The 57,671-nt window shown below is 42.5% G+C and carries 47 protein-coding genes and 1 CRISPR repeat array; of the genes, 30 read left to right on the top strand and 17 right to left on the bottom strand.

Annotated features, from left to right (window positions below; translation table 11 throughout):
- Positions 1-47: 47 nt before the first annotated feature.
- From KFV02_RS04370 to KFV02_RS04330, 9 genes are all read left to right on the top strand, one after another.
- Entirely contained in the window at positions 48-926 is an 879-nt protein-coding gene (locus KFV02_RS04370; protein ID WP_252380314.1) for a helix-turn-helix domain-containing protein, read from the top strand.
- A 2-nt stretch (positions 927-928) separates the two neighbouring features.
- Positions 929-1,648, top strand: coding sequence for a DNA repair protein RecO (recO, locus tag KFV02_RS04365; RefSeq protein ID WP_252380313.1), 720 nt, complete (start codon positions 929-931; stop codon positions 1,646-1,648).
- A 247-nt stretch (positions 1,649-1,895) separates the two neighbouring features.
- The gene (locus tag KFV02_RS04360; RefSeq protein ID WP_252380312.1) at positions 1,896-2,774 is read left to right on the top strand and encodes a glycine--tRNA ligase subunit alpha; all 879 of its coding nucleotides are present in this window, start codon (positions 1,896-1,898) and stop codon (positions 2,772-2,774) included.
- Positions 2,775-2,919: 145 nt separating this feature from the next.
- Complete coding sequence (gene glyS / locus KFV02_RS04355) at positions 2,920-5,007, top strand: glycine--tRNA ligase subunit beta (protein ID WP_252380311.1); 2,088 nt, start codon at positions 2,920-2,922, stop codon at positions 5,005-5,007.
- Positions 5,008-5,036: 29 nt separating this feature from the next.
- Complete coding sequence (locus KFV02_RS04350) at positions 5,037-5,681, top strand: DUF2238 domain-containing protein (RefSeq protein WP_252380310.1); 645 nt, start codon at positions 5,037-5,039, stop codon at positions 5,679-5,681.
- Between the two features lie 58 nt (positions 5,682-5,739).
- A complete protein-coding gene (locus tag KFV02_RS04345) occupies positions 5,740-6,723 on the top strand; it encodes a nucleoside recognition domain-containing protein (protein WP_252380309.1) in 984 nt (327 codons plus the stop codon).
- A 720-nt stretch (positions 6,724-7,443) separates the two neighbouring features.
- Positions 7,444-7,707: a 30S ribosomal protein S20 gene (rpsT, locus tag KFV02_RS04340; RefSeq protein WP_252380308.1), complete on the top strand. Its 264-nt coding sequence runs from the start codon at positions 7,444-7,446 to the stop codon at positions 7,705-7,707.
- A 324-nt stretch (positions 7,708-8,031) separates the two neighbouring features.
- Positions 8,032-9,405: a TrkH family potassium uptake protein gene (locus KFV02_RS04335; RefSeq protein ID WP_434800283.1), complete on the top strand. Its 1,374-nt coding sequence runs from the start codon at positions 8,032-8,034 to the stop codon at positions 9,403-9,405.
- 379 nt (positions 9,406-9,784) lie between these two features.
- Positions 9,785-10,438 carry a potassium channel family protein gene (locus KFV02_RS04330; protein WP_252380307.1) on the top strand — a complete coding sequence of 218 codons (654 nt, stop codon included), beginning with the start codon at positions 9,785-9,787 and terminating at the stop codon, positions 10,436-10,438.
- A 97-nt stretch (positions 10,439-10,535) separates the two neighbouring features.
- Here the strand turns inward: KFV02_RS04330 and KFV02_RS04325 are convergent, their stop codons facing one another.
- Both KFV02_RS04325 and yedF read right to left on the bottom strand, forming a co-directional pair.
- Complete coding sequence (locus tag KFV02_RS04325) at positions 10,536-11,378, bottom strand: menaquinone biosynthetic enzyme MqnA/MqnD family protein (protein ID WP_252380306.1); 843 nt, start codon at positions 11,376-11,378, stop codon at positions 10,536-10,538.
- A gap of 27 nt (positions 11,379-11,405) precedes the next feature.
- On the bottom strand, positions 11,406-12,029 hold the full coding sequence (gene yedF, locus KFV02_RS04320; protein ID WP_252380305.1) for a sulfurtransferase-like selenium metabolism protein YedF: 624 nt from the start codon (positions 12,027-12,029) through the stop codon (positions 11,406-11,408).
- Between the two features lie 255 nt (positions 12,030-12,284).
- On the opposite strand from yedF, the gene KFV02_RS04315 reads away from it, so the two are divergent.
- Both KFV02_RS04315 and KFV02_RS04310 read left to right on the top strand, forming a co-directional pair.
- Positions 12,285-12,908 carry a lysophospholipid acyltransferase family protein gene (locus KFV02_RS04315; RefSeq protein ID WP_252380304.1) on the top strand — a complete coding sequence of 208 codons (624 nt, stop codon included), beginning with the start codon at positions 12,285-12,287 and terminating at the stop codon, positions 12,906-12,908.
- Between the two features lie 379 nt (positions 12,909-13,287).
- Positions 13,288-14,178, top strand: a complete 891-nt coding sequence (locus KFV02_RS04310) for a lysophospholipid acyltransferase family protein (protein ID WP_252380303.1) — start codon at positions 13,288-13,290, stop codon at positions 14,176-14,178.
- A 240-nt stretch (positions 14,179-14,418) separates the two neighbouring features.
- On the opposite strand, the gene KFV02_RS04305 is transcribed toward KFV02_RS04310, so the two are convergent.
- From KFV02_RS04305 to folK, 4 genes are all read right to left on the bottom strand, one after another.
- Positions 14,419-16,416, bottom strand: a complete 1,998-nt coding sequence (locus KFV02_RS04305; RefSeq protein WP_252380302.1) for a tetratricopeptide repeat protein — start codon at positions 16,414-16,416, stop codon at positions 14,419-14,421.
- A 389-nt stretch (positions 16,417-16,805) separates the two neighbouring features.
- Positions 16,806-17,414, bottom strand: a complete 609-nt coding sequence (fsa, locus tag KFV02_RS04300; protein WP_252380301.1) for a fructose-6-phosphate aldolase — start codon at positions 17,412-17,414, stop codon at positions 16,806-16,808.
- A gap of 36 nt (positions 17,415-17,450) precedes the next feature.
- A complete protein-coding gene (locus KFV02_RS04295; protein ID WP_252380300.1) occupies positions 17,451-17,708 on the bottom strand; it encodes a transcriptional regulator in 258 nt (85 codons plus the stop codon).
- A gap of 265 nt (positions 17,709-17,973) precedes the next feature.
- Complete coding sequence (gene folK, locus KFV02_RS04290) at positions 17,974-18,477, bottom strand: 2-amino-4-hydroxy-6-hydroxymethyldihydropteridine diphosphokinase (protein ID WP_252380299.1); 504 nt, start codon at positions 18,475-18,477, stop codon at positions 17,974-17,976.
- A 134-nt stretch (positions 18,478-18,611) separates the two neighbouring features.
- On the opposite strand from folK, the gene xerD reads away from it, so the two are divergent.
- The 14 genes from xerD (at position 18,612) to KFV02_RS04220 (ending at position 35,282) form a co-directional block, all read left to right on the top strand.
- Positions 18,612-19,511 carry a site-specific tyrosine recombinase XerD gene (gene xerD / locus KFV02_RS04285; RefSeq protein WP_252380298.1) on the top strand — a complete coding sequence of 300 codons (900 nt, stop codon included), beginning with the start codon at positions 18,612-18,614 and terminating at the stop codon, positions 19,509-19,511.
- Between the two features lie 478 nt (positions 19,512-19,989).
- A complete protein-coding gene (locus KFV02_RS04280; protein WP_252380297.1) occupies positions 19,990-22,656 on the top strand; it encodes a CBS domain-containing protein in 2,667 nt (888 codons plus the stop codon).
- Positions 22,657-22,790: 134 nt separating this feature from the next.
- Positions 22,791-23,528 (top strand): basic amino acid ABC transporter substrate-binding protein, encoded by a 738-nt coding sequence (locus tag KFV02_RS04275; RefSeq protein ID WP_252380296.1) that lies wholly within the window; start codon positions 22,791-22,793, stop codon positions 23,526-23,528.
- A 57-nt stretch (positions 23,529-23,585) separates the two neighbouring features.
- Entirely contained in the window at positions 23,586-24,368 is a 783-nt protein-coding gene (locus tag KFV02_RS04270) for an amino acid ABC transporter permease (RefSeq protein WP_252380295.1), read from the top strand.
- Entirely contained in the window at positions 24,361-25,101 is a 741-nt protein-coding gene (locus tag KFV02_RS04265; RefSeq protein WP_289510069.1) for an amino acid ABC transporter ATP-binding protein, read from the top strand. Before KFV02_RS04270 ends, KFV02_RS04265 begins: the two co-directional genes overlap by 8 nt.
- Before the next feature lie 91 nt (positions 25,102-25,192).
- Complete coding sequence (locus KFV02_RS04260; protein WP_252380294.1) at positions 25,193-25,681, top strand: HIT family protein; 489 nt, start codon at positions 25,193-25,195, stop codon at positions 25,679-25,681.
- Between the two features lie 38 nt (positions 25,682-25,719).
- On the top strand, positions 25,720-26,067 hold the full coding sequence (locus KFV02_RS04255; protein WP_252380293.1) for a LapA family protein: 348 nt from the start codon (positions 25,720-25,722) through the stop codon (positions 26,065-26,067).
- Between the two features lie 7 nt (positions 26,068-26,074).
- On the top strand, positions 26,075-27,196 hold the full coding sequence (locus KFV02_RS04250; protein WP_252380292.1) for a tetratricopeptide repeat protein: 1,122 nt from the start codon (positions 26,075-26,077) through the stop codon (positions 27,194-27,196).
- Positions 27,189-29,822, top strand: a complete 2,634-nt coding sequence (gene mutS, locus KFV02_RS04245) for a DNA mismatch repair protein MutS (protein WP_252380291.1) — start codon at positions 27,189-27,191, stop codon at positions 29,820-29,822. The genes KFV02_RS04250 and mutS overlap by 8 nt, the downstream gene beginning before the upstream one ends.
- A 273-nt stretch (positions 29,823-30,095) precedes the next feature.
- Positions 30,096-30,392 carry a GIY-YIG nuclease family protein gene (locus KFV02_RS04240; RefSeq protein WP_289510068.1) on the top strand — a complete coding sequence of 99 codons (297 nt, stop codon included), beginning with the start codon at positions 30,096-30,098 and terminating at the stop codon, positions 30,390-30,392.
- A gap of 194 nt (positions 30,393-30,586) precedes the next feature.
- Positions 30,587-31,063, top strand: coding sequence for a hypothetical protein (locus KFV02_RS04235; RefSeq protein WP_252380289.1), 477 nt, complete (start codon positions 30,587-30,589; stop codon positions 31,061-31,063).
- Between the two features lie 66 nt (positions 31,064-31,129).
- Entirely contained in the window at positions 31,130-32,377 is a 1,248-nt protein-coding gene (lysA, locus tag KFV02_RS04230; protein ID WP_252380288.1) for a diaminopimelate decarboxylase, read from the top strand.
- A 106-nt stretch (positions 32,378-32,483) separates the two neighbouring features.
- Complete coding sequence (locus KFV02_RS04225; RefSeq protein WP_252380287.1) at positions 32,484-32,948, top strand: 23S rRNA (pseudouridine(1915)-N(3))-methyltransferase RlmH; 465 nt, start codon at positions 32,484-32,486, stop codon at positions 32,946-32,948.
- Between the two features lie 600 nt (positions 32,949-33,548).
- Entirely contained in the window at positions 33,549-35,282 is a 1,734-nt protein-coding gene (locus KFV02_RS04220) for a DEAD/DEAH box helicase (RefSeq protein ID WP_252380286.1), read from the top strand.
- A 98-nt stretch (positions 35,283-35,380) separates the two neighbouring features.
- Here KFV02_RS04220 and KFV02_RS04215 read toward each other — a convergent pair whose 3' ends face one another.
- The 6 genes from KFV02_RS04215 to KFV02_RS04190 form a co-directional block, all read right to left on the bottom strand.
- Positions 35,381-35,722, bottom strand: a complete 342-nt coding sequence (locus tag KFV02_RS04215; protein ID WP_252380285.1) for a cupin domain-containing protein — start codon at positions 35,720-35,722, stop codon at positions 35,381-35,383.
- Between the two features lie 599 nt (positions 35,723-36,321).
- On the bottom strand, positions 36,322-36,663 hold the full coding sequence (locus KFV02_RS04210; protein WP_252380284.1) for an Mth938-like domain-containing protein: 342 nt from the start codon (positions 36,661-36,663) through the stop codon (positions 36,322-36,324).
- Between the two features lie 107 nt (positions 36,664-36,770).
- Positions 36,771-36,878, bottom strand: coding sequence for a tautomerase family protein (locus KFV02_RS04205; protein ID WP_252380283.1), 108 nt, complete (start codon positions 36,876-36,878; stop codon positions 36,771-36,773).
- A 10-nt stretch (positions 36,879-36,888) separates the two neighbouring features.
- Complete coding sequence (locus tag KFV02_RS04200; protein ID WP_252380282.1) at positions 36,889-37,506, bottom strand: LysE family translocator; 618 nt, start codon at positions 37,504-37,506, stop codon at positions 36,889-36,891.
- Between the two features lie 434 nt (positions 37,507-37,940).
- The gene (locus tag KFV02_RS04195; protein ID WP_252380281.1) at positions 37,941-39,227 is read right to left on the bottom strand and encodes a Y-family DNA polymerase; all 1,287 of its coding nucleotides are present in this window, start codon (positions 39,225-39,227) and stop codon (positions 37,941-37,943) included.
- Between the two features lie 206 nt (positions 39,228-39,433).
- Positions 39,434-39,868 (bottom strand): LexA family protein, encoded by a 435-nt coding sequence (locus KFV02_RS04190; protein ID WP_252380280.1) that lies wholly within the window; start codon positions 39,866-39,868, stop codon positions 39,434-39,436.
- Positions 39,869-40,718: 850 nt separating this feature from the next.
- Here KFV02_RS04190 and KFV02_RS04185 point away from each other — a divergent pair.
- The 4 genes from KFV02_RS04185 (at position 40,719) to KFV02_RS04170 (ending at position 45,786) form a co-directional block, all read left to right on the top strand.
- Positions 40,719-41,912, top strand: a complete 1,194-nt coding sequence (locus tag KFV02_RS04185) for a BMP family lipoprotein (protein WP_434800282.1) — start codon at positions 40,719-40,721, stop codon at positions 41,910-41,912.
- 36 nt (positions 41,913-41,948) lie between these two features.
- Positions 41,949-43,487, top strand: coding sequence for an ABC transporter ATP-binding protein (locus KFV02_RS04180; RefSeq protein ID WP_252380279.1), 1,539 nt, complete (start codon positions 41,949-41,951; stop codon positions 43,485-43,487).
- A 221-nt stretch (positions 43,488-43,708) separates the two neighbouring features.
- Complete coding sequence (locus KFV02_RS04175) at positions 43,709-44,749, top strand: ABC transporter permease (protein ID WP_252380278.1); 1,041 nt, start codon at positions 43,709-43,711, stop codon at positions 44,747-44,749.
- A gap of 56 nt (positions 44,750-44,805) precedes the next feature.
- Positions 44,806-45,786: an ABC transporter permease gene (locus tag KFV02_RS04170; protein WP_252380277.1), complete on the top strand. Its 981-nt coding sequence runs from the start codon at positions 44,806-44,808 to the stop codon at positions 45,784-45,786.
- Between the two features lie 154 nt (positions 45,787-45,940).
- Here the strand turns inward: KFV02_RS04170 and ade are convergent, their stop codons facing one another.
- The 5 genes from ade to KFV02_RS04145 form a co-directional block, all read right to left on the bottom strand.
- A complete protein-coding gene (ade, locus tag KFV02_RS04165) occupies positions 45,941-47,653 on the bottom strand; it encodes an adenine deaminase (protein ID WP_434800281.1) in 1,713 nt (570 codons plus the stop codon).
- A gap of 395 nt (positions 47,654-48,048) precedes the next feature.
- Positions 48,049-48,525, bottom strand: coding sequence for a chemotaxis protein CheW (locus tag KFV02_RS04160; RefSeq protein WP_252380276.1), 477 nt, complete (start codon positions 48,523-48,525; stop codon positions 48,049-48,051).
- 68 nt (positions 48,526-48,593) lie between these two features.
- On the bottom strand, positions 48,594-51,035 hold the full coding sequence (locus KFV02_RS04155) for a methyl-accepting chemotaxis protein (RefSeq protein WP_252380275.1): 2,442 nt from the start codon (positions 51,033-51,035) through the stop codon (positions 48,594-48,596).
- A gap of 1,874 nt (positions 51,036-52,909) precedes the next feature.
- Positions 52,910-53,227, bottom strand: coding sequence for a NifB/NifX family molybdenum-iron cluster-binding protein (locus KFV02_RS04150; RefSeq protein ID WP_252380274.1), 318 nt, complete (start codon positions 53,225-53,227; stop codon positions 52,910-52,912).
- Positions 53,228-53,682: 455 nt separating this feature from the next.
- Positions 53,683-54,138 (bottom strand): hypothetical protein, encoded by a 456-nt coding sequence (locus tag KFV02_RS04145; RefSeq protein WP_252380273.1) that lies wholly within the window; start codon positions 54,136-54,138, stop codon positions 53,683-53,685.
- 267 nt (positions 54,139-54,405) lie between these two features.
- Positions 54,406-56,924: direct repeats of the CRISPR family, unit length 36 nt; unit sequence GTGCTCAACGCCTTCCGGCATCGGAGATCAGATCAG.
- A gap of 367 nt (positions 56,925-57,291) precedes the next feature.
- Here KFV02_RS04145 and KFV02_RS04140 point away from each other — a divergent pair.
- A partial coding sequence (locus KFV02_RS04140) for a helix-turn-helix domain-containing protein (RefSeq protein WP_252380272.1) occupies positions 57,292-57,671 on the top strand: 380 nt, incomplete at its 3' end.

Genomic DNA, 57,671 nt, shown 5'->3' with positions numbered 1-57,671 from the left:
TAAAACCTAAATAAAAGGTTTTAAGCCTTTATTAGTTGGGGGAGAAGATGGATTTATTAGAGCTTGGTCAAAAACTTAAAGAAGAAAGGGAAAATCAAGGCCTGACTCTTGAACAAATTCAGCAAAAAACCAAGATAAGTGTACAAATACTAAAGGCAATTGAACAAGGTGATACCTCGCTTCTTCCCCATCCGGTATATGCCAAGGGATTTGTCCAAAACTATGCTCGAATTTTAGGCCTAGACTGGAGAGATATAGGCGATCGGTTTGCCAGTCTTTACAGTGCTGATGAAGAGTATGAACTTTTGGAAGAGTTACCCACCTCTTTTAAAACAAAATCTAGGCAGAGACGTCTTTTTAAATTATTAAAGTTGATTCTTTTTATTGCCTTGGGGGCTATCCTGGCTTTTTTTGCCTGGTCGATTATTTCCTCGGTTTTCTTCCCTGACCAAGATATGCAAAGCATAAATAAAAATTCCTCTTTACTACAGGAAAATCATAGAAATGAGAGCGAGCTACCTCAAAACGGTAATGAAGTTATAAGTCAGTCTATCCCAAAACAGGATGCAAATAATGCATCAGGTGTGGATGATAAAGTTTCGAACACCAAAGAAACGGCGGCAAACGAAAACAATATCGCCAAACAGGAGAAGCTGCCCACTAAAAATGATCTGGAAGAGACAGATAAACAGGAAAAGGTGACCATCGACGCCTTTGAACCCTGTTGGGTACAGGCTGAAATTGATGAAGAGCAAAAAGAATTTTATCTTCGTGCCGGTGAAAAAATTGATCTCAAGTTTACAAAAAGTTTACGGTTAAGATTGGGCAATGCCGGGGGAGTAAAATTATTTTATAATGATGAAGACTATCCTCTTCAGGCCCAGTCAGGACAGGTGAAGACCCTGGAATTTGCCTCTTCAGATTAACAATGGAATTTACAGAGAAAGTACTTATTTTGCGTACAGGTAAATTCAGGGAAAGTGACTTATGGGTCAGGCTTTTATCTCCCTCAAAAGGAATTATAACCGCATTTGCCTTTGGGGGGTGTAAAAGCAGGCGCAGGTTCTGTGGGTGTTTGGATACTCTGAACCAGGTATTGTTTCGAATCCGGCAACATCCGAGAAAAAAATATTATAGTCTGGAAGAAGGGACGCTTATCAATGCTTTTATCCGACTTAAAAATAGATATTCCAGACTAGGTATGGCTGTAAACTGCCTTAGGTTTTTGCAACATATACATATCTATCCGGAAGAATCATCAGCCATTTATTCTCTTCTGCTGGATTCTTTGCATATTTTGGAAAACGGAGAAGAAGTTTCTTCTTTTTTTCCTTTACTATTTAAGGCAAGGTTGATTTTTGCCCAGGGTTATAAACCTTACTTAGATTACTGTGCCTCATGTAAAAAGGATTTGATGGCTATTAATAGGCCTTATTTTGCCTTTACTGAAGGGAAAATTTATTGTCCGGGCTGTTTAAAATTGGCAACTCAAGCTATAGAAACAAACTTTGAGGCCATAAGTTTTTTAAACAAACTACAGCAAGCCGGCCCGAAGGAGTGGGTTGTGTGGAATCCTCCACCTCAGGTCCGGCAAAATTGTGCCAAGCTTGTGGATGCCTTTGGTCAATATCATCTGGGGTTGTCTTAAAAGTCTGTGGGCAAACCTTACTTAAGAGAACAATTTGTCATAAATTTTTCAATACCTGTTTTCTTTCATGCTGGTGCAAATGCCTTCAAGAAACCAGGACTTCTAATCTGGTAGTCAAAATGGTTTGGCCACAGACTCTTAAAGAAATTAAAGATAAAGAAGTTAAAAAGTTAAGAGGCGACTCTAATAGAATGTTAAGAGATTAATAAACTGATTTCTCTTTTTACCTTATGAAAAGGAGATATTGATGAACTTTCAGGATGTGATTTTAAACTTGCAAAACTTCTGGTCTGAGTATGGCTGTGTCATTCAGCAACCATATGATATTGAAGTGGGTGCTGGAACTTTTAATCCGGCCACCTTTTTACGCGTAATTGGGCCGGAACCGTGGAAAGTAGCTTATGTTGAACCTTCTCGCAGACCCACAGACGGTCGATACGGGGAGAATCCTAACCGTTTGCAACACTACTATCAGTTTCAGGTTATATTAAAGCCTGCCCCAAAAGATGTACAAACCATTTATTTAAACAGTCTCAAGGGGTTGGGTATCGACGCCAAAAAGCATGACATACGTTTTGTCGAAGATGACTGGGAATCTCCTACCCTGGGAGCTTGGGGGTTAGGCTGGGAAGTGTGGTTAAATGGCATGGAAGTTACCCAGTTTACCTACTTTCAGCAGGTAGGCGGAATAGACCTCGATCCCATTAGTGTTGAGATTACCTATGGTCTGGAAAGGATAAGCATGTATCTGCAAGAGAAGGAATCTGTTTTTGATCTAAAGTGGAATGATGAATTAACATATGGTCAAGTCCACCACCAGGGAGAAGTAGAGCATTCCAAGTACAACTTTGATTTCAGCAATGCCGAGATGCTTCTGAATTTTTTTAATGCCTGTGAACAGGAGTGTTTAGAGTTGTGTGCGAAGGAACTGCCCTGGCCCGCATATGATTACTGTTTGAAGTGTTCACATTTATTCAATCTACTGGAAGCAAGGGGAGCTATATCAATTACCGAGAGAACCGGGTATATTGCCCGTGTGCGTAATCTGGCTTCCAGAGTGGCTAAACTTTATGCCAAACAACGGGAAGAAATGGGATATCCATTGATGGCAAAGCCTAACGATTAAAGAGCCCGTGGCCGAAACTTTTTATTCCAGTTTTGGTATCTTTCATGCTGGTACAGAGACTTTCAATCAGCGGTTAAAGTCCCAGAGGCTCTAAAACGAGATAGAAAAAAATACAAAAAATTTTGCTGTAAAACGGAGTAAGATTATGGCCCAATTTGTTCTGGAAATTGGTACTGAAGAAATGCCCGCCAGGTTTTTGTTAGGTCTAGCTCAGGAGATTAAAGATCTTTTTAGTCAAAGATTAAATGCAGAAAAAATTAAATTCGACGGTTTGGACTCCTATGTTACTCCCAGACGCCTGGTGGTGTATATAAGCGACCTGGCTCCTTGTCAGGATGAGGAAGAGCAGGTCATAACTGGTCCGCCAGTAAAGATTGCCCTGGACGAAAATGATAAACCAACCAAAGCGGGTTTGGGTTTTGCCCGTTCTCAGGGTGTAGATATCCAGGATACATTTGTCCTGGAGACAGATAAAGGCAAGTATCTGGCAGTGCGTAAAAAGGTAGGTGGGGCTGATACTTACGATATATTGCCTGAAATCTGTGTGCAGGTAATCTCCGCTTTGACTTTTCCCAAAAAAATGCGCTGGGCAGGGGACTTTACATTTGGCCGTCCGATTCGTTGGATTTTGGCCCTAATGGATGATAAAATTGTTAAGTTTAAGATTGCCGATGTAGAGTCAAATCAGCTTACTTATGGCCATAGAGTCTTAGGGCCTGGTCCTTTTACAGTAGGCAGTGCCGGAGATTATTTTCAATTGATAGAAAACCAGGGCAGGGTAGTTTTAGATTTTGAAAAACGTAAAGAAATTATCCGCCAGAAAGGTGATGAACTGGCCAGTGAAGTAAATGGCCATATCGCCTGGAAAGAGGACCTGCTTAACCAGGTGGCAAACTTGGTGGAGTATCCGGAGCCAGTACTAGGTCGTTTTGACTCAAAATATCTGGAACTACCTCAGGAAGTTCTTTTGACCAGCATGGAAACTCATCAGAAAAGTTTTGGTTTAAGAGATGAACAGGGTCAACTGCTGCCTTATTTTCTAACGACCATAAACATTGAGCCAGAGGACTTGGACCTCGTCCGCAAGGGCTGGGAACGGGTACTCAAGGCCAGGCTGGAAGACGCCAGGTTTTTCTGGGAAGCAGATTGCAAAACCCCTCTCAATGTATGGCTGGATGAGTTGGAAAAGGTCATTTTCCTGGCCCCGTTGGGCTCCATGGGCGATAAATCTCGTCGTTTGCAAAGACTGGCTGCTCATTTGGCAGAACTTACCTTTCCGGACTTGGAAAAAGATCTGGCCAGGGCAGGAAGACTGGCCAAGGCAGATCTGGTCTCTGAAATGGTTGGGGAATTTCCTGACCTGCAGGGAATAATGGGGGGGATTTATGCCCGTCTGAAAGGAGAATCTGAAGTTGTTTCCAGGGCCGTTGCCGAACAATATCTGCCCACGGGTCACAATAGTCCTATTCCCCGGACCAGGGAAGGGGCACTCCTAGCCATGGCCGATAAAATGGACACTCTGATCGGCTGCTTTGGTCTGAAAATGATTCCCACGGGTGCTGCTGATCCCTATGCTCTACGGAGACAGGCACTGGGTGTTATTCGAATTATCTTGGGGCATAACTTGTCCTTGAGCTTAAGTGAACTGATTGATTATACTTTTGCAGGTTATGACAACGTTGAATGGAAGTTATCCTTTGAAGACTTAAAACAGGAGCTTTTAAACTTTTTTGGTCAAAGATTGAAAGCATACTGGACAGGTCAGGACTATCCCACCAAAGTGGTCGATGCTGTTTTAGGGGCAGGTTTCGACCATATCTGGACCGCTTTTGCCCGCTTGAAAGCCTTGGTCAAGTTCGCACAGCAAGATTATTTTGAGCAGGCTGTGCTCACCTTTAAGCGTGCCGACAATATTATCCGTAAACAGGGGGAAAAACTAGGAGAAGAGCTAACTGGCGATTTTGATCTTTCGCTTCTGGAAGAGCCGGCCGAAAAGAATCTGGCCGAAAAAATCAATGAACTTGTACCTGTCTGGGAAAAGTTATGGGCGGACGAAGATTTTACCGGCCTGTTTGAGTTGTTGCTAGAACTTCGCCCCGTGGTGGATGAGTTTTTTGATCACGTCATGGTCATGTGCGAAGATAAAAAATTGCGATTAAACAGGTTAAACCTTCTCTTTGCTTTAACCTCCAGGTTGAGCAGGTTAGCCGATTTTTCTGCCCTGCAGGTATGATTTAGCTTAGGCTTCACTGTAACAACTGAATGAGCAACGGTAGTAAATTGATATTACGCAAGCGTTCGAACTTAGAACCCTTGCTTCTGCTAGCGATTGCTACCGTTGCTTTGATCATATCTGCTATTCACCCTTACAATTGGATAGTTTGGTTTCTTGAGGTCTTTCCTGTTCTAGTCGGAGGACCAATTCTTATTGTAACGTATCGCGACTTCAGGCTCACTCCTCTTCTGTATCGACTTATTCTTATCCACGCATTAATCTTAATACTTGGAGCGCACTATACTTATGCACGAGTTCCGCTTGGCTTTTGGTTCCAAGACCTTCTGGATTTGAGTCGAAACCACTATGATAGAGTCGGCCATATTGCTCAAGGCTTTATCCCGGCGATCCTTGCACGGGAGATCCTCCTTCGCCGCTCTCCATTGGTCCCTGGCAAGTGGTTATTCTTTTTAGTAGTTTGTGTTTGCCTGGCCTTTAGTTCGTTTTATGAGCTTATTGAATGGTGGGCCGCAATAATAGGTGGCCAGGCAGCGGACACATTCCTGGCGACGCAAGGTGACGTTTGGGATACGCAATGGGATATGTTCCTTGCTCTCCTGGGTGCCATCGTAGCGTTGTTGACGCTTTCCGGTGTCCACGATCGAGCCCTGGAGCAACTCCAGGAAGCATAAAAGTGATGGACCAGGACTTGCGTTCCGAAAAGCTGTTTTAAAGTTATAAAAAGTGAAGGTGCAGGAAATTTTCATACATCAATTAGCAAAAAGTATTAAGGAACTGTTAAGCGATGCAGTAAAGACCAGCTATGATCTCTTTAAGATCATAGTGCCGATTAGCATCCTGACAAAACTCCTTACTGATGCCGGTATCACTGATTACCTGGGTTTTGCTCTTAGTCCGGTGATGGAATTAGTTGGTCTTCCTGGCAGCATGGGACTGGTTTGGGCTACCTCTATGTTGACCAACCTCTATGGGGGCATGGTCGTTTTTGCCTCTCTTGCTCCGCAAGCTCATCTAACAGTTGCACAGGTCACCGTCCTGACCACTATGATGTTGGTGGCACATGCTCTTCCAGTTGAACTCAGTATTGTGCAGAAGGCAGGAGTGCGTTTCCGTTTCATTGCTTTTTTGCGTATAGCTGGAGCACTGACATTAGGGTGGTTACTGCATCATGTTTACACTCTCAAAGGATATCTTCAAACACCCAACAGGCTACTCTGGAATCCGCCTCCCCAGGATCCTTCGTGGCTGGCATGGGCCCAGGGAGAGGTAAAAAATCTCTTTTCGATCTTTCTGATAATACTTACCTTGTTGTTTATTATGAAGTTGTTAAAAAAACTCGGGGTGACAATGCTGCTTACAAAATTATTAGAACCTGTCCTTACAGCCCTGGGCATGAGCAAAGCAGCCGCACCCATTACAATTATCGGATTGACTCTTGGACTTAGCTATGGCGGGGGACTCATCATTCGGGAAGTACAGTCAGGAAATTCCTTAAAGTATGATATAGTTTCTTCTCTTGCACTGATGAGCCTATCTCATAGTTTGATAGAAGATACTTTAGTCATGATGGTTCTTGGAGGGGACTTGTCCGGTATTTTGTGGGGGCGACTTTTTTTCTCGCTCCTGGTTGTTTTTCTGCTAGGGAAACTACTTCGAAGAATACCGGAAAAAACATTTGATCGTTATCTCTTCCGGGCCTCTTTTTGCAATTAAGAGTCTGTGACCAAACCTTTTTATCAACTTAATTTCTAACCTCAACTTTCGGAGTAAGTTTACGAGCACACTTTCTTCAATGCTAACAAAGACTTGGACACATCTAAGGCTCGCTTGCGTACAGAGCATAATAGGGTATTTTGAGTAAACGAATAGTCTTTTAATTATACTAAGTTGAGCGTTTTTCACTCAATGGATGAGATTGCCACGGACAGCTTCGCTGCCCTCGCAATGACGATCTCGCTCCTGTCATTGCGAGTGGAACAAAGTGTAGCGAAGCAATCTCAAAGTTTGAACTGCAAAAAATTGCTCAATTTAAACTATAGATAGTTATGGTCAATATCGCAAAATATTTAGCCTATTCACCCCGATGCTCTGTCTTTTTAGCAAGCATCACTAAGATTGGGTTACCCAAGCCGTTTGTAAGGCATTTCAGAAACCACTATTTCTAATCTGGTAGTTAAAATGGGGTTTGACCACAGACTCTTAAGTAATTAAAGTTCGGCTATTTTTTATCAGTTACCGGAGATTGACGTTATTTTTTTAAGACGATTGGGTTAGTTATTTCATTTATCTGGGCGTTCACCAGTATATTTTATTAAAATAAATCTTGACAAAATCTATCAGCATTGGATAATTACTCAAATTTTGGAAACGGGAAGGAATTGTAAAATTTATATAACCAACTATAATAAGTTAATTTTTTAGGAGGGTTAGATTTTGGCCAATCATAAGTCAGCTCTTAAGAGGCATCGGCAAAGTTTGAAACGTCGTGCGCGTAACAGGTCTGTAAAGACGAGGGTTAAAAACGTAATCAAGTCCGTTCGTCTGGCAGCTGAACAAAAGGATGCCCAAAAGGCCGCAGAAGCTTTGCGCACAGCTACTTCCGTACTGGATCGAGCAGCCCAGAAAAAAGTTATTCATTGGCGCACAGCGGCCAGAAAAATTTCGCGATTGACCAAGCTGGTTAATAGTATCGGATAAAGGAAAAGTTAATATTGAATTTTTTCGTAGACCCGCCTTTGGGCGGGTCTTTTTTTTTTGAGTCAAATGATTTTTTGACTTTTTGGGTCGGGATTATTATTTCGCAATTTGCAACTTGCAACTTTACCTATAGGGTATTTGTATACTAAAATTCAGAGTTGGAAATTTTAAAATATATAGTTAAAAAATAATTTCGACTGCGAAATCGTAACCCTCAAAGATTATTTGTTTTTTAGCCATTAACTTTGACAAATTTTTTAAGAGAACTGGTAACTCAAATCCTGCACTCATCTTTTCTAGATTAGGTGCAGGGCTCTCTAAACTATGGCTATGAATTTTATGCGTAAAAAAAGTTTATTCACACCGTTTTCCCTGCCGGTCTACTTTTTTTCTTTAACAATTATGGCAGGTACAGTACTCTTACATCATCCGATTAGTCTGGCAAAAGGACCAATAAGCTGGATAGACGCGCTCTTTACAGCCACTTCAGCTACCTGCGTCACAGGTCTTATTGTTGTGGATACGGGTTCTTTTTTTTCTCCTTTCGGACAGAGCGTTATTCTAGTTCTGATCCAATTAGGCGGGCTGGGAATAATGACTTATACGAGTTTGGTCTTTTATCTGTGGCGCAAGAAAATTACCATCACTGACCGAATTGCCGTAGGTCAATCCCTTCTTCATGATCCCAGTTTTCACCTGGGAAAATTTTTGCAACAACTAATAATCGCTGTTTTAGTTATTGAACTTTTGGGAGCAATAGTTTTATATTTTCTCGATCCGCGTTTTTTTTCACCGTTTTCAGCAGTTTTCCATTCTGTTTCTGCCTTTTGTAATGCTGGATTTTCCCTGTTTAGCCAAAGCCTTATGCCTTGGCGCTCTTCCTGGACAGTGAATTTGGTGTTTATCATTTTAATTATCCTGGGCGGACTTGGATTTGCTGTGCTAGTGGAATTGAAGCAAGCGTTTTCTTTTACTTTTTATAACTCTAGAAAGCCAAGGTATAAAATAAGTTGGCAGAGCCACGTAGTTTTAAGCACTACAGCTTTTTTAATTCTATTTGGCTGGATCGCAATTTTTTGGGCAGAATTTTTTGGACAGCAACACAACTTAAGTCTTTCCGAATATATTTTGAGTTCTCTTTTTCAATCTGTAACCTGCCGTACTGCCGGATTTAACACGCTGGATATCGGGCACATGACCCATGTTTCCATGCTAATCATGATTTTACTAATGTTTGTTGGCGGTTCGCCGGGATCATGTGCCGGCGGAATAAAGACGACAACCTTTCGTGGGCTTTTGTCCCTGGCTGTGTCCAACATTTTGGGTCGCAAACAGTGTGTGATCGGCAAATTCGCTCTGGATGAAAAAAGCTTGAATAAAGTTATAACGTTGGTAATTTTTGCTATAGTCTTGATTTTTACCTCCACCTTACTCCTTTTAATCAGTGAAGGGGGAGATTTGCCTCATCCGGAGGCAAAGGGACAATTTTTGGAAATTCTTTTTGAGGTTGTCTCAGCTTTTGGGACAGTAGGGTTGTCTACCGGTCTTACTCCAAAATTAACTTTTTGGGGCAAGTGTATCATAATTTTTCTTATGTTCGTAGGTCGTCTTGGCCCAATAGTTTTTTTGACTCTGCTCCAGAGCTGGCAGACCAAAGAACGCTTTTCCTGGCCGGAGAGTTCATTGCTTATCGGATAACCTCAAGTTTGAGACTCAACTTTCTGAGTTAGTTTGCGAGCGCATTTTCTTCAATGCTAACAAAGACTTGGACACATCTAAGGCTTGCTTGCGGGCTGTGCATAATGGGGTTAGTCAATAGAATATTATTTAATGCCTTTTCTGTTGTTATGATGGGTTTCGAAAGTTCGATGGAATAACCTCCCTATGCACAGCACATCCGCAATCTTCGCCAAGATGTGTTACCCAACCCGTTTGTAATGCATTTCAGAAAATGCACTCTTCAATTGTGTAGTAATTTGAGGATGTTAATCGTGTCAGAAAGTTGAGTTGAGATCTGAAATTTTATTTGAATAAGTTTGTTCAAATTTGAAATTTGAGATTTCCTAAGGAGGAGAGAGTGCCCAAATATGAAATAGGTATTATTGGTCTAGGGAAATTTGGTTATTTTCTTGGTCAATCACTCACAGATCTAGGCCATACAGTGCTGGGTATCGATAATGATTCGGAAAAAATCAAACGGGCTCAGGATGTGCTGACTCAAGTCTATAAAGCTGACGCCACAGACAAGGCTGCACTGGTCCAATTGGGCCTGGCTGAACTTACCCATGTGATTATCAGTGTCGGCCATTCCATGGAAGCCAGCATTTTGATTGCCCTGCACTTGAAAGAATTGGGGACCAAAAATTTATGGTGTAAAGCTGTAAGTACTGAACATGAAAAGGTGCTGAAAAAAGTTGGCGTGGACCATGTAATTTTTCCGGAGCGTTTTGCTGCTGAGCAATTGGCCAGGGAACTGGTCATACCAGGTCTCATAGATTATCTACCCCTGGGCAAAGGAGTAATCTTACAAGAACTGAGGGTGTCCAAATGGGCGGGTAAGACCCTGCGGGAGTTGGATTTGACCAATAAGTATGGTATTCAGGTAGTAGCCATTAAACAGACTGGTGAGGCAGATTTCAAATTTGTTCCTAAAGCGAATACGGTTTTAACCAAAGAGCACATTTTGGCTGTTATTGGCAAAGAAGAGGCCATCAAAGACTTAGAACCATAAATTGAGCTTTGATCCAGTTGTTATTACGCCCTCGCTAACGCTCAGGCTGATATTAGTTCGTTTCGCTCACGTTATTTGCCCAGGGAATAGCGAAGCATTAATCCATCCAGTCCAGAACGGGCACACCTGAAATCAGGCCTAGTTTAGTTAAGTATTGTCCAAATAGAACCAGACTCGCCATGTGCTTAAAGTCCAGGTCATAATCCATCAACTGCCAGTAATTAACTACCTGTTCTTCGGTAAAACTTTGTTTCGGGTAAATAGAGGCTAAATGCTTCAAATTTGACCTGATCTTTTGTTTTATTTCGGCAAGTTCTGCACACAATAAATGAACAGTCTTTTTTTGTGCCAAGCTTAAGTCTTTATTGACGATCCAAACAGCAAAGACAAAAGGAAGACTTGTAAATTCATACCAGGCCTGGGCCAAATCAATAACCACCCATCCCGGAGGGGGATTGAGATAGATCTCTAACGCCTTATCTCCTATCTCTAAAAATGGTTTGTTTGTCTGCATCCCCTTGCCAGGAGGAATTGCCCGCCACTCAGGCTGAGGCAGGTGCCAGGCAAAGGTCCATAAAACTTTTAACAGCGCCACAGAGGTTGCCGAGGCCTCACTCAAAAAAATTTCTTTTTCTTTTTGTAAATAAGCGGAAAGGTCTTCAAGCTCTACCGGCGAGCAGAAAATGACGCTCTGTACTTTTTTTTGGGCACTGATACTTAAGCAGGGCAATAGTTTATATTGTTCGGCATAAGCCAGATACTCAAAGGATGAAGATGGAGAAAGATCCAGTTCTTTTTTTTGCAAAATCTGGTTTAGCCAGGCAGGGTGCCCAGAGATATAACGTATCTTATCTTTAAAAGGGAGCCTTTTTAAATAATAAAAAATTGGCCAGATATTTAAATAAGAAATCTGGCCAATTTTAATTGTTTCTTCAGACATTAAATTCTAGCTCACTTAAGGTACTTGTTAAATGGTTATGACTTTATCCGCTAGTTGAAGGCTGGTGACCACATCAAGCATATTCGTGGTCTGTCCGACCCTCTTTTGATCCAGGAGTTGAAAAAAATCAAGACATGTTCCACATACTAAAATTGACACACCTGCCTGCTCAAGTTGCTGCAAAGACTCAAGCACCGGGCTATTGTCAGTGGCCAGCTTAACCCCTGAATTAACTAAAATAATTCGCCATAGCTTATCCATTTCAGGTAAGGTAGCCAGAAAGTTGACCATTAATTTATGGCCTAATTGGTCATCACCCATCCCGATTTTATCTTTGGTTATGAAGATAAGGGTCTTGAGCTCGCCTTGCGATGTTTTTGGTTCTGGCTTGCTCTTTTGTTCAGAAAGGTCGTCAGTTTTTTGCTCCTGGGGAGTACATGTGGCGACAATCAGCCAGTCATTCCCTTTTTTTTCAGTAGCCAGCAGTTTATAGTTTTGCATGTTTAAAAATCTGGTTACATTTTCTTTAGCTGGTTCATTGTCCACATAGACAATGAGCTTTTCTGGCTTTTCTTCCTCTAAAGCCTGTTTACACTTTAAAACCGGTTGCGGGCAGGGTAAGCCCTGACAGTGCAAAATTTTTTCACTCATAATCTTCTCCTTTGAACTACTTTAACCCTGCGACATTTAAAAATTTCCTCTAATTTCATGACTGAGTTTAAAAACGCGGTCAAATAGAATCTGTCTATAGATTTTTACTTTAATCATAGAAAACGACAATAATAAAAGTATATAGAAATATTAGAAGATTAAAGTAATCAGACCGCCAAGGTCAATAAAATCATTCTTTTTAAACCTTGCCTTGAGTCAGTTATCCAAATATATTCCAATTTTCAGGGAGTTAAAATGAAGATTTCACCCGAAAAAATTGCTCCGATTCTTTCATTCCTGGTCAAATTCTGGTCAAAGACTTTGAATTATTCCAGGGTGTCCTATAAACCTGTTCAGGCCACAAGGCAAAAACAACCTGTTGTCTTTGCCTTGTGGCATAATGAATTATTTCCCCTTTGCTATCTGCACCGTCATGAAGGCGTTATAGCTGTTGTAAGCGCTAGCCAGGACGGAGAACTTTTGGCCCAGGTTTTAAAACGCTTTGGCTTTAATCTGGCCCGCGGTTCTAGTTCCAGGCAAGGACTTAGAGCATTGCTTATGGCCGCAAAGATGATGAATAATCTCAAAAAAGACGCTGTCTTTACAGTAGATGGGCCCAGAGGGCCAAGGCATAAGGTGAAAAAGGGGGCTATTTTCCTGGCAGCCAGAAATAAGGTGCCCATTGTGCCGGTTCGGGTAAAAATGAGCCGGGCTTATGTTTTTAATAGGGCCTGGGATAAATTTCAGTTACCTCTGCCTTTGTCCTCGTGCGAAGTCATATATGGTCAACCATACCTGGTCCCTGAAAATTTTGATCCTGAATTTTTGGAACAAGAGGCGTTAAAGTTAGAGAATAAGTTAAAAAGTTTAGTCGTTTAGTAAGAGAGTGAATGATTAACCGCTGACCATCTCGATTTACTTAACCTACTCAGCCGTAAGCTATCACAGGGTTAAGAATTTCACGCCCGCTCCCGTTGGTCGCTAGAGGCATCGAGACGCAGAGAAATCTTTTTTTGCCAGCGAGCCCTGGCAAAAAAACTCCAGCCCTTACGGGCTAGTTCAATAAAATTTTACTTTTCCCTGAGCGAAGCGAAGGGATAAACATTTGGCCCAGGGCTGACTCAGGCCTGGGTCAAATTTCTTCTCCGTGCCTCTGTGCCTCTAGTGAGTCCGGCCTTTGGTAGGACGAACGGGCGAGGGATATAATAAAATATGTTTCCGTATAACCCGATACACAACCTACTCAAGTAAACAAGAAATGCAGGAACTTCTTTACAATCTTTTATTCTTATCAGGCCAACACTTAAGTTTTCAGGGCTGCGCAAGATTTGGCAGGGCAATCGGTCGACTTTTATGGCTTATGTTGCCTGGCAGAAAGGATTACGCTGTCCAAACTATAGCTGAAAGGCTCGATCTGGATAGGCTTCAGGCCAAAAAATTAGCCCTGTCCAGCTTTGAGCAAACAGGCCAGTCATTTTTAGAAATTTTTCTCACACGCAAAGTCGATTTCAGGTTCTGGCAGGAAAATTTGATTATCCATGACCAGGAAAGTTTATCCCTGATACGAAATACCAAGCGACCCGTTGTGGCTGTAAGCGCTCATTTAGGGGCTTGGGAACTGATGGCAGGTCTTATGAAACTGTTTATGCACCCAAGACCTAGCCAGATTGTAGTCCGTTTGCCCAAAGATAGGGCACTTGGAAACCTAATTAAGCATCAGCGTAGTCAGAGTGGGGTGGAAATTATTGAACATCGGCGGGCAGCTCCTCGGGTGTTGCGTTGTTTAAAAAGGGGAGGAGCAAGTGCTTTTTTGGTTGATCACAATTGTCTGCAAAATGAAGCCATTTTTATTCCCTTTTTAAACAAAAAAGCAGCGGTAAATATGGGACCGGCCCTTTTAGCCTTGCGGGGCAAAGCTTTGGTATGGCCTGCATTTCTAGTGCGCCTTCCAGGGCATAAATATAAATTTTATTCATTTTCGCCTCTGGATACAAGAGAGTTAGAGGGCTCAAGACAGGAACAAATTGCCCAAATTGCCCGGTTTTATACCCAGAAAGTGGAACAAATGGTCAAGAAATACCCTGAGCAATGGTTCTGGATGCATAAACGCTGGAAAACAAGGCCAAAACCCCTGGATATAACCGACTAAATCGAGCCTATCCAACAGGTACACTGACGCCCCCCGGCTAATTTTTGAATTTCTCGCCCTCTCCCGTTGGTCGCTAGAGCCACGGAGACACAGAGGTTCTTGCTGTATGCCCGAGCTGGGCGTACAGCAAGAAAGCTCCCTGAGCTACGCACAGGAAAGGGGTTTAATCTATATATCCAGAAAGCAGCACCCAACTGATTACCCCGGAAAATTTTGAAACGTTTGTAAGCGTATAATATATTAAAACATTATCCCACTTTCTCCAACTTGCCTCTTTTCTTTGACCTCTATGGAAGTAAGCCGTTGTTTGGCAGCTTCTTTTTGAGTCTTGCGATCTGCATTTTTTAAAACTGTTTGATATAAGTTTTTTGCCGCTTGAAGCATTCCTTTCTGTTCATATATTTGTCCGGCACGGTACAGGGCAGTGATGGCCCAAATATTTTGTTCAGGAAACTGCCAGGCTAATTTCAGGTAATAGTCCAGGGCCTGGTCAGTTTTACCCTGATATTGGGCACCTTCACCCAGCCAAAATAGAATTTCTGCCTGCAGGGCAGGGGAGAGGTTTTTTCTTTCTTGCCATAAATTAGTTAAAATATTTTCCGCCAGTTCCCATTTATTGCTCTGCTGGGCCAAAAGAGCCAGCTTTAATTTTTTCTCTGCGGATAATCTCTCCGGGGCTTTATTTAAAAGCAGGGTATATGTTTTTAGAGACTCCTGAGTTTGGCCTAAATCCATTAAAATACCTGCCTTGGCCTCGATTAAATCCACTTGTTTACCGGAATCCAGTAGATCTTCCTGTATATTTTGCAAATATTTCCAGGCCAGTGTTTTGTGCCCGTTTTTATAGGCAGCACGAGCCAGGGATAAAAATCCCTCCTGACCGGCAGGAGTTTTGGGAAACAAAAAGGCCAGATGTTTTGCTGCCAGGTTGCTCTTTTGTTTTTCTAATTGGTTTTTCCAGCCCAGGTAACTGAGTAAACGGTCCAAGGGATAAATTGAAAGCAGGTCGGCCGCCTTTTTTTCATCTGTTTCCAGCCAAAAAGGAGCGGACAAAGTTGAACCAGAGCCAAGACATGCTGCCTGGAGAAGGTCTTTGGAAATTGGGTAGAGATAGCTGGGATAGGGAGCAAGAGGATGAACACTTTTAGCAAGCAAGGCTGCGCACAATGCAAGGCTTAAGGGAATATCCTTGTAATTTTCCAGAATAGCCCAGGTTTTTAAAGCCTGGTCAAACTTATCTGTCTGAATTTGATAGATAAACAAAAGGACTTTTAAATTTGATTTAATCCGGGAGGATAAAAGCGAGGAAGAGAGCTCATTTTCAATAAGTTTCAGGCCTGCTTGCGGAGATAAATTTTTTAATTGATCCAGGAAGTCGTTCCATGATGGAAGATCAAGGCTTGATACAAACCAGTATTTGGGGATTATCTTCTTTAATTCATAGCCATAAACTTCAAAAAAAGCATAACTTTTAAAGGCTTGCAAATCTATTTCGACTAGAGAACTAACCGGGTCCTGAATAAGTTTCTCTAGTCTTGTCCAAAAGTTTCTAATCTTTAAGGTAGTTATCTTATTTAAATGGTTAGAGCTCAAAAACCAGTTTTTGATGCTCTGGGCAGACAAAGCTTTGGCCAGTAGATAGGGGATCTGTTCATCATAATAAGTTAGATTTTTTTCCGGCTGAGATAAGCTACTTGCAAACCTGGTCCATAACTCCTGTTCAGGCCATACTTTTCTAGCTAGCTGTACTGCCGAATTTAATAGTTTAGCCTGCTCGGCTTTTCTTTGCACATAAAGACTTTCCCAAAACCATTTAGTGCATACATCACGCCATAGCCTATCCAGTTCCTTTTCCTGTGAGAATAACTTAACTAACTCAGGATTTGAAAAATATTCTGCAGCCAGAACAAAATTGGATATTGCACGGTCATATTCACCCAACATGCGATAAGCTCTGGCCATAAGCCATAATCTTTGGCCTTCGAATTTTGGTAATGTTTCAAACTGTTTTAAAACGTCTAAAGTTCGGCGTGGCCTGTTTAGGGTCAGTAAAAGTTTGGCTTGGCTAATTATGGAGTCAGGTGTAGGGTTTTTTGTTTGTAAATAACGCACGTAAGCATCGTAAGCCTTGAAGTTTAAAAGCCACTCTTCGTAAGTTATCTTTTCTTTTTTTGCAGCTAAACATACTGTTGGCAAAACAATCATGATGGCCATGCCCAGGCATATTTTTTTTATCATCTGTTTTTCTCCTTGCCAGACAAAAATCTAAAATCAGGAACCTGAATTAAGCGAATTTTTTGCAGTTTAAACTTTGAGATTACTTCGCTGCACTTTGCTTAAGCTCGCAATGACAGGTGCAAGATTGTCATTGCAATGGCAGCTTCAGTGCCCGTGGCAATCTTACACATTGGTTTTTGGTTAAAAAACTAAATTAAAGATCGCCCAGGTCGGTAAGAACCTGAAAAAAGGCGAATCGTACTTGTAATAGGGTGCTTTCGCAAGCTTGCCAATCCTTGGGGTTTTGCTCAAGATATTTTTTAAAGTTTACATAATTAACATTATGAGACAAGTTTAGATTTTAAAAAAAGCGGCTATAAAAGCCGCTAAGAGAAAATAAATTGGGGGGGTTATGAGCTGTAAAAATATTCCGGATAATGACTCAATTTTTGAATTACTTTGAATGGGATGGTGGCAATGTCTGCTCCCATTAAGGCTGCATCTAAAACATGACCCGGATGTCTGATGCTCGACACGATCACTTCTGTATCAAAGCCATAATTTTCAAAAATAGATATGATCTGTGAAACCAGTTCCATGCCATCATGGCCAAGATCATCCAAACGGCCTACGAATGGACTGACGTAGTTGGCTCCTGCTTTTGCAGCCATCAGGGCCTGGAGTGGAGAAAAAATCAGGCTTACATTTGTTGGAATTCCCATGGAGGAAAGAATACGCACGGCTTCGATTGCTTCCATGCTCATAGAAATTTTGGCCACCACATTGGGACCAAATTTGATCAAGTCTTTGGCTTCCCGGACAATGTCTCTGGCATTTGTGCTCACTACTTCCAAGTGTACCGGACCATCCACAAGCTTACAGATTGACTCGACAATTTCTTCCCACCTGCCTCCTTCTTTTGCCAGCAAAGTGGGATTGGTTGTGACTCCGTCGACAAGTCCAAATTCCTGAATTCTTTTGATTTCATTAATGTTTGCAGTATCAAGAAAAAATTTCACTTTTTCTCCTTGTTAGGGTTCGATCTTAATCGATGGTTAGCCTTGCTCAATTTGCTTTAAAAATTTGTCCCGACACTCATAGCAGCAAAAATGATATACATTTTCTCCCTGCCTGACCCTGATATCTCCGTCTTTAGGCACGTAAGTTCCGCAAATTGGATCTTTAACCATTATTCCGTTAGCGGCCAAATTTTCTTTTTTCTTTTCTTGCATTTCTTTCTTTTTCTTTTTGTCATTAGTGAGAAGTTTGAAAAGAAAATAACCGGCTACAACGAAAATTAGTAACTTAATCATTTCCCCCTTCCTTTTCTTAAAGTTTTGGTTTAAGTTTTAGTTGTCTTAAATTGTTAAGCTGTTAAAATTGTTGACATTATTAAATTCGAATTACCTTAATAAAAATAAAAAGAATATTTGTTTACCCAAAATATCCCATTATGCTCTGTCTGCAAGCAAGACTTAGATGAATCCAAGTCTTTGTACCAGCATGAAAGAAACCGCTGACAGAAATAAAACCTTGGAAATTAATTGATAAAAAGGTTCGGCCACAGGCTCTAAAAGTCTAGTCTTGCCAGATTTTATTTTTCTCAAATTTGTAGGATAAATTTTGAATAATGTCTTTAATTTTTGTTTGATCCGGCAGTTGAAGATCAGGACTAATTTCTAAAAGCGGAACAAGTACAAAGGCCCTGTTTTTTAGTTCTGGATGAGGAAGAGTTAAAAACTCAGTGTTCATTATTTCCTGATCAAAAAGCAACAGATCCAGATCAATTTTTCGAGGCCCCCATTTCTGCAGCCGTTTTCGCCCCAACCTGTCTTCAATGGCAAGTAAGGCGCTGAGCAAGTTATGTGCTGTCCATTTCCTGGTACAGGACGCTTTTATGACCTGGTTGGCAAACCAAGGCTGGTCTTTAAGGCCTTGTGGTTCGGTCCAATAAATTTTAGATTTTTTGGTTATGCGTACCCCTTCCAGTGACCGGATTTCATTTATGGCCAACGATAAGTTTTTTTCCGGTTGGCTGCCTAAATTTGAACCAAGCCCAATATATGCGTTTACAGATTTCATTGGATGTGTTGAGTTTATAATTATTAATTGCGCAACCTGAATATATTATATTTTTCCTCTTGAGGCTGCAAGGGATGATGTGTAAATTCCAAAACTTCGGGCAAAAAAGAATTCAAGACTCAAAAAAGGACTCAATGGACGCTACAGACGCAATAGACAGTTTTCTCGAGCATCTTCTCGTGGTCAAGGGGTTATCACCCAAAACCGTTGAAGCTTATGCTACGGATTTAAAGTCATTTCAAAGTTTTTTAATCAATAAAAATTATTCTTTGATTAAAGTTAGCGAAAACATTCTTTTTCTGTATCTTCTTTTTTTACGCCAGAAGGGTTTACAAAGCAGGACCCTGGCTCGCCATATGGCTGCCCTGCGTGGTTTTTATGCCTTTTTGCAGGAACAAAATCTTATACCTGAAAATCCAGCCCAGTTTTTAGAAAATCCCAAACTCCCTCGCCTCTTACCCAAAGCTTTGACTGTACCAGAGGTCAATAAGCTTTTAATGGCTCCAAAGCCGAATACAAAGCTTGGTTTCAGAGACAAAGCCATGCTCGAACTTATGTATGCGGCAGGGTTAAGGGTTTCCGAACTGATTGCACTCAAGCCATTAGATTACGACGAGCAGGTTGGGCTCTTAAAAATATGGGGTAAGGGAAGCAAACAAAGACTGGTTCCCATTCATTTAACCGCTGGTAAGTGGTTGAATACCTATCTGAAAATATGGAGGCAGAAATTCACGCCTAAAGAAGATTATATTTTCTTAAACCGTTCGGGAAAGGCCTTGACTCGACAGGGAGTATGGAAAATCATCAAGAAATATGCAAAATTGGCCGGACTCAAACAAACAATTTCCCCGCATACTTTAAGGCACTCCTTTGCCACCCACCTTCTGGAAGGAGGAGCTGACCTGCGTACAGTACAAATTTTGCTGGGGCACGCTGATATAAGTGCCACGGAAATTTATACCCACATACAAACCAGCAGGCTACTGGATATACATAAAAAATTTCATCCGCGTGACTTTAATTTAGTTAAATAGTTGAGTTATTTTAATAGGTTGACTTGTGATGATTTTGTTGAAACTTCTAAAACGTGACTATCGGCATGTGTATTAATATCTGGCGATTGTTTAAAAATATTTTTCTCAACTTTCTGACACGATTAACATCCTCAAATTACTACACAATTGAAGAGTGCATTTTCTGAAATGCATTACAAACGGGTTGGGTAACACATCTTGGCGAAGATTGCGGAAGTGCTGTGCATAGGGAGGTTGTTCCATCGAACTTTCGAAACCCATCATAACAACAGAAAAGGCATTAAATAATATTCTATTGACTAACCCCATTATGCACAGCCCGCAAGCAAGCCTTAGATGTGTCCAAGTCTTTGTCAGCATTGAAGAAAATGCGCTCGCAAATTAACTCAGAAAGTTGAGATATTTTTTTTGTACATACAAACATCAAACCTATAATTATTCAGTCACTCAGTTAACTATTTTAACTACTTACTAAATTATGAAAAAATCAAAGATCAAAGCCGAGATTATTATTACCTGTCACTTGAATGCTGACTTCGACGCCTTAGCAGCTATGGTTGCGGCCAGTAAATTACATCCTGAAGCAGTGCTCATTTTTCCAGGTAGTCAGGAAAAAAATATCAAAAATTTTTTTATTCAGAGTGCAACATATTTATATAATTTTAAATCTATTAAAGACATTGACTGTGCGCAGGTGAAAAAACTGGTCATTGTCGATACCAGGCAAAAATCCAGAGTCTCTCACGTCCAAGCTATCCTGGATAATCCTGGTCTCGAAATCCATATTTATGATCACCACCCCGATTCTGAAGAAGATATTCAGGGAAAAATAAATATAATCAAACCCTGGGGCTCAACCACAGCCATACTTACTCATATTATAAAGGATAAAAAAATAGACCTGAGCGATGACGAGGCCACAATTCTGGGGTTGGGGCTGTATGAAGATACAGGTTGCTTTACTTTCAATTCCACCACAGAACATGACCTTCTGGCTGCGGCCTGGTTAAAAACAAAGGGCATGGATTTGAATATCATCTCAGATATGATCAATCGCGATTTAAGCGCTGAACAGATTTCTATTCTTAACGCCCTGTTGGAATCCGCTACTACACATAAAATAAACGGGGTAGAAATTGTCGTAGCCGAGGTATCTCTGGACTATTATGTGGGGGATTTTGCCCTGCTAGCCCATAAACTCCTGGACATGGAAAATATTCGGGTTCTCTTTGCCATAGGTCGCATGCAGGATCGGATTCATGTAGTTGCCAGGAGCAGAACCAAGGAAGTAGATGTAGGCCGGATATGTTCGTCCCTGGGTGGTGGAGGACATCCTTTTGCTGCCTCTGCCACTATTAAAGACAGGACTCCGGCTCAGGTCAAAGATGAACTTTTTGCCCTTCTCTATTCTCAGATAACCCCTAAAAACCTGGTCAAGGACCTTATGTCCAGTCCCCCTATCTGTACGGAGAAAAATAAAACCATGGCCCAGGCCGCGGAACTGATGACTCGATTTGGCCTCAAGGCAGTACCAATTTTGGATGAAAAGACCAGGAAATGTGTAGGCATTCTTGAACACCAGTTGGCTGAAAAGGCAGTCAGTCATGGCCTGGGCCATGTGCCTGTCAAGGAATACATGTTGCGTGAATTCGTAGCCCTGGGCCCTGAAGATGATCTGTACCAAGTTATTGAGATCATCCTGGGCCAGAGACAAAGGCTTGTGCCTATTATTGAAAATGAACAGGTCATTGGGGTTATTACACGCACAGATCTTATCAATATTTTAATCAAAGAACCGGGCCGTATTCCAGAAGCCCTTTTCTCGGAAAAGAAAAGAGAACGAAACATTTCTTCCCTTTTAAGGGATCGTCTGCCCAAGGACTTGTATAACCTCCTGAAACTTGCCGGTAAGCTCGCCCAGGAAATGGGGTATGAGCTTTTTTGTGTCGGAGGTTTTGTCCGTGACATTTTACTTAACCAGCCCAATCTGGATGTAGACCTGGTGGTCGAGGGAGATGGTATTGCCTTTGCCAAAAAATTGGCCGCAAAACTTAAAGGAAGGGTGAGAGCACATCAAAAATTCAGGACGGCTGTGGTTATCCTGGAAAATGGTCAGCGTATAGATGTGGCCACGGCCAGATTGGAATATTACGAGTACCCTGCCGCCCTACCCACTGTGGAGTTGTCCAGCATAAAAATGGACCTGTATCGCAGGGATTTTACCATAAATGCCCTGGCTGTCCACTTAAATCCCGACCAGTTTGGCAAGATGGTCGATTTTTTTGGCGGACAAAAAGACTTAAAAGAAAAGGTAATTCGCGTCCTGCATGCCTTGAGTTTTGTGGAAGATCCCACCCGCATAATCAGGGCCATCCGCTTTGAACAACGTTTTGGCTTTCGCATAGGCAAGCAGACTGAACGACTAATTAAGAATGCGATAAACTTAAATATTTTCCCCAGGTTGTCCGGCCGGCGAATTTTTCAGGAACTGAAAATGATCTTTGCCGAAAACAATCCCCTGGCCTGTCTAAAACGCATGGATGGTTTTGGTCTACTGAAGGCTATTCATCCACTGCTCAATTTAACACCGAATATACTGAAAATTCTTGGTGAAATTGAGAAGGTTCTGAGTTGGCACAAGCTTTTGTACCTGGAAGAAAAGGTAGAAAAGTGGCTGGTTTATTTTTTGGGTTTATGTAGCACATTCAATGACGACCAAACTAAACTCATTACCAAAAGGTTAAATTTTTCCAAAAAGGAAGAAGAGAATCTTTTGGGGTTACAGAGGCAGATCAATGAAACAGCTGCCAAAATTTACAAATGGCAGCAAGGGCAGCAAAAATTAAGCGATCTCTACTTTATTTTAGACCCCCTCCCCTTGGAAGGCTTGCTGTATTTAATGGCCAAAAGTCAAAAAGATGAAATGCGCAAAAATATTTCTCTTTTTGTAACCAGGTTGCGTCAACTGCCGGTCTTGATTACCGGAAAAGATTTAAAGGAGTTGGGTGTTGAGCCAGGTCCTGTTTATGGACAAATTTTAAGAGAATTGCGTGCTGCTCAGGTAGATGGTTTAGCTAGTGACCGGAAAAGTCAGCTTGAATGGCTAAAAAAGATTATAAATCGGGAGGTAAAGCCCAAAGTTTAAAATTTTATGGTCATATACTTGTAACATTTCTTGACCAAAAAAGGGCAATAAATTAACAGAACCAAGTTTGTTTAACCCGAGCCTTTTCTGAAACCCTTTCTTGAAACTTTGCAAAATTTTTAGGAGGATGCGAAATGTTTAAAAAATTTTTTATGTTGATGGCTTTTTGTTTAATCTTTTCCCAGACGGCTCTAGCCAGGACTATTGTCTTTGCAGTGGACGCCACTTGGCCTCCAATGGAATTTGTCAATGAAGACAAAGAAATTGTTGGTTATTCCATTGATTACATGAAGGCTGCAGCCAAGGAAGCTGGATTTACTCCGGTATTCAAAAACACAGCCTGGGATGGGATCTTTGCCGGCCTTGCCGGGGGCAATTACGATGCCATCTGTTCTTCAGTAAGTATTACTCCTGAACGGAAAAAAGCCATGGATTTCAGCGAACCATATTTTAAAGTCAGCCAGGGTCTGGTTGTGCCCAAAGAAAGCAAAGCCAAGAGCCTTGAAGACATGAAAGGAAAAGTTGTTGGAGCCCAAATCGGCACCACTGGTTATTTTGCCGTTAAAAAAGTTCCAGGAGTTGTTGCCAAGTCTTATGATGAAATCGGTTTGGCCATGCAGGATCTTTTAAATGGCCGTATTGATGGTGTTGTTTGTGACGATCCTGTTGCTGCCCAGTATGCGCTTAGAGAACCAAAATTTTCTGAAAAATTAAAGATTGGGGCTATTATAGACTCAGGTGATGAATATTATGGTATTGCAGTAAAGAAAGGGAATAAAGAAGTTCTGGATTTAATTAATAAAGGTATCCGTGCAGTTAAAGCCAAGGGCATTGAGAAACAAATTAAAGAGAAGTGGTTTGGAAGCAACTAAATGATTCCGGGGCCGAGAACTCTCTCGGCCTCTATTTTTTAAGCATACACATGGCCGATGAATAGAGACAAAGAAATTAAAATTGACGTCACTGACGGTGCAGCTATACCCTCGCCAAAAGATAAAGGCCTGGTAACGGCTTGGCGAATAACTCTCATTGGGGCATTGCTGACCATAATACTCCTGGTCGCCTTTAAGCCGGACCCCTATTTACGTATTTTAAAATTTGTTCCGGATGGAATTTTGGTTACTTTTGAGGTAACCTTTTTATCCATAGCCTTATCTTTGATTGTGGGCCTGTTGACCGGTTTAGGTAGAATAGCCCGTAATCGGTTTGTTAATCTTATTGCTTCTATTTATGTTGAAGTAATTCGAGGCATTCCCCTCCTGGTTCAACTTTTTTACATCTATTATGCCCTGGGCAGTTTTGTTCAAGTCCCCCCTTTTTTGGCGGCAGTACTAGCCATGACAATCTGCTATGGGGCGTATATGGGGGAAGTTTTTCGTGCCGGCATAGAGTCCATTGATCATGGACAAACAGAAGCGGCAAGATCGCTGGGATTTAATCGCACGCAGACCATGTTTTACGTAATCATCCCCCAGGCCATGCGCACGATCCTGCCTCCGGTGGGTAATGAATTCATAGCCTTGCTCAAAGATACATCTCTGGTTTCAATTTTGGCTGTAGCCGATCTTTTACGGCGAGGAAGAGAGTTTGCGACCGAAACCTTTGCTTATTTTGAAACATACACCATGATCGCTCTCATTTACTTGCTTATTACCTTGATTTTGTCCAAAATGGTGAGCATCATGGAAGAAAAGATGAAGCCTTATGAGTGATAAAACTCCGATTATTCAAATCAAAAATATTTACAAATATTTTGGCCAGGTAATTGCCTTAAATAATGTATCGCTTGATATTAAACCACAAGAAAAGGTGGTTATTATCGGGCCGAGTGGATCAGGGAAAAGCACCCTCCTTCGCACCATTAACCGCCTAGAGAGCGTTGATCGCGGAAAAATTATTGTCGATGGCCAGGATATCACTGATGGTAAATGTGATATTAATAAGGTGCGTATGGAGCTAGGTATGGTTTTTCAAAACTTTAACCTTTTCCCCCATAAAACTGTCCTGCAAAACCTGACCATGGCTCCGATAAAATTAAAGAAAATTCCTCAGAAAGAGGCTGAAGATATAGCTTTTAAACTCCTGGAAAAGGTGGGCATCCGAGATAAGGCCAATGCTTATCCCGGACAGTTGTCCGGGGGACAGCAACAACGCGTGGCCATAGCCCGGGCCCTGGCCATGAATCCCAAAATTATGCTTTTTGACGAACCAACTTCAGCCCTTGACCCGGAAATGATTGGTGAAGTGCTTGATGTCATGGTAAACTTGGCAATGGAGGGCATGACCATGGTGGTAGTAACTCACGAAATGGGTTTTGCTCGCCAGGTTGCCGACCGGGTGGTATTTATGGATGCAGGTCAGATTTTAGAAGTTGGTACACCTGAGCATTTTTTTACTAAACCCGAGCACCCAAGAACAAAGAAGTTTTTAAGCCAAATTTTGTAATTTAAAAAAGCTATTTTTTTCGGTTAATTAGACCGTATTTTTTTGAGCACGAAACCAAAACCTTAAACCTTTACTTTAAGAATTCAAAATTATGAAAACTCTCTGGGCGCCATGGAGAATTGAGTACATTCTGGGGCCTAAGCCTGAGGAATGTGTTTTTTGTTTGCCTGAGCATACCGATGAAGACGAACAAAGGCTGGTTCTACATAGGGGAAAATTTTGTTTTGTGATCATGAATAAATACCCGTATAGTAGCGGACATCTCATGGTACCCCCCTATAGACACGTAAAGTGCTTAACAGAGCTTTCAAGAGAAGAAGCCCATGAGATGATGGATTATATGCAGGTTTGTACGGATATTTTGAAAAAAGCTTTTAATCCCCATGGCATTAATATAGGTCTAAATATCGGGGAAGCTGCCGGAGCTGGCATTGAAGAACACCTGCATTTTCATCTTGTTCCTCGCTGGATCGGAGACCATTCATTCATGGCTGTTATGAGTGAAACCATGGTTATTCCCGAACATTTGCGAACAACTTATGGCAAGCTTAAACCCTATTTTGAAAAGGTTAAATCGTAATATCTCCTAACCCTTAAACATTTATAAAGGAGACTGGTATGCGTTATGTAAAAGTCGCTATCCTGGTTTTGATCTTCTTCTTTTCCATGCTCTTTTTTGTTCAGAACACAGAGCTTTTATCTATGTCTTTGTCCTTAAAACTTGATATTTTGGGTAACCATTTCGAGAGCCGGGAAATACCTATTTATCTTCTGATTCTAATAGCCTTTGTAGTCGGTGCTTTTATCTCTCTATTCTACTTTCTTGCCGAAAAAATTAAACTCTCCAAGCAGTTAAGAGTTTGCAAAAGCAAGATTGCCGATCTTGAAAAAGAGGTCAACTCATTACGCAATATGCCCCTAGAAGAAGAAAGATTTTCAACTGATTCTGAAACTACGGGTTCTTAAATCTTCTATGTCGGTCCGTGGCTGGTTCTCTAGACTCAAAAAGAAAAGACTGAAGGACAACAACTCTTTCATAAATCTTAATGAAAGTTACCCTTTACCTTCAGGAGATACTTTTGCGGCTATTGGTGAACTCAGTCGGGTAGTCAAAAATAATCCAGATGCCGTAGAAATCTACTTGGCATTGGGTAACTTGTTCAGGGCCCAGGGTGAGATTGAACGGGCCATTCAAATCAGACAGACCCTAATTGCCCGTCCAAACCTTGACGATCAGTTTAAAGCCAGGGCTTGGTATGAATTGGGTAATGATTTTAAAAGGGCGGGTTTGGTGGATCGTGCTCTATACGCTTTTGAAAAGGCACAAAAGATTGTCGGCCCTGAACCGGCAATTCTTGGGGCTCTGGCTAGACTATTTGCTGATAGCAATGATTTTAAAAAGGCGGCTGACTATTACTCCCGGCTTGACCAATTAATCCCTCAGGCCCACTACTTGGTGCGCTGGGCCAAGCAGTTGAAGGCCCGTCAGGAAAGCGATTTAGGCCAAAAAGCTTTGCGCAAGGCCTTAAAAGTCTATCCTGGCAGTGTAGAAGCATGGCTTGAATTAATCATTAGAAATTATCAGAAAAGAAATTGGCGTTCATTGTCCAAAAATTTAAGTCAGGCTCTGGTAAATGTTTCACCCAACCTTAAATTTGTACTTTTGGAAGGTTTGTATCAATTTGCCCGCAGTCTCAATGATAACTCATCAAAACCTTTAATTGATCCTGAATGTAGCCAGATTGTGGTCGAAATAATTTCCGAAACCGACCAGGATATTCTGCTCTGCTTTTACTCTGCCTTGTTTTTAATAGCTTCTGAAAATGAAGAACAGGCTAAAGACTGGCTGGAAAAGACCTTGGTTCTGGGACCGGATTTTTGGCCTGCCAGGCTGGAACTCCTGGCTTTAACTCAAAAAGAGCAGGAGTTAACCGATAGCTTTCGGGTGCAACTGGAGTTTTTTCTCAAAAAGGCCCGCCTGGTAAAAAGATTTATCTGTTCCCGGTGTGGGTTAAAACGGGAACAGATATTTTTTGTCTGCCCTCGTTGCCATAGCTGGCATTCTATTTCTTTTCGCACAAGATTAAATGACTAGAGACATGCCTGACAAAACATCGCTCAAGCTCACCCCCATGCTGGAGCAATACTTGCGCATTAAGGAAGAAAACCCTGGTGCGCTCCTTTTTTTTCGCATGGGCGATTTTTACGAGCTTTTTTTTGAAGATGCAGAGGTTGCTGCCAGAGAATTACAAATAGCCCTCACCTCCCGCAATCCCAACGCCGAAATACAGGTACCCATGTGCGGCGTCCCCCATCATGCTGTCGAGGAATATTTACGCCAGCTTCTGGATAAGGGCTATAAAGTGGCTATTTGTGAACAGGTGGAAGACCCCAAAAAGGCCAAAGGACTGGTCAAAAGGGCTGTGACCAGGATTCTGACTCCAGGCACTGTTGTGGAAGATGCCAATTTAACAGCCAAGGACAATAATTATCTGGCCGCGCTTGTCTGGGATAGTCAAAAACAGGAAGGCGGTCTGGCTTGGGCAGACTTTTCTACTGGAGAGTGGACCGGACTTGTCCTGAAAAAAGAAGAGCAAATCTGGCAATGGGTAGTCAAGATTGACCCCAAAGAAATTTTACTTCCCCAGGGGTATAAATTACCTGCTTCCTACTCTGAATTCAAAGCTCGTATTAATGAGCTTCCCCCTACTTCCTATTTTGACCTTAAGTCCGGTACTGAATTAATCAAAAAGTCCCAGAAAGTAGCAACTCTCGATGTCCTGGATCTTGCGGACAAACCTGTCCTGATCAAGGCCTGCGGGGCCTTATTGATGTACCTCGTTCAAACCCAAAAAGAAAAATTAACCCATCTCTGCCCTTTTAAACCACTGAATTTAACCAGGTATCTTCTTCTAGACGAGGTTACAGAAAGAAATCTGGAGCTTTTTAAACGACTTGACGGACGAAAAGGGCCAGGCACTTTATGGCATGCGCTGGATAATACCTTAACTCCCATGGGGGGCAGGCTTTTAAGACAAAGATTGTCCCAGCCCTGGAAGGATAAGGCTATTATCTTGAAAAACCAGGAGGTGGTCGAATTTTTCTTTAATCAGGATAGGTTAAGAGAAGAATTAAGAACCTACCTGGACAAAATTTTTGACCTGGAGCGTTTAAGTACCAGGATATTTTTAAATAGGTGTACCCCTAAAGACTTTGTAGCATTGCGCCAAAGCCTGTCCATTCTACCTCAAATAAAAAAATTATTTAATCCTGATGATGACTTGCCAAGATATTTAAGGAAAATTTTGGCCACCTGGGACGACTTGGGCGATACCTATGAGTTATTGTCAAGGTCATTAAAGGACAATCCAAATCATCTCATTACCGAGGGAGGTTTGTTTCGCCAGGGCTATGACCCTGAACTGGATCAACTTATTGATCTTACGGAACATGGTCAGGCCAGGCTGAAAGAATTACTGCAAAAAGAACAGGAACAAAATGACCTGCCCAAATTAAAAATGGGCTATAACAAGGTTTTTGGCTATTACTTTGAATTATCCAAAGCCTTTAAGGGCAAGATTCCAGAGCATTTTGAGCGCAGACAGACCCTGGTTGCCAGTGAACGTTTTATAACTGCTGAACTGAAAGAGCTGGAGGAACGTCTCTTTTCCGCAGCGGAAAAGAGAAAGGCAAAAGAATACAACCTTTTTCTTGATTTAAGGGAGAAAGTTGCCGGAAAGAGACAGAGATTCTTGCAGATGGCCGATATATTGGCCAGGCTCGATTTTTGGCAGGGATTGGCCCAGGCGGCTCGCAAATGGGAATGGACAAAACCGGAACTTAGCGGAGAGCTTGTTTTAGACATCAAAGCCGGACGGCACCCGGCAATAGAAGCGGTTCAGGGACGGGCCAACTATATTCCCAATGATCTTTACATGGATGAGCAAAGTAAGATTCTGCTCATTACCGGCCCGAACATGGCTGGAAAGTCAACGGTTTTACGTCAGACAGCCATTATATGCATCCTGGCTCAGATCGGTTCTTTTGTCCCGGCAGAAAAGGCAGTTGTCGGCCTGTGTGACCGGATCTTCTCCCGGGTCGGGGCTTCGGATAATCTGGCCCAGGGACAAAGTACCTTTATGGTGGAGATGACTGAAACAGCACGCATTTTAAGGCAGGTCACCAAGAGGAGCCTGGTTATTCTGGATGAAATCGGGAGGGGAACAAGCACTTTTGACGGCCTATCCCTGGCCTGGGCAGTGGTTGAAGATTTGGCCCAAAAATACGGGGGCATCAGGACCTTGTTTGCCACCCACTATCATGAGCTCACTTCTTTGGAAGGAAAACTTTCAGGAATAAAAAACCTGAATATTGCTGTAAAAGAGTGGAAAGGAGATATTGTCTTTTTAAGACGATTGGTTCCGGGACCGGCTGATCGCAGTTATGGTATCGAAGTGGCAAAACTGGCCGGCGTGCCACAAAACGTGGTTGCCAGGGCCAAAGAAATTTTGGCTGACCTGGAAAAGAAAGGCGCAAGGTATAAGGTGACGGTTCAAAATAAAAAACATTTTTTGCCCGGACTTAACACTGAGCCATCCCCTTCTGCGAAACCAAAAACCCACCCCCTTATAGATGAGCTAAAAAACCTGGATCCGAATAATTTAACTCCTGTCATGGCCTTGAATATTTTGTATGATTGGAAGAAAAGATTTGGAGGATAATAATCTTCTTAGATTCTTCCTCCCGTACTCTTTTTTGTAAAAACTGTCAGCGAGCAATAATATGTTAGTATTCCTCAAAAAAGTGGATACGAAAGCAAGTGATTGCCTGCGAGAATGGATGAGGGACTCAGAATGACGGTTTTTATGCGAAATGGAGACAAGCAATGAGATCCTTCGTCCCGCTTTTAGCGGAACTCAGGATGACGTGCATCCATACTCGTCATTCTGAGGGAGCATAATAAGCGACCGAAGAATCTCAAGAATAAGAAAATTATGAAAAAGGGTGGCTGCGTCTACATAATGAGCAACAAAAGCGATAAAGTACTTTATACTGGCGTAACGAACGATTTAGTAAGAAGAGTATATGAGCATAAAAAACACATGGTTAAAGGATTTACCGATAAATATAATGTTAATAAGTTAGTATATTATGAAATTTTTGATAGCATTGAAGAGGCTATAAGGAGAGAAAAGCAAATAAAAGGCTGGAAGAGATGTAAGAAGTTAGAGCTGATTCAGTCAAAAAATCCCAATTGGAATGATTTATGGAAAGATATTATTGCTAGTTGAAATCCTTCACTTACGACTGAGCAAATGAGCACGAAATAAATCGCTTATAGGATGACGTGCATCCATACTCGTCATTCTGAGGGAGCGTAATAAGCGACCGAAGAATCTCTAACGTAGCAGCTTGCTTTAGTTACTCAAAACTAGAAGAATAATGAATCCGTTTATAAAAGTTAGGGAAATAGGGAGATACAGGTATGAAAGAGCAAGGTGTAAGTTTTACCATGAAGGATAAAAAACTCAGAAATTCTGTTTTAACTATAATTTTGTTACTCTGTTTAGCTACTATCTCCACGGGATGTGGGAAAAGAGTCTGGCCAGAACCTGATGTTTCTGAAGAAAAGTTTGCTCTGGAAATCAAGGAAGCAAAATTAATCAACAAATGTCTCCGGCTTAAAATTTATATCAAGGGAAACTATGCCAATCTTTCCAGGATAACACTAGAACTTGAACCGATCGGCCCGCAAGGAGAGTGTCCGGCTTGCCCCTTTCAGGTCCAACAAAGTGTCGTGTTTGAACTTGATACCCCGCAGATTATGCGCAAGGGGGCTGATCTGTACATCAAATACTGTCAGATACAAAAAAACACAGATTATAGGGTTAGAGTCAAAGGGAGAAATGTTTACCCTGCCCTGCCCGATGTTATATCTAATGTAGTGACTGTTGATGAATAGTTGAGTGGTTGAATAAGCTATTAACCAATAACCTACTCAACCAACAAACCAAGAAGGAGTATATAAATGCATTATTTTGAGTACAAAAATGGTCAACTTTATGCAGAGGAAATCCCTGTTGCAGATCTTGTCCGGGAGTACGATACTCCCCTGTATATTTATTCGGCCAAAACTTTTCGCCGCCATTTCCAGGCATTTGATTCTGCTTTTGAAGGCATTAACCATTTGACCTGCTATTCGGTGAAAGCCAACTCCAATTTATGTATCCTCAAGCTCCTGGCAGAAATGGGAGCCGGTATGGATATTGTTTCTGGCGGGGAGCTATTCAGGGCTTTAAGGGCTGGCGTTGATCCGCAAAAGATTGTCTATTCTGGTGTGGGCAAGCGCGCACATGAGATTCAAGAAGCCCTCATGGCCGATATTTTGATGTTTAATGTGGAGTCACAACAAGAGCTTTTGAAAATCAACCAGGTGGCTCAAGACCTGGACAAAACAGCCCGGATCAGTTTGCGCATCAACCCGGATGTTGATCCCCAGACCCATCCCTATATTTCCACAGGACTTAAGAAAAATAAATTTGGTCTTGCAATGGATCAAGCTCTGGAAACTTATAAGTTGGCTAAAGAACTATCCAATATCGAGCCTATTGGCATTGATTGCCATATTGGTTCTCAATTAACCAGCATAGATCCGTTTTTAGATGCCTTGACCAAGGTCTTGAATTTTTATGAGAAGTTAAAAGATATGGGTCTTGATATTAAATATCTTGATCTGGGCGGAGGCTTAGGCATCACCTATAAAGAAGAAGAGCCTCCCCACCCTGCTGAGTTTGGCCGGGCCTTATCTGAAAGACTAAAAGACTATGATCTGAAGTTAATCCTTGAACCGGGAAGGGTTATTGCCGGAAATGCCGGGATATTGGTTACCAGGGCACTGTATACCAAAAAAACAGAAATCAAAAATTTTGTCATTGTTGATGCTGCTATGAACGATCTTGTCCGGCCTTCCCTGTATGGATCTTTTCACCGCATCGCACCCGTGATCCAGACAGACAGACCCATGCAGAAAGTAGATATTGTCGGGCCTATTTGCGAGTCCGGAGACTTTCTGGCCCAGGATAGGGAGCTGCCTGAGATCAAGCCGGATGAGCTTCTGGCGGTATTTTCAGCCGGAGCGTATGGTTTTACCATGGCTTCACAATATAATTCCCGAACCAGGGCGGCAGAAATATTGGTAGACGGCGAGGAAGTGACAGTGGCCAGACGCAGAGAAGTTTATTTTGATCTCGTTGCCCTGGAAGATGGATGTTTTTAGTACCCGGCCATAGCCTAATAATCTTCATTCCTGAATATGAAACAGGGACAGGGAGAAGCGGGTAGTTCTCCCTGTCTACATCTCTCCATAAGGACAATCATCTTCCATGAGCTCAATAAAGTTTATCTGGGTTGGGAAGCTGAAAAAAAAGTATTGGCAACAGTCATTTGCCCACTACTGGAATAATTTGAGTAAGTTTTACGCCCTGCAGGAAACAATTATCAGGGATGCAGCTCATGGCACACAAATCCAGCGTATAGAAAAAGAAGGGGAACTGATTGTAAACAAAATAGCTCCCCGGGACTTAATCGTTACCCTTGATGAAAAGGGAAGTCTTTTAACTTCGCGGGAACTGGCACAAAAACTTAAGAAGTGGACAGAAACATCCGGACTCAGGCCTTGTTTTATCATGGGTGGTGCCTATGGGTTGAGCCAGGATGTCCAGAAGAAAGCAAGGTTTTGTCTAAGTTTAAGCCCCATGACCTTTCCCCATGAAATGGCCAGGGTTATTCTGATTGAACAACTCTATCGGGCCGCCACTATCTTGAAGAATTTCCCCTACCATCATTAAACAATTATATGACCAAATTCGGTATGTTAAAGAGTCTGTGGCCAAACCCCATTTTGACTACCAGATTAGAAATCCTGGTTTCTTGAAAGCATTGCAAAGGGCTGGGTAACCCATCTTGACGAAGCTTGCGGATAAGCAGAGCATCGGGGCGACAAAGCTAACTATCTGGGATTATTTACCATAACAATCGACAATAAAAAGAATATTCATTTATCCTAAATGTCCCATTATGCTCTGCCAGCAAGCAAACTTTTTACCCCGTTGAATCCAGCGAAGCGGGGCTGGCTTTTGCCAGTATTCAACGGGGGTAAAAGTACCCTTATGGGGTTATTTAACAAGCTATGACAAAAAGCATAATTTTGCTTGACTAGCAAACAATAGGCATATAATGAAATTGATTCGAAAGACAATAATTGATCCAGGAAGACCTCATTAGAATTCTTACCAACTTATTCAATCCATTCTCTTTCTTAGATTACCCCAATCTAAAAGATATTTTAGTTCCGACTCAGTATGGAAAATGTCGGACACTTTTTTTCAACCTTTCAAAAAAACTCCTGAAAGATTTAAAATGTCTTCAGGCAAGGAACGAGTATTACTATGTCATTATCCTTAACATTCGATGAGTTGGGAATATCGGATCCCCTTCTCAAGGCCATTGACCATATTGGCTACAAGGCCCCATCTCCTATTCAGGCAAAGACTATCCCTCTACTCATGGAGGGGCATAATCTCCTGGGCCAGGCTCAAACCGGTACAGGAAAAACCGCAGCCTTTGCTTTGCCCATTTTAACCAAGATAGATACCTCCTGTCGCGAACCACAGGTTTTGGTTCTAACCCCTACCCGAGAGCTGGCCATTCAGGTCAGTGAGTCTTTTCAGAGTTATGGCAAATATATCAAGGGCCTGCGGGTTTTGTCCGTTTACGGCGGCGCAAGCATGGTTCCCCAGTTGCAACAACTTAGGCGCGGAGTCCATATTGTCGTGGGGACTCCGGGCAGAGTGATGGATCACATTCGCCGCAACACTTTATCCCTTAATGGTCTCAGTACGTTAGTCCTGGATGAAGCGGACGAGATGTTGAACATGGGATTCCTTGAGGATATAGAATGGATTTTGGAAAGAAGCCCGAAAAATCGGCAAATGGCTCTTTTTTCGGCAACCATGCCCAAAGGAATACGCGAGATTGCCTTGCGTCACCTGCCTAATGCCAAAACCGTTAAAATCAAAACCCAAACCGCCACTGTTGAATCCATCGAACAGCAATATTTGGAGGTGGCCGGTATAAGCAAATTCGAAGCTCTGGCCCGCCTTATTGAGGTGGAGGACTTTGATGCAATGCTGGTTTTTGTCAGGACCAGGACAGCCACAGTGGAAGTCGCCGAGCAGCTAAAGGCCAGAGGATATTCGTGTGGCACATTAAACGGGGATATGAGTCAGGCCATGCGTGAGCGGACCATTGAGCAATTAAAAAATAAATCCCTGGATATCGTGATTGCAACTGATGTGGCCGCCCGCGGACTAGATGTCAGGCGTATCAGTCATGTGGTAAACTATGATATGCCATATGATAGCGAAACCTACATACACCGCATTGGTCGGACCGCACGTGCCGGACAGAGCGGTAAAACGATTTTATTCGTGAGCCCGCAAGAAAGGCGGATGTTACGGACTATTGAAAGAGCCACCAGGCAAAAAATAACTCCCATGGGTTTGCCGACATTACAGGATATAAGTAAACGCCGTATTGCCAGTTTTAAGCAACAGATAATAGATACCGTGAACACGCAGAAACTGGATTTCTTTCGGCGCCTTGTCGAAGAGTTGAGCCAGGAATCGGATAAGGAAGACAGGGATATAGCTGCGGCATTAGCCTATTTGCTCCAACGAGAAAATCCGTTGCATCCCAAGGAGAAAAAACAACGGCCAGAAAAGAAAAAAAGTTTTCAGAAAATGGAGAGAGCCGCTCATAGAGGAAAGAATAAACAGCGACCTTCAGGTCAGGCAGAAGCCGGCATGGAGCGATACCGGATTGATGTTGGCCGGGAGCATGGAGTGACACCGGGCGATATTGTTGGCGCTATTGCCAATGAAGCAAATATTGATGGAGAAGCCATCGGGCATATCAAGATCTATGATGACTTCAGTACTGTTGACTTGGCCTCTGGAATGCCAAAATTCGTGTATAAATTTTTAAAAAAGGTCCGGGTCCGGTCGCGGCCTTTAAATCTCTCTCCATTTGCGGAAACCAGCTCAGATACGAAAGATACCCCACGTAAGAGCCGATCCAAGCAGGGCAAAATATTCAGAATGCCAAAAAATCGGAGAAAATAGTCCCGCTTTAAGCTTGTAACGGCTAATATTTCGCCGGGGCCTACATGGTTGTCCCGGCGAAATTTCACCAAGTTGATAAAAAGGTTCGGCCACAGGCTCTAAAAGAATGGCGGGCTGTGAACAACAAAGAGTTTTAATATATCTTTGCCGGTATTTTTGACTCCGTGTTCTTCCTGTGCAGGTATGAAGATATAGTCTCCAGCACTTAATTTCTGCCATTTGCCGGCGGTAAAGACTTCACCCTGTCCTTCTAAGACATAAACTGAATCAATATTGGGATCGTGGGTATGGATTGGAATTTCCGTGTCAGGAGATATTTCCAACATGGACACGCTCACGGTATCCGTGTCCTGGCTGCTCACTAGCTTGGCAATCTTTACACCCTCAAACTTTGGGTGATCCTCAAAGGTTATGTCCTCTTTTTTCAGAAACTTGGCCATAATTAGTCCTCCTGTTCCGCTTTTTTTTAGCTAAAGAGACGATTTTATAGCATTAACTGGTGCAGCTTTCAATCAACATCCTTGCGCGAGCAGGAATCCGTCAATTCTCATCAGACCATTCAGAGTTGGAGGTATCCGACAGGTGCACTGACGCCTCCCTGCCCTGTTAATCCAGCTAAGCTGGGCGGGCATTTCAGCATTTAACAGGATAAATGCCTCGGAGATTGTTTTTTTTAATTAGACCTAAACTCTCATGACAAGGAGTTTTCTCCCCCCCAGGGCATGAAAAAGTATCACGGCAAGTTGAGGGATTTTTTGCAGTTCAAACTTTGAGATTGCTTCGCTTCACTCTGCTTAAGCTCGCAATGACAGGGGCGAGATTGTCATTGCGAGGGCAGCAAAGCTGCCCGTGGCAATCTCACCCATTGGTGAAAATCGCTGGCTCAAAATCTACTTTTATTCCAATGTGTTTAATGTAAAACTAAATTAAAAATCGCTCAACGAAGGCTTTGAGACTCCTGGACCTACCCTACGCTCTCTCGTAAACTTCGTTATTTTTAAAAAACTCGTTACATACGTGGATGAAATTCTTGGCGGGGTTAGCAAGTTAAATGGAAGCCGGCTGCTACAGGTTCTTTTTGCTGATAAAGTTCATTAAAGGTCTGTAAGGCCTGGGCTGTCTTTTGTTCGATCAAAGAAATACCTTGTTTTTCCAGGAATTTTTTCAAACTGTCATCCACTTGCAAAAGTCCTGGCTTGCCCTTGCCAATGACGATAATCTGCGGGTTGGCCTGGATGATGTCCTCGATATCTTCTAAAAAGACTCGATGCCCCTTCTTGCGCCACCAGTTAGGCACAACTTGGCCTTTGATGATTTTAAGATCAGTTGTATATTTTTTACCAGCTACAACCATCTCTCCAAAAGAGTATTTTTCTATCATATTTTCTCCTATAGAGTCTGTGGCCAAACCCCATTTTGACTACCAGATTAAAAATACTGGTTTCTTGAATGCATTGCAAAGGGCTGGGAAACCCATCTTGAAAATAATTATGTAACACCTAGCGTTGAAACCACAGAATCTGTTACAGCCTTTACAAGTTTCCGTTTTTGCTCAATTGAGCGCCCTTTTGCAATTTTGATTGATACTATTGGCATTTTTCCCTATTCACGATCGAGTTACGATGGCAACTCCACTCGCTACCATCAAACCTCCAGCAGTTCGATTGAGTCGCCGAGCTGCCTTCTGTTTTGTAAACATCTGCCGAGTGCAGCTCGCAAGAAACGCATAAGTCGCCAAGACGCTCGCCAAGACGATAATGACGATACCCACTACTACTACCAAGTCGCTCAGTGTGAGAACCGACAAATCAAGGAAAGTAGGCAAAAAGCCACAATAGAAAAAAATCACCTTGGGGTTGGACAGTGTGATAAGAAGGCCACTTATGAAGTTTCCCCACCGTGCCTTCGTGCACCATTCGTACTCGCTGACTGCGTGCGCAGGTTCCTTGAACCAAATTTTAAAACCCAAAAATATCAAATAGATAGAACCACAAATTTTCACGATAAAAAACAAGTTTCCCAAGGCCTGGGCCACGATCGAAAGCCCAAAAGTAGCAAACAGTAAGAAAATAACGTCGCCAAGAACAATTCCGCAGATTACAATAAGAGCTGGCCGAAAACCTGAAGCAAGTGCTCTAGCTACGGTGGCAAACACCCCTGGTCCTGGACTAGCTGCCAAAATAAGCATGGCAACCGAGAAACCAATTGCTGAATAAATCGTCAAGAGTTCCTCCTTTTGTCTCTTGCGCGTTTGACGCGTGGCCTAGACCCCAAAACAGCAATAATTAATTAAAATTATCTACAAACATTAAAAAACTGACGTAGTCATAGAGCCAGTATTAAAAAAATTATTTTTTTATTTACTTTTACAGAGTAAGTCAATTATCTTTCAAAAAATACTCCACTACTAAGTCATTTTTTGGATTAGTTGTATAACTTGAGTAAATTAAGTATGTTGGGTAAGTTATGGCAATCTGGTGTGTTAGGGGGTAGTTGTTGCAGGCAGGCTACAGTTTTGATGTTAACCTGTTAAATAAGATTTTCTTTTGGTAAATTTAACAGAATAAATTTCAATATAGAGTTTATTTTAGAAATTAAGTGGTCTCTTGCAGTGGCGTCACATTATCTTGAAAAACATTCACGACCACGCCATTTTCTTTATGCCCTGACAACAGGCAAGTCCTCCCATTTTGTCGTATAGGCGGGTGATCTGTGGGAGCGGCGAAAAAAACACTTCTTTTCCAGGCCGGTAGCTGCTACCGTCAAAGTGCCCTTTCCCCATTTGGCATTTATCCTGTCCATAACTTGCATCAAACGTTCCTGTTTTTGCCTCTTGTTTTTATCCAGCTCAAAAAAGGTAAGCCTGCGTTCTTCTTGTGGTTCAAGACCCGTGAACATGATTCCGGCTTTTTTATAACCATGGTCCGGAGAATAAATCTTTTCCAGAACAAGGTGGGCCTTTTCAATTAAAAACGGGGTGTAATTAGTAGAAGGCATAAGCTTCAAGGCACTGTGCCGAGAATAATAGTTTTTTTTGAAACGGTTGGACTTTAAAAAAACATGGACATAAGAGGCGAGCAATTTTTTTTGACGCAATTTTTGCGCCCCGACATGAATAAAGGTAGCAATGGCCTGCTTGAGATCAGTCAAAGAATATATTTCCTTGGCAAAAGAGCGGGAAGTAATAATACTTTCAGGCCTTTTTTCCTCTACTTCCAGGTCAAAACACGGGATGCCTTTTAACTCTAAAAAAGTAGAGACCCCGCGCACGGTAAGGTGTTTTTGTACGAAATCTCTTTCCAGGCAGACAAAGTCAAAAGCAGTCAAAACTCCTCTGGAGCGCAAAAATTTGGAGTAATTGCGGCCTATTCCCCAAACATCCTCTATTTTTATCTGCTTCAGGGCCTTTTCGATTTCCTTTTGTTCTTTTAAGACAAAAACTCCGTGAAGATAAGGGAATTTTTTGGCGATGCGATTGGCAACCTTGGCCAAGGTCTTGGTTTTGGCAATGCCTATGGATACAGGGATGCCTGTCCACTTCTTTATTTTTTTTCTTATTTCCTGCCCCAGTTGCCAGGGATTGTCATACTTAGCAATAGTAGCGGCAGCGTGGGAAAAAAATAAAAAAGCCTCGTCTATGGAGTAAATTTCCACATCAGGAACAAAAGTAGACAAGACATCCATTACCCGGGCGGACATATCTGCATACAGGGTATAATTAGAAGACAAGGCCACTCCCCCATGCCTTTGCAAAAGAGTTTTACACTGGAAATATGGCTCGCCCATGCCAATACCCAGTGCCTTGGCCTCTTCTGAGCGGGCCACAACACAACCGTCATTGTTGGACAGGACCACTACCGGCCGCTTTCGAAGCCTGGGATTAAAAATCTGCTCGCAAGAGACATAAAAATTATTGCAGTCCACTAAAGCATAAAAGGAGTGCATGCTCCTACCCTGCCCATGCAAAAACTGTGTTTTTGCATGAAATGTTAAATGTTGAATTTTGAATTACTTTAAAATCTCTCACCCACTTGGCTATTTAACATCTTAACCTCTGGGCGTGTGCAATACGCTTCTACAGTTCTTACCTTCCCAACTTCCCAACTACTTTTTACTCATTCTCCCAACTACTCACCAACTCACCAACTCACCTACTCAAGTGAATGAATGACATTAGTCACTACTCCCCAGACCTCGAAATCCATATCTTCCGTAATTTCCAGAGGCTTATACCTGGGATTGTCCGGCATCAGGTAAAGCTTGTTTTCTTTTTGGTACAAGCGCTTGACCGTCAGTTCTCCATTTACAACAGCCACAACAATAGAGTTGTTTCTGGGTTCCAGGGCCCTGTCTACAATAAGAATATCGCCCGAATGAATGCCTGCATCGCGCATGGAATCCCCATAAGCGCGGACGAAAAAAGTGGCTGCCGGATGTTTTATTAAAAATTCATTTAAATCTAAATTTTTATCAATATAGTCGTCGGCTGGTGAAGGAAACCCCGCAGGAATCTGAGATAAATATAGAGGCAGTTCTAAGCTCGTTCGTTGTTCAAATCCCTTGATTTCACTCCTTAAAACTTTCATTGCCCTTCCTTTAAACTCCATGGACACGAGATGAGGAGTCTGTGGCTAAACCCCATTTTAACCGCTGATTGAAAGTCTTGGTTTATGAAATGCATTACAAACGGCTTGGGTAACCCATGTTGGCGAAGCTTGCGGAAAAACAGAGCATCGGAAGAAATAGGCTAAACATTTTGCGACATTGACCATAACTTTCGATAATAAAGAGAATATTTGTTTACCCAAAGTATCCCATTATGCTCTGTCCGCAAGCAAGTTTTAGATGGGTCCAAGTCTTTGTACCAGCATGAAATAAACCTTGGAAATTTCGTTGATAAAAAGGTTCGGCCATAGGCTCTGAGAAGGATATAGCCCGTCTTCCCAAGAGCCGCAAGCTGCAGCTGCTTGCTTAAATTTATGGAAAAATTTTTAGTTTCTAATATTTTGGTATCTTGACCTCTTAACCTTTTTGAGCAAAAAACCCGTTGGCTAACGCCACTGCAAAAAATCAAGCAGTGGCGTATTTTTATCTTTTTTTTTGTAATTAATCACAGGGTTAATAATCTTACGCCAGCTCTCCCGCACCAACTCGAGGGAAAATTTTGATGAGCATCTTTATACTTTGTGACATCGAATTTTAATAAAGTCCTGACTAAAAAATAGGTACGGGATTGCTAGAGACATTTTCACTGTGATCAGGTATGCTTTTTAGAGTCTGTGCCCAAATCTTTTTATCAACGAAATTTCCATGATTTATTCCAGTCTTGCTTCCAGCATTTCACAAACCAGGACGTTCAATCAGGGATTAAAATAGGGTTTGAGTACAGACTATTTAGTAGGCTAAAGAAAAATTTTCCCACAAAGGAGGTATCAAATGTTTATGAAGACGCGAAGGTGGCTAGGGATCATTCTATTTATTTTAACGACAATTTTGGGAGTAAGCCCGGGCTGGGCTGCTTCATCTGAACCTTTTACTTTTGGCCTGTTACTGGTTGGCCCTTACAATGATCACGGATGGAGCCAGGCCCACTTTGAGGCTGGCGAGGCCATTCAGAAAGAGATGAAACAGGTAAAAATGATTTACATCGATAAAGTAAATCCTGCTGATCGCCCGGGGGTAACCGTGCCTCAACTGGTTGACGAACTGGTGTCCCAAGGTGCCCGCTTAATTATCGCCAACTCAGATGACATGAAAGACGGCATTCGGGAAGCAGCGCTCCAGCATCCTGATACTTATTTCATCCATATATCCGGCGACGACGCTCTGTCCGGAAAGGCACCGAAAAATCTTTCCAATTTGATGGGGCGTATGGAATACGGCAAAATGATGGCTGGTTTTGTAGCAGCCCTCACTACTAAAACGGGTAAAATTGGATATTTAGGTCCCCTAATCAATGATGAAACACGTCGTCTTGCTGTATCTGCCTACCTTGGTGCAAGGTATGCATGGGAACATGTTCTTCATAAAGACCCCAAAGATCTTCGTTTCCAGGTAACCTGGATTGGTTTCTGGTTTAATATTCCGGGTATTACCGCTGATCCGACCCAGGTAACCCAAAATTTCTTCAACAGTGGTTTTGACGTAGTTATATCAGGCATAGATACAACAGAGGCCATTGTAGTTGCACAGCAAAAACGTAAACAGGGAAAAGAAGTATGGGCTATCCCCTATGATTACAAAGGCTCATGTGAAGAAGGCAGTGAAGCATGCCTGGGAGTCCCCTACTTCAACTGGAAGCCCGGCTACAAACACTTTATTGAGGCCGCAAAAGAAGGAAAATGGAAACAGGAATGGCTGTGGCTAGGTCCTAACTGGGAAAACATCAATGATCCTGATACCAGCTCAATAGGATTTTTGCCTGGCTCAGCTTTGTCTCCTGAGACAAAAGAAGCCCTGGAAAAATTCCAGCATGGTCTGGCTTCCGGTAAAATCCAGCTCTTTAAAGGCCCTCTCTATTATCAGGACGGTTCCGTGTTTCTCAAACCCGGAGAAGTGGCCACAGATAACCAAATCTGGTACATGAAACAGCTTCTGAAAGGCATGGAAGGTCCTAGTAGTGCGAAATAAAAGGAGGATTAAGGGGTAAGGGATAAGGATTAAGGGGTGAACACTGAAGATTTTTATGCTTCCTACCCCTTCTACCTACCCCTTACCCCTCCTACCCCTTATCCCTTTATAATCATGGAAATAAAACTTAAAAACATCCACAAATATTACGGTCCGGTACATGCCAACCGGGAAATCAATATCACGATACATTCCCATTCTATTCATGGTATTTTAGGTGAAAATGGTGCCGGCAAAAGCACTTTGATGAAAATCCTGGCTGGTTTTACTTCCAGGTCAAAAGGCCAAATTTTTATAAACGGCAAAGAAGTTGACTACAGATCTCCTGCAGAGGCAACATCTTTAGGTATTGGCATGCTTTATCAGGATCCCCAGGATTTTCCCTCCATGACCGTCCTGGACAACTTTATCCTGGGCCTTAACAGCTCCTGGCATATAAACCGACATCATTACAAAACACTCTTTGAAAAAACAGCCGGCGAACTGGGCTTTAAGATTAACCCCGAAACTCCCGTGTCCGGGCTCACTGTAGGAGAACGACAGCAACTCGAGATTATCAGGCTGCTTGCGATTGGCGTCGAAGTCTTAATCCTTGATGAGCCAACGACTGGCATCTCTTCAGAACAAAAAGGGGTACTTTTCAAGGCATTAAAACGCCTGGCTAGATCAGGAAAATCCATAATCATCGTATCCCATAAGCTGGAAGATATCGAGGTTCTCTGCCACAGGGTAACAATATTGAGGGAAGGACGTGTGGCCGGAGAAATGGAGGCGCCCTTTGATACTTCCAAACTGCTCACCCTCATGTTTGGCTCCAGGCCTCCCGCCCAGACTCCATCCTGCTTCAAAACCGGCTCGACCTTCATGGCCCTTGAAAATGTATCCGCCTCCGGGGGAAGATCTGGCCTCCATGACTGCTCACTTGAAGTTAGACAGGGCGAGATAGTCGGTCTTGCCGGCCTTGAGGGAAGCGGACAGGAAGTGTTCCTGCGTCTAGCTGCAGGACTAGTTTCCCCTGCAAAAGGACGCATTATATTAAATGATAAAGACATTACCGGAAAAAATCATGCTTTTTTGCGCAAACAAGGAATATGTTTCCTGCCCTCTTCAAGGCTAGAAGAAGGCTTATTTGCCGATCTATCGCTTGCGGAACACTATGCCATTGCCTTTCATAAAAACTCTTTCTTTGTTCCCTGGAATTTAGTTCACCAGACGAGCAGCCAGCTTATAAAACATTTTCGAATTAAGGGAACAGCAAACGACAAGGCATCAGCGTTATCCGGTGGCAACCAGCAACGCTTGTTACTTTCATTAATACCTTCATCTACCAAATTGCTTCTGCTTGAACAGCCCACAAGAGGGCTAGATATGGAATCTGCTTTGTGGGTTTGGGATCATTTAAAAAAATACTGTAAAAATAAAACTGCCCTTATATTCAGTTCTGCCGAACTTGATGAAATATTTTCCGTAGCCGACAGGATAGTTGTCTTTTTTAATGGACGTATTGTTCTGAATGCATCATTAAATGAAGTTACTTTAGAAGAAGTCACAAAAGCTATAGCAGGTAAAGGGTAAAATGGGTGAGTAGGTGAGTGGTTGAGTTGGTGAGTAGGTAAGTGGGTGAGTGGGTAAAGAGGTTAAAAAAAAGGTTAATGGGTGGATGAGTAGATTGTCCAACTCTTTGTTAACATTGAAGAAAATGTGATCGTAAGTTAACTCCGAAAGTTGAATTAAAAGGTAAAAAGGTTGAGTGGGTAAGTGGACAAGCCCCACCAACTAGAATCCAGGACTCAAAAATGGGACACGAATTGAAAAAAAGACTTTTTGCAGTTGCTTCAAGATGGTTTGTTACCTTTTCAATTGTCATTCTATTAACCACATTGCTTCTTCTCGCAACGGGTACGCCGCCATTAGAAGCATACCTTCTGTTAATCAAGGGTTCGTTGGGGTCGTGGAATAAGATAGCCAGGGTCTTACAGGTGTGGATACCCTTGACTCTCTGTTCGTGTGGCCTGCTTTATACCTTTTCCATGAAATTATGGAATATTGGTATAGAAGGTCAGGTAATGCTCGGCGCTGTGGGCGCTACAGCCATGTTAAAATGGTTAAGCCCCTATTTTGCGCCTTCTTTATGTCTAATCGCGGCTTTTGTTTTCGCGATGTTTCTTGGGGCCTTGTGGGCCCTGTTTGCCGGTATTCTCAAAACAAAAGGCGGGGTAAATGAAATTTTTGCCGGTCTTGGGCTCAATTTTGTCGCGCAGGGCCTGATACTGTGGCTGATTTTTGGGCCGTGGAAAAGGCCTGGTATTGCTTCCATGAGCGGGACAGAACCTTTTGACTACTCCCTCTGGCTCCCCACCCTGCAGAGTCTGCGTATATCACCTATAGCCCTTGCTATCACCGTTATTCTTTTTATAGCCACGGTTATTATCCATAAATATACAAGATGGGGGCTTTTTTTCAGGGCTGTAGGAAACAATCCCACTGCCGGTACGCTCTTTGGGCTGTCTCCACAGCGTTACACCCTCCTTGCCATGTCTTTGGCCGGCATCATGGCCGGTTGCGCCGGCTATTTTCAGGTAACAGGAGTCTACCACCGCCTTATACCTTCCATATCAAGCAACTACGGTTATTTGTCCCTGCTGGTGGTAATGTTGGCCAACTATAAGTGGAAACCCATTCCTTTCATCGCCTTCTTTTTTGGCTGCTTAAACGTAGGAAGCATCCAGTTGCCTTTAATCCTTAAAATCGATTCGTCTCTGAGCGGCGTTATTCAGGGTATATGCGTTCTTGCATTTTTATGTGCTTATCGCTGGCGGTTAAGGAATAAGGGATAATAACAAGGTAAGGATTTTCTGAAACTAACACTAACAACTAACACCAACACAAAAAAATGATGGATTTTAGTCTTTCTATTCTGATGGCCAGTGTAGTGAGTGGAGCAGCTCCCCTGGTATTTGCCACCCTGGGGGAGACTTTCACAGAACGAGTTGGAATTATCAACTTGTCTCTTGATGGAACAATATTGCTTTCAGCTATGGTATCTTTTGCTGTTGCCTATGAAACCCAGAACTTGATGTGTGGATTTCTGGCAGGAGGAATAGTTGGAGCACTGGTTGCTACGATAGTAGCTTTTACGAGCTTGTTTTGGGGGCTTTCCCAGGTGGCAGTTGGTTTTGTATTAACATTAATGTGTAAAGACTTGGCCTATTTTTTGGGGAATTCATACACCCGCATCCAGGGGCCCCAGCTCTCCCATCTGCCTTTGCCCTTCCTGGAGAAGATCCCCGTCATAGGAAACATCCTTTTTCAACACAACATCATGGTTTACTTAAGCTATGCATGCATCATAGCCACCTGGTTTTATTTTTACCGAACCAACTGGGGACTAAAGCTGCGCTCCATAGGAGAAAATCCCAGGGCAGCTTACACCAGGGGGTTTTCCGTAAGAAAAATACAATTTGGTTACACCATACTGGGAGGCTTTCTGGTTGGAATAGCCGGGGCACTTTATTCACTCAGTGTAAAGCCGGGATGGGGACGTCCTCAGGGTGCAGAAGGAATCGGATGGATAGCCCTGGCGATCGTTATCTTTGGCGGCTGGGACCCACTCAAGGTCGCCTTTGGCGCTTACTTTTTCGGATTTCTCCAGATCATGGGAGTCGTGTTTCAGAGCTGGTGGCCATCTATACCGGCTCAGGTTTTCCAGGTAGCCCCATTTCCATTGATGATCTTTATTCTTGTACTGATTCATTTGTCCCGCCGAAAAGCAGTTAATGAATGGCTAGAGGCACACCCATTGCTTCGTCCACTGGTCCGCTTCCTACAAGTCAACCCGCCGGCATCATTAGGTAAAACATACCATAAAGAATAGTTGAGTAGTTGAGTGGGTTAGTAGGTAAAAAGGTTGATGGGGGGGTGAGTGGATGGGTTAATGGGGGAATAACTGGCTGGGAAGTTGGGAAGATAAGAATTGTGCGGGCGTATTGCATACGCCCGTTTGCATACACCAAATTATTTAATCATACTTAAGAGACAAACAGTTCCACAAAGTCAAATTTATTGACATCAACCAGTCCCCTGTCAGTCAGTTTCAATGCCGGGATAACAGGCAGGGCCAGAAAGCTGAGTGTCATAAACGGATTATCAAGGGGGCTGCCTAGCTCTCTGGCAACCGAAAGCAGCCTGTCCATTTCTTTACGGACGCTCTCCAGAGGTTCTCCTGACATGAGTCCTGCCACGGGCAGTGGCAGCCGGGCTTTGACCTGACCATTGTCCACTGCGACAAGACCGCCAGCCATCTCAGATACACTTATGGCTGCAAGTTTCATATCGGCATCATTGGTTCCGACTATGATGAGGTTGTGCGAGTCATGGGCAACCGTGCTTGCAATTGCGCCGCTATGCAGCCCTATCCCCCTGACAAAACCAAGCCCCACATTGCCTGTGCCCTTGTGGCGCTCAATTACTGCCAGTTTCAGGATGTCACGCTCTACATCGGCCACGGCCATGTTATCCTGTATCTTCACCGGCAGCTCCAGCATTTCAGTCACGATCTGGCCTTCTATCACACCAATGACGCGAGCAGAGCTGCCCTTGGCTGGAATGGCAAAATCCAGGTTGTGTGTATCTATCCTCATTGAATTGAACCCGGACACGGTTTCAGGCTGAGTAAAAGGTAATGTTTGACCCTGATCAGCTACGAGCTGGCCGCCAGTAAAAACCTTTTCCACCTGCATATCTTCCAGGTTATTCAAGATTACCATGTCTGCGCGATAACCAGGTGCTATGGCTCCCCTGTCCCACAGACGAAACCTTTCCGCAGGATTTAGCGTGACCATCTGGATGGCTGTCACGGGATTGAGTCCCTTACGTACTGCCAGGCGGATTGAATAGTCCATGTGTCCACGGTCCATCAGGTCATCAGGGTGCCGATCATCAGACACAAGGATGCAGCGGCGCGAGTTTTCAGCAGTGACAACAGGCAGCAGATCAGCCAGGTTACGTTCGGCAGTGCCTTCCCTGATAAAGAGATACATGCCTGCGCGCAGCTTTTCCAGGGCTTCTTCCGGCCTGGTACATTCATGGTCCGAAGTAATTCCGGCAGCAACATAGGCCTGCAGGTCGCGCCCGGTCAATCCGGGTGAATGGCCGTCCACCGGCATCCCGCGCTTTTTTGCTGCCTCCAGTTTTGCCAGGACTTCCGGAATTTGCAAAAGGACACCCGGAAAATTCATCATCTCGGCCAGCCCCAATACACGCGGATGGTCCAGTAGCGTGGCAATGTCATCAGAAGAAAGGGTTGCTCCTGCTGTCTCCAGGTGAGTGGCCGGCACACATGACGGCGCCATAATAAAGATGCTTATTGGCAATCCCTCACTGGCCTCCAGCATGTAACGGACACCGGAGGTTCCAAGGACATTGGCGATTTCATGGGGATCGCAAATAACAGTGGTAGTGCCATGAGGCAGCACGGCCCGGGCAAACTGGTAAGGAGTGAGCATGGTGCTCTCGATGTGCAAGTGGCCGTCTATAAATCCTGGACAGACGAACCTTCCGTCCAGATCGATTGTCTCAAGAGCACTGTAACCTTCCCCGACGCCAATGATCAGGCCGCCGGCAACTGCCACGTCGGCCCGGACTATTTCTCCGGTAAACACGTTGACGACCTGTCCATTCTTTAGCAGTAAATCCGCCTTTTGCTCGCCCCGACTGTTCCGAATGATATCTTTTAACTGCATGGTCATGGCCTTATGATTCAAGTAAAAGGTTTCTCAAACTAAACTAATTAAAATAATTCAGTAAGTTTCATTCTAATCATACAAAAGCCTGTGGCCAAACCCCATTTTGACTACCAGATTAGAAATCAGGATTGAAAAAAAATTATGAAAAATTTTCCTCTGAGCAAAGTTTGGCCCCAGACTCACAAACCCGTAATTTTCGCATGAGCATCTAATGTCAAAACAATTCAACAATCAAGGCCTTGACCCCAAAGTTTCTAAAATCCAATTTCCAAATGGTATGACCATAATTTTTTCTCTATGAACAGAAAAAATAGCCCTATGCTCGGTTGTGATAGCCTCGGGCAGCTAAATCAATAAGGTCATACAAAATTATCCCGCCAAAGCGAGAAGTTTTATACTTCCGCCAGCACTTCCTGTTCTTCCCGCTTCAGCAACCGATTCAAATCCAGCAAAATCAAAAGCCTGTCTTCAAGCTTACCCACTCCGCTTATATATTCAGAGTCCACACCAGCAACCACTGGGGGAGGAGGTTCAACTATATCTGCTGGAATGCGCAATACCTCTGATACTGCATCGACCACAAAGCCAACTACCATGTCGTTTATTTCAACAACAATTATTCGCGTATGCTTGTCATGATCTTTTACTGTCAGACCAAATCTTTTACGTAAGTCAATAATAGGAATCACTTTCCCTCTCAGATTAATTACTCCTTCCACAAAATCAGGCGCATTGGGCACCCTGGTGATTTCCAGCATGCGAATAATCTCCTGCACGCGCAAAATATCCACGCCGAATTCCTCTTCACCTATCCTGAAGGTAACCAATTGCAACAATTCTACGTCTTTCTCTTTTGTTTTTTTGTCCATTGCATTCCCCCGACTGTCGATAACCAATAAATTTATCTATATTTTAATCTCTTCGCCTCTTATCTTCTTTATTTCGCCAATTCATCAATTAATCTTTTTAATTCCTCGGACAAGTGCACCAGATTATTTATCTCCTTTTTAGTCTCGCCAACATTTTGAACGGTTTTCTCTGAAATTTGTCTAATATCTTCCACTGCCCTGCTTATTTCTTCACTGGCTGCTGATTGTTCTTCCGAAGCCGTGGCTATGGCCCTGATCTGATCAGTTACAGAAATAACCAGGGTAACTATTTCCTGCAAGGCTGTCCTGGACTCTCCTGCCAATTCAGTACCCTTCTGTACTGAAGCGGCTACGTCACTCATCTCTGTAACATTTTTTTCTACTTCTGACTGAATCTCAGAGATAGCCTGGCCAACTTCCTGCGTTGCTTCCATGGTCTTTTCTGCTAACTTGCGTACTTCATCTGCAACCACGGCAAAACCGCGTCCTGCCTCACCGGCTCTTGCGGCCTCAATCGCTGCATTCAAGGCCAAAAGATTTGTCTGATCCGCAATATCAGAAATCACTGTCATTACCTGGGAAATACCACTTGCTTTATCTTTTAATCTCCCCACGTTCTCCTTCAACTGTTCTGTCAACTCATTAATCCTGTTTATGGCATCAACTGCTTGATCGACGATTTGGGCTCCTGATTCAGCCTTGTTTTTCGCCTGTTCGGTCTCCTCCGCAACATTGGATGCATTTTTAGCCACCTCCAGGACAGTGGCATTCATCTCTTCCATGGCTGTGGCTGTCTCTTCTGTTCGCGCCTTCTGGTTCTGGGCCCCGTCAGCCACTTGCTCAGATTGTGACAAAAGCTTTTCAGATGACGACACCAGGGCTTCCACTACCCTTTCAAGCTTTTTGGCTGCTTCAAGTAACCCCTCTTTTCTGGCTGCCTCTGCACGAGACCTGGCTTCTTCTGCCTCCTGGAAGGCTTTTTGGGCCCGCTCAGCTTCCTTTTTACTTTGTTCGCTCATTTTTGTGGCCTCGGAAATTTTCTTTTTAAGTATATCAATCATGGTCACGATGGCCTCTTTTAATGTCTCCAGCTCTCCAGGAAAACGTTCTGTCAGAGTGGTATCCAGGTCCCCACCTGCCACCCGCCTGGCGAATTCGGTTACTTTCATCAAAGGCCTGGTGATTCGCAGGATTACCCAAAACATTATGCCACATGCCAAACATAAAACAATGCTTAAAATTACCATGTTTGAACGTAGCATAGAGGAAGTCTTTTCTTTAGCTATCTTGTTCATCATTTGAACAGCACCTAAAGCCTCCTTGGTATCTATCTCTGCCAGGAGTACATATTTCAAACCAGAAATATTTAACGGCTGCCAGGCAGAAAGTACTTCCTCACCTCGATAATTTTTTATAATACCTACACCTGTTTGACCAGTCAGTGCCTTTTGTACAGATTCCGTACGCACCTCTATTTTCATCAATGAATTATCATTAAATCGGGATGGTGAACGCATTTTATAATCTGGACCAACAAGATATGTTTCTCCTGTCTTGCCCAAACCAATATCTTCCCAATTCTTATCAGAAAGCATAATCCGACCAATCTCATCAGTGGGCATCTGAAAAGCCATTACGCCAATAAAATCATTACCGTCAAAAATAGGCGAAGCAACAAATGCTGCCGGGGCATTATAAGCTGGTTCGTACGACACAAAATCAACAATACTCACAAAATCCTTATCTCCCTTTAAACCAGCGTCTCTGGCTTCACGAAAACATTGAGCAAGATTGCTGTCTTTATATGGACCTGTAAGCAGAGAAGTAGCAAAATCCCTTCTTTTGAACACTGAATAGACAATATTTCCGCTATTCGGGTCTATTATAAATATATCGTAATAATTAAAGGTTTCCAAAAATTTACGAATAGCTGGATGGAATTCTTCATGAACATTATTATATAGAAAATCTGCTTTTACCTTGTCTAAACGGTGCTTTTCTCCAATCGGATGAGGATTTTTATAGATATAAAAATATTGCAATACTACTGCGTTATTATCAGATGGAATATACTCTAAAACAGGTCGTGGCTGATAATCAGGTATCAATGAATTATACTGTTTGAATAAAGTGTTTTGTAAATAATTTGGTCCACTATAATCAGCAGATAATTCCTGGCGCATCTGCTGTATTTCTGTGTCAGAATATTGTATAGCAGACATCATAAAAGCACTCTTAAAACTCTGACAGGCATCTATAATCATTCTATCATCAGGTAATGTCCTCACCTGTCCTTCAATTGTTTTAAATAAATCTTCAATATGCATAGCCTTTGTTGCACGTATAGAAGCCAGTTGATCCATAGCCCTGCGAGTTAAAGCCTGCTTAGCCTCCTCAGTCAAAACATCCATACCTGTTTCAGCCTTTTCGTAACTTAAAGTAAAAACAATAAGACAACTAATGACTAGCATAATCAATGTAGTGCCCAACAATCTCCACTTTATACTCACTTTCACCTCCTAATTTGATATTGAGGTTTAACAAGGTAAATACAAACCAGATCGTATTCTGGCCAGATTTTCATAGATATTTTAAATCTTATCTCTATTTTAAATTCAATATCATTACAAACCTCCTTTATTATTTTAATTGTATTAAAAAATTAGAAAAAAAAATCTATACCTGATGCAACTGCAAAATTAAAAACTTACAATTTTGGCAAAAAAATGTCCTGTAACACGTTTAAATAATTCAACATTCATAATTCAACATTCAACATTACCTGCAAAAAGGGTCTTTTTGCAGGCGCATCATACCTAAGCCATTAAACAATAAATTTTACTCCGAAAAATATTAAACTTGGTCTTCTTTATGAAGAAACTACATAAAGTCGAAATATATGATATTTTCAAAGACCAGAAGCGATGCGAACGGTTCCAGTTCGAGTCCCCATTTAGAATACTAAGGTTATATGTGTATCAAGGGAGTATGCTGAATATATTCCTGTCCCACATTAACTTGTGGTTTCTTTTAGTTAAACGAGCTAACGTTTTATATTTAGCCAAAATTGTGTGTTTTTTTTTACAGGTTAAAGCTTGAGATTGTACCGAGGTTAGTGTTCCTCGCAATGACTTTCATCCTGTCATTGCGAGGGCGGCTTCGCTGCCCGCGGCAATCTCTTCCATTAGCTAAAAATCTCTGGCTCAAAATCTACTTTTGTTCCAACCTCTTTAATGTAAAACTTGATTAAAAATCGCTTGATTTAGGTTTAGGACAATGCCACGCAGACCTATCCGGCCAAATGGATGCTAAACTTTGGCAAAGTTAAGCCAAGGACAGTTGAAAGAAAGTGAGCATCCATTACTTACTTCTTTGGATTATGATTAGAGTATATATTAATAATAAAAAATTTTACGGAGAAAAGCAATAACTAAATCATTTTTTATTATCCCTTATCAAATTACTATAAGGAAAAAATGATACTTCTATCATATCAATCCTGATTCTATACAGATAAGTCTACGGACAATAACTATCTTGGCAGGAGCATATTTTTGAATAAAGTTGCGATGTTTCGATTTTTTTCAGAAGATTTAAAAAGTATGGACATTACTTCTATGAATACAATTTTGTAACCTAAAGTGACGACAAAACCATTACTGTAAATAAATTACAAAATTTGGGAAAAAAAATTCTGGACTTATCCCCTGCTTACCTGGGGAAAGAGTTAGGAAATGAAAGAGTTGTTCGACAATCCAAAGGTGGTTATTTTGGTAGCTATTGACAGGCGTGGAGCAGGATGCATCCGATAGCTGCACTTGGGTTGAGTAGTTGAGTGGTTGACTAGGTAGGATGGTCAGTGGACATGGGATTCCGCAGTAGAATTTTCCACTTGTACTGCCAGATTCTTGATTATTACCACTGCACAGATTGATTATTTAATTATGACAAAATTTTGCTAAATAAGAAGAAGAAAAAGATAAATAATCAGCAGATACAATGCCAAAATTAAGGCTTCTCAAAAATCAATACTAATAGCGGATGCGCCCCTTGTTCACTTTTATTGAAAACCTGGGATATTTTTTTCTGCTAACTACTCCAATCTAAAAATATTTTTTACTACTCGTCATTCTGAGTGAGGGAGCGAAACGACCGAAGAATCTCCAACGTAGCGAACCAGATTCTTCGCTTCGCTCAGAATGACGTAATTAGAGGGGCGCATTCGCTAGCTGCACCTACCACGTCAAATGAAGGAAAATTGAGAAATAATATGATAACATTTTGGGATAAAAAGGTAATTCGGGTTCAACTAACAGAAAATAATAAGACTCATGTGGGAGAAAATTTGGTGCCGGTGCAGACTGCGAATGCACCCAGAGATATGTTACTTTGGAATATCCGTAATGGGCCCTTCGTAGATTACCGCTTCAATGCCCAATTCTTTTAATTTGGCTGCAGGGGTCTCTCCTATTTTCGTAACATAGATTTTGACGCAATCTTTTAACTGGGCTGCTACCCGACCAAATCTCTCAGGATCAAAAGGATGATCAGGGTCTCCCACCGAAAGAGACTCGGTCGGTCTTTCCTCAACGAAAGTCATTTCATCGTTGCAGTCATAGATTAAAAAACGTTTGGCCGTGCCAAAATGTTCGTCCACATTGGTACCGTCTTTTGAAACTACCGCTATTCTTGTTTTGGCCATTGAAAATCTCCTACTATAAATTAAATTATCTACTCCTTGTAGAAGCACTATCCCTGACACGTTTCTTTCTAGCCACCTCTTCGTGAGGGGCCCTCCTTCATGCCAAGGGAACTTTCATAATAACACCTTTTCTCTATAATACAAAAAACATACCATATATTTTCCTGTAATTTTGAAAAAAAACTTCAAATTACTTAACCAATTGTTTTATAATGATTCTAACCTTATTTCGCTACCCCCTAATTCTTTAACAAGATATCATGTTTTAAATAAAAACTACAAAAATGTATCTTACTTTAATGAATGATACACAATTGTATTTGTAACGTTCTGATTTGTTTTACCAGAAGTTTCGAACGGGTGGTGAAGGGTAAAAGTTTTGATGGGCAGGCAAACGGAAAATTGATTCTCGCGGCGAATATTATTACTTTCCGGCAGAACCTTTAATGAATGAGTTAATATCTTTTATACGGGTCTTCATAAACACCATAATGCCAAAAGGGAGTAAAACCATATTTTTCAATACACACCTTTTCTAACTTATCAATCTCTTTAGTATTATAACTCCAAGTGGCGGCTTCCCATTTAAAATAATAAATAACAAGCTTCCAGTTTACATTTTCAAGTTTATATTCCTTTGAATCATCCACTACACCTCCAAAACCCTTGGCATAAGGCTCAACAAGTTTTTGCTTCATGGGGTCTGGAACGCCTATTTCTTTAAATATTTTGGCAATTTCATCTTTTACGTTTTCAGGCCAGTCGGTTTCCTCCAGAGGCACAAGATGTTTGGGTTGCACCATCATTATATTGTCTGTTGGATTAGCAAATTCATTAATAAATTCAGTAGAGTATTTAGCATAAACTTGTAAGTTCCTGGGCACTGTTAAGTCTTTTGATATCAATAACATTAATCGGTTTTCTCCATTTTGATCAATTACATGACTATTATCATGTATTGACAAGCATATTAATACACTAACCTGTCAATGGTCAAAGCATTTGAGCGAGTTTTGGGGGTAAATTGTTAATGGCCAATTAAAATGAGCCAGAAGCGGTCAATAATTTTGACCCACTCCTCTCTAACGTGAACTAGCGGCCAAAAGGCCATATATTCCTGGTTGTCTTATAAAGGACAATCAAACATAACATTATCTGCCTGTCCCTTTGTTCCCTGTGTGCTCAACGCCTTCCGGCATCGGAGATCAGATCAGTTTACCCTTTTTACTTAACCAATGGCCCGTGCAGTGTGCTCAACGCCTTCCGGCATCGGAGATCAGATCAGCTTCTACAATTGATAAATGTATTATCACTTATCACTAGTGCTCAACGCCTTCCGGCATCGGAGATCAGATCAGCAGAGCCGTCAGGCGCAACCACCTGGAATGTGCCGCGTGCTCAACGCCTTCCGGCATCGGAGATCAGATCAGATGGTAACCTGGTTGTCTTGGGATGTTAAGATTTTAGTGCTCAACGCCTTCCGGCATCGGAGATCAGATCGGTGACTAACCCCGGCATTTTCGATAATCTCCATAGCTTGTGCTCAACGCCTTCCGGCATCGGAGATCAGATCAGTGATGTCCTGCGCAATCTGCACGGCCTTATCCGCAAGTGCTCAACGCCTTCCGGCATCGGAGATCAGATCAGTACAGCAGGAGCTTACTAAACGCCATCAGGCTGAGTGCTCAACGCCTTCCGGCATCGGAGATCAGATCAGGTAGCTGCACAAAGCTCATATTCTTTTGATATTGTGTGCTCAACGCCTTCCGGCATCGGAGATCAGATCAGTACAGCAGGAGCTTACTAAACGCCATCAGGCTGAGTGCTCAACGCCTTCCGGCATCGGAGATCAGATCAGGTAGCTGCACAAAGCTCATATTCTTTTGATATTGTGTGCTCAACGCCTTCCGGCATCGGAGATCAGATCAGTACAGCAGGAGCTTACTAAACGCCATCAGGCTGAGTGCTCAACGCCTTCCGGCATCGGAGATCAGATCAGACTTTCTATTCTAAGTGATTTATTTTTATTAAAAATAGTGCTCAACGCCTTCCGGCATCGGAGATCAGATCAGATAAGGAGCTGAGTGGTTTTCTAAATTGTATATTCGTGCTCAACGCCTTCCGGCATCGGAGATCAGATCAGTCCAACCACTATAAGTAATTTGATAAACCATTAAGTGCTCAACGCCTTCCGGCATCGGAGATCAGAACAGCAGGAATCACACACCAAACTTTTTCTGTACAAGAGTGCTCAACGCCTTCCGGCATCGGAGATCAGATCAGGTCTGCTAAAGCTAAATACCCGCAGGCATCGACTAGTGCTCAACGCCTTCCGGCATCGGAGATCAGATCAGTGGTTCCTAAGCTTGGCAAGTCTTTAAAAAGTAAGTGCTCAACGCCTTCCGGCATCGGAGATCAGATCAGATGGTATAATATATTTAATTTGCGGCGTATATTGTGGTGCTCAACGCCTTCCGGCATCGGAGATCAGATCAGAAAGTACTGCGCCTTCAGGTAAACCATCAACCTCTTGTGCTCAACGCCTTCCGGCATCGGAGATCAGATCAGTCTTTCATCTTTTTTAAATTGTTTAAATGTTCTTTGTGCTCAACGCCTTCCGGCATCGGAGATCAGATCAGATCTTTTCTTGTAAACACGTTATTTCCTGAAGAGAGTGCTCAACGCCTTCCGGCATCGGAGATCAGATCAGCGCCTCAGCTTGCAAATGATTTAATAAATCGTGGGTGCTCAACGCCTTCCGGCATCGGAGATCAGATCAGGCGGTGCTGTTACTGGTGTGCACGCTCACGTTATGTGCTCAACGCCTTCCGGCATCGGAGATCAGATCAGCATAAAATCCCCCCGATTTTTTAAATACGCCAATAGTGCTCAACGCCTTCCGGCATCGGAGATCAGATCAGATAAAAGACTTAGAATGTAACAAAAGATTTATTAGTGCTCAACGCCTTCCGGCATCGGAGATCAGATCAGGCGGTGCTGTTACTGGTGTGCACGCTCACGTTATGTGCTCAACGCCTTCCGGCATCGGAGATCAGATCAGGACTTGTTTAATTGCACCTAAATCAAAAAGATTGGTGCTCAACGCCTTCCGGCATCGGAGATCAGATCAGATCTTCAATTAAATCCATTCCACAATAAGGGCAAGTGCTCAACGCCTTCCGGCATCGGAGATCAGATCAGGTCATTATTTGCTATTGCATTATCACAAACATAATGTGCTCAACGCCTTCCGGCATCGGAGATCAGATCAGTAGGTCGGTGCATTATTTTTTTGAAAAGCATCGAGTGCTCAACGCCTTCCGGCATCGGAGATCAGATCAGTATGATAAGTCCTCGTGTGGTTTTCTGTTTGGTTACGTGCTCAACGCCTTCCGGCATCGGAGATCAGATCAGTAGTAAAAACGCACATTAGTATAGTATTTTCGCAGTGCTCAACGCCTTCCGGCATCGGAGATCAGATCAGGAGGACCCCTTTTTAAGCTCCCGTTTAATTTCCGGTGCTCAACGCCTTCCGGCATCGGAGATCAGATCAGCCAATGTAGACGTTTAAAACTGAACCCAGTTTTCAGTGCTCAACGCCTTCCGGCATCGGAGATCAGATCAGATATCAGAGTTGGAGAGAGAGTTTTAAGAATTGACGGTGCTCAACGCCTTCCGGCATCGGAGATCAGATCAGCCTGTTTTTTTAATCCCTTGTATTTCTTAGTATCCAAAAAACACTTTTCAAGTACCCTCTGGTACAATAACTTCCATGGCAGCTCTTGTTTCCTGAAACAAAAAAAAGCATCATAACCATATAAAATATCATTTTTTTTTGCTTTTCAAGCACCTCTTACCACCCTGTTTGCCCATAACTATAAAAAAATATTAACGAAATCTGGAGATTAATTACTTCGTAGCCATCAATTTCTCCATTGCCTGACGGCCCTTTCGGCATGTTATAGGGACTATCGGGCAACCATCTGTAATAATATGTGAGGTTTCGACACATCCGCTACACTTTTAGTTGCTGGTTTTGACTTTTATATGGATATAATAATCGTATGAAAGAATCAGTTAAAAAGATAAAGCAGAGGAAAAAATGGATTGACCATTATGAACAATGTCAGTCTGTTTCTTTAACATGTAGAAAATTCGATATCCCCAGGTCTACCTTTTATCACTGGTATAAGCGCTATCAGGAGTCTGGTTCTGATGGCCTTGCAGATCTCTCCCGGAAGCCCCATAATCTAGCTAAGACAAAAGTAACTAAAGAACATGAACAGATCATTTTGACATTACGTAGCATGTATAAATGGGGACCGCAGCGAATAGCTACCTTTCTTCAAAGAGAACACGGCCTTTCATTTGCCAAATCAACAATATGGCGTATTCTTCAGAAACATGCTGTTGAACCTGTAAAAAAATATCGCAGAAACAAAAA

The sequence above is a fragment of the Desulfovulcanus ferrireducens genome (genome assembly GCF_018704065.1).
Taxonomy (GTDB): domain Bacteria; phylum Desulfobacterota; class Desulfovibrionia; order Desulfovibrionales; family Desulfonatronovibrionaceae; genus Desulfovulcanus; species Desulfovulcanus ferrireducens.
The sequence above is the reverse complement of the archived record's forward strand: the minus strand, read 5'-3'. Positions and strand labels throughout refer to the sequence as shown.

Bases quoted from the DNA above. Each gene is read 5' to 3' on its own strand.
- KFV02_RS04315 (WP_252380304.1), top strand. From the start codon at position 12,285: ATGAAGATTTCACCCGAAAAAATTGCTCCGATTCTTTCATTCCTGGTC.
- folK (WP_252380299.1), bottom strand. From the start codon at position 18,477: ATGAAATCTGTAAACGCATATATTGGGCTTGGTTCAAATTTAGGCAGC.
- KFV02_RS04370 (WP_252380314.1), top strand. From the start codon at position 48: ATGGATTTATTAGAGCTTGGTCAAAAACTTAAAGAAGAAAGGGAAAAT.
- KFV02_RS04360 (WP_252380312.1), top strand. From the start codon at position 1,896: ATGAACTTTCAGGATGTGATTTTAAACTTGCAAAACTTCTGGTCTGAG.
- ade (WP_434800281.1), bottom strand. From the start codon at position 47,653: ATGCAGTTAAAAGATATCATTCGGAACAGTCGGGGCGAGCAAAAGGCG.
- KFV02_RS04325 (WP_252380306.1), bottom strand. From the start codon at position 11,378: ATGTCTGAAGAAACAATTAAAATTGGCCAGATTTCTTATTTAAATATC.
- glyS (WP_252380311.1), top strand. From the start codon at position 2,920: ATGGCCCAATTTGTTCTGGAAATTGGTACTGAAGAAATGCCCGCCAGG.
- yedF (WP_252380305.1), bottom strand. From the start codon at position 12,029: ATGAGTGAAAAAATTTTGCACTGTCAGGGCTTACCCTGCCCGCAACCG.
- KFV02_RS04190 (WP_252380280.1), bottom strand. From the start codon at position 39,868: ATGAAAGTTTTAAGGAGTGAAATCAAGGGATTTGAACAACGAACGAGC.
- KFV02_RS04170 (WP_252380277.1), top strand. From the start codon at position 44,806: ATGATGGATTTTAGTCTTTCTATTCTGATGGCCAGTGTAGTGAGTGGA.
- recO (WP_252380313.1), top strand. From the start codon at position 929: ATGGAATTTACAGAGAAAGTACTTATTTTGCGTACAGGTAAATTCAGG.
- KFV02_RS04310 (WP_252380303.1), top strand. From the start codon at position 13,288: ATGCAGGAACTTCTTTACAATCTTTTATTCTTATCAGGCCAACACTTA.
- KFV02_RS04220 (WP_252380286.1), top strand. From the start codon at position 33,549: ATGTCATTATCCTTAACATTCGATGAGTTGGGAATATCGGATCCCCTT.
- KFV02_RS04305 (WP_252380302.1), bottom strand. From the start codon at position 16,416: ATGATAAAAAAAATATGCCTGGGCATGGCCATCATGATTGTTTTGCCA.
- KFV02_RS04250 (WP_252380292.1), top strand. From the start codon at position 26,075: ATGTCGGTCCGTGGCTGGTTCTCTAGACTCAAAAAGAAAAGACTGAAG.
- KFV02_RS04195 (WP_252380281.1), bottom strand. From the start codon at position 39,227: ATGCACTCCTTTTATGCTTTAGTGGACTGCAATAATTTTTATGTCTCT.
- lysA (WP_252380288.1), top strand. From the start codon at position 31,130: ATGCATTATTTTGAGTACAAAAATGGTCAACTTTATGCAGAGGAAATC.
- KFV02_RS04215 (WP_252380285.1), bottom strand. From the start codon at position 35,722: ATGGCCAAGTTTCTGAAAAAAGAGGACATAACCTTTGAGGATCACCCA.
- KFV02_RS04150 (WP_252380274.1), bottom strand. From the start codon at position 53,227: ATGGCCAAAACAAGAATAGCGGTAGTTTCAAAAGACGGTACCAATGTG.
- KFV02_RS04240 (WP_289510068.1), top strand. From the start codon at position 30,096: ATGAAAAAGGGTGGCTGCGTCTACATAATGAGCAACAAAAGCGATAAA.
- KFV02_RS04265 (WP_289510069.1), top strand. From the start codon at position 24,361: ATGAGTGATAAAACTCCGATTATTCAAATCAAAAATATTTACAAATAT.
- KFV02_RS04210 (WP_252380284.1), bottom strand. From the start codon at position 36,663: ATGATAGAAAAATACTCTTTTGGAGAGATGGTTGTAGCTGGTAAAAAA.
- KFV02_RS04175 (WP_252380278.1), top strand. From the start codon at position 43,709: ATGGGACACGAATTGAAAAAAAGACTTTTTGCAGTTGCTTCAAGATGG.
- KFV02_RS04185 (WP_434800282.1), top strand. From the start codon at position 40,719: ATGTTTATGAAGACGCGAAGGTGGCTAGGGATCATTCTATTTATTTTA.
- xerD (WP_252380298.1), top strand. From the start codon at position 18,612: ATGGACGCTACAGACGCAATAGACAGTTTTCTCGAGCATCTTCTCGTG.
- KFV02_RS04295 (WP_252380300.1), bottom strand. From the start codon at position 17,708: ATGATTAAGTTACTAATTTTCGTTGTAGCCGGTTATTTTCTTTTCAAA.
- KFV02_RS04260 (WP_252380294.1), top strand. From the start codon at position 25,193: ATGAAAACTCTCTGGGCGCCATGGAGAATTGAGTACATTCTGGGGCCT.
- mutS (WP_252380291.1), top strand. From the start codon at position 27,189: ATGACTAGAGACATGCCTGACAAAACATCGCTCAAGCTCACCCCCATG.
- KFV02_RS04160 (WP_252380276.1), bottom strand. From the start codon at position 48,525: ATGGACAAAAAAACAAAAGAGAAAGACGTAGAATTGTTGCAATTGGTT.
- KFV02_RS04205 (WP_252380283.1), bottom strand. From the start codon at position 36,878: ATGCCAATAGTATCAATCAAAATTGCAAAAGGGCGCTCAATTGAGCAA.
- KFV02_RS04235 (WP_252380289.1), top strand. From the start codon at position 30,587: ATGAAAGAGCAAGGTGTAAGTTTTACCATGAAGGATAAAAAACTCAGA.
- KFV02_RS04255 (WP_252380293.1), top strand. From the start codon at position 25,720: ATGCGTTATGTAAAAGTCGCTATCCTGGTTTTGATCTTCTTCTTTTCC.
- KFV02_RS04275 (WP_252380296.1), top strand. From the start codon at position 22,791: ATGTTTAAAAAATTTTTTATGTTGATGGCTTTTTGTTTAATCTTTTCC.
- KFV02_RS04335 (WP_434800283.1), top strand. From the start codon at position 8,032: ATGGCTATGAATTTTATGCGTAAAAAAAGTTTATTCACACCGTTTTCC.
- KFV02_RS04280 (WP_252380297.1), top strand. From the start codon at position 19,990: ATGAAAAAATCAAAGATCAAAGCCGAGATTATTATTACCTGTCACTTG.
- KFV02_RS04270 (WP_252380295.1), top strand. From the start codon at position 23,586: ATGAATAGAGACAAAGAAATTAAAATTGACGTCACTGACGGTGCAGCT.
- KFV02_RS04350 (WP_252380310.1), top strand. From the start codon at position 5,037: ATGAGCAACGGTAGTAAATTGATATTACGCAAGCGTTCGAACTTAGAA.
- KFV02_RS04225 (WP_252380287.1), top strand. From the start codon at position 32,484: ATGAGCTCAATAAAGTTTATCTGGGTTGGGAAGCTGAAAAAAAAGTAT.
- KFV02_RS04145 (WP_252380273.1), bottom strand. From the start codon at position 54,138: ATGTTATTGATATCAAAAGACTTAACAGTGCCCAGGAACTTACAAGTT.